The organism is Jannaschia pagri (assembly GCF_019655435.1).
Taxonomy (GTDB): domain Bacteria; phylum Pseudomonadota; class Alphaproteobacteria; order Rhodobacterales; family Rhodobacteraceae; genus Jannaschia; species Jannaschia pagri.
Map to the genome: position 1 here is coordinate 394,535 of NZ_BPFH01000004.1, position 56,577 is coordinate 451,111.

The 56,577-nt window shown below is 62.7% G+C and carries 52 protein-coding genes (2 of these 52 only partly in view); 24 read left to right on the forward strand and 28 right to left on the reverse strand.

The features are described from left to right. The 6 genes from K5R33_RS12820 to K5R33_RS12845 form a co-directional block, all read right to left on the reverse strand. Positions 1-786, reverse strand: partial view of a heavy metal translocating P-type ATPase gene (locus K5R33_RS12820; protein WP_220749434.1) — the 5' portion only. 1,722 nt of this gene lie to the left of the window's left edge; only the first 786 of its 2,508 coding nucleotides appear in the window; it begins with the start codon at positions 784-786; its stop codon lies off the left edge, out of view. 89 nt (positions 787-875) lie between these two features. Continuing rightward, complete coding sequence (kynU, locus tag K5R33_RS12825) at positions 876-2,084, reverse strand: kynureninase (protein ID WP_255576380.1); 1,209 nt, start codon at positions 2,082-2,084, stop codon at positions 876-878. After that, positions 2,069-2,833 (reverse strand): SDR family oxidoreductase, encoded by a 765-nt coding sequence (locus tag K5R33_RS12830; RefSeq protein ID WP_220749515.1) that lies wholly within the window; start codon positions 2,831-2,833, stop codon positions 2,069-2,071. Before K5R33_RS12830 ends, kynU begins: the two co-directional genes overlap by 16 nt. A 5-nt stretch (positions 2,834-2,838) precedes the next feature. Further along, on the reverse strand, positions 2,839-3,870 hold the full coding sequence (locus tag K5R33_RS12835; protein WP_220749435.1) for a zinc-dependent alcohol dehydrogenase: 1,032 nt from the start codon (positions 3,868-3,870) through the stop codon (positions 2,839-2,841). A gap of 11 nt (positions 3,871-3,881) precedes the next feature. Continuing rightward, positions 3,882-4,976, reverse strand: a complete 1,095-nt coding sequence (locus K5R33_RS12840; RefSeq protein ID WP_255576381.1) for a mandelate racemase/muconate lactonizing enzyme family protein — start codon at positions 4,974-4,976, stop codon at positions 3,882-3,884. A gap of 189 nt (positions 4,977-5,165) precedes the next feature. After that, entirely contained in the window at positions 5,166-5,318 is a 153-nt protein-coding gene (locus tag K5R33_RS12845; protein ID WP_220749436.1) for a hypothetical protein, read from the reverse strand. Between the two features lie 421 nt (positions 5,319-5,739). Between K5R33_RS12845 and K5R33_RS12850 the strand changes: the two genes are divergently transcribed. The 3 genes from K5R33_RS12850 (at position 5,740) to K5R33_RS12860 (ending at position 10,197) form a co-directional block, all read left to right on the forward strand. Further along, positions 5,740-8,175: a GcvT family protein gene (locus K5R33_RS12850; protein WP_220749437.1), complete on the forward strand. Its 2,436-nt coding sequence runs from the start codon at positions 5,740-5,742 to the stop codon at positions 8,173-8,175. A 100-nt stretch (positions 8,176-8,275) separates the two neighbouring features. Then, the gene (locus K5R33_RS12855; RefSeq protein WP_220749438.1) at positions 8,276-8,863 is read left to right on the forward strand and encodes a nucleotidyltransferase family protein; all 588 of its coding nucleotides are present in this window, start codon (positions 8,276-8,278) and stop codon (positions 8,861-8,863) included. 80 nt (positions 8,864-8,943) lie between these two features. Further along, entirely contained in the window at positions 8,944-10,197 is a 1,254-nt protein-coding gene (locus tag K5R33_RS12860; RefSeq protein WP_220749439.1) for a sensor domain-containing phosphodiesterase, read from the forward strand. Between the two features lie 630 nt (positions 10,198-10,827). On the opposite strand, the gene lipA is transcribed toward K5R33_RS12860, so the two are convergent. Next, positions 10,828-11,781, reverse strand: a complete 954-nt coding sequence (gene lipA / locus K5R33_RS12865; RefSeq protein ID WP_220749440.1) for a lipoyl synthase — start codon at positions 11,779-11,781, stop codon at positions 10,828-10,830. Positions 11,782-11,958: 177 nt separating this feature from the next. On the opposite strand from lipA, the gene K5R33_RS12870 reads away from it, so the two are divergent. After that, entirely contained in the window at positions 11,959-12,315 is a 357-nt protein-coding gene (locus K5R33_RS12870) for an excinuclease ABC subunit B (protein WP_220749441.1), read from the forward strand. Here the strand turns inward: K5R33_RS12870 and speB are convergent. Then, positions 12,312-13,283, reverse strand: a complete 972-nt coding sequence (gene speB, locus K5R33_RS12875) for an agmatinase (protein WP_220749442.1) — start codon at positions 13,281-13,283, stop codon at positions 12,312-12,314. The genes K5R33_RS12870 and speB overlap by 4 nt on opposite strands. 109 nt (positions 13,284-13,392) lie before the next feature. On the opposite strand from speB, the gene K5R33_RS12880 reads away from it, so the two are divergent. Continuing rightward, positions 13,393-13,887, forward strand: coding sequence for a flavin reductase family protein (locus K5R33_RS12880; protein ID WP_220749443.1), 495 nt, complete (start codon positions 13,393-13,395; stop codon positions 13,885-13,887). 26 nt (positions 13,888-13,913) lie between these two features. Here K5R33_RS12880 and K5R33_RS12885 read toward each other — a convergent pair whose 3' ends face one another. Genes K5R33_RS12885 through cysS form a run of 4 tightly spaced genes read right to left on the reverse strand, consistent with a single transcriptional unit; the run spans position 13,914 to position 18,380 of the window. Next, complete coding sequence (locus K5R33_RS12885; protein ID WP_220749444.1) at positions 13,914-14,681, reverse strand: squalene/phytoene synthase family protein; 768 nt, start codon at positions 14,679-14,681, stop codon at positions 13,914-13,916. Further along, positions 14,678-15,403, reverse strand: coding sequence for a class I SAM-dependent methyltransferase (locus K5R33_RS12890; RefSeq protein WP_220749445.1), 726 nt, complete (start codon positions 15,401-15,403; stop codon positions 14,678-14,680). The genes K5R33_RS12885 and K5R33_RS12890 overlap by 4 nt, the downstream gene beginning before the upstream one ends. Next, complete coding sequence (cimA, locus tag K5R33_RS12895; protein WP_220749446.1) at positions 15,400-16,989, reverse strand: citramalate synthase; 1,590 nt, start codon at positions 16,987-16,989, stop codon at positions 15,400-15,402. The genes K5R33_RS12890 and cimA overlap by 4 nt, the downstream gene beginning before the upstream one ends. Then, the gene (gene cysS / locus K5R33_RS12900; protein ID WP_255576384.1) at positions 16,986-18,380 is read right to left on the reverse strand and encodes a cysteine--tRNA ligase; all 1,395 of its coding nucleotides are present in this window, start codon (positions 18,378-18,380) and stop codon (positions 16,986-16,988) included. The genes cimA and cysS overlap by 4 nt, the downstream gene beginning before the upstream one ends. Positions 18,381-18,685: 305 nt before the next feature. Between cysS and K5R33_RS12905 the strand changes: the two genes are divergently transcribed. Both K5R33_RS12905 and K5R33_RS12910 read left to right on the forward strand, forming a co-directional pair. Continuing rightward, positions 18,686-19,858, forward strand: coding sequence for a pyridoxal phosphate-dependent aminotransferase (locus tag K5R33_RS12905; RefSeq protein ID WP_255576385.1), 1,173 nt, complete (start codon positions 18,686-18,688; stop codon positions 19,856-19,858). Continuing rightward, entirely contained in the window at positions 19,855-20,658 is an 804-nt protein-coding gene (locus tag K5R33_RS12910; protein ID WP_220749447.1) for an isocitrate lyase/PEP mutase family protein, read from the forward strand. The genes K5R33_RS12905 and K5R33_RS12910 overlap by 4 nt, the downstream gene beginning before the upstream one ends. 32 nt (positions 20,659-20,690) lie before the next feature. On the opposite strand, the gene K5R33_RS12915 is transcribed toward K5R33_RS12910, so the two are convergent. From K5R33_RS12915 to hisI, 4 genes are all read right to left on the reverse strand, one after another. Further along, positions 20,691-21,140, reverse strand: coding sequence for a YybH family protein (locus K5R33_RS12915; RefSeq protein WP_220749448.1), 450 nt, complete (start codon positions 21,138-21,140; stop codon positions 20,691-20,693). Between the two features lie 44 nt (positions 21,141-21,184). Next, the gene (gene eda / locus K5R33_RS12920) at positions 21,185-21,817 is read right to left on the reverse strand and encodes a bifunctional 4-hydroxy-2-oxoglutarate aldolase/2-dehydro-3-deoxy-phosphogluconate aldolase (protein WP_220749449.1); all 633 of its coding nucleotides are present in this window, start codon (positions 21,815-21,817) and stop codon (positions 21,185-21,187) included. Between the two features lie 53 nt (positions 21,818-21,870). Beyond that, a complete protein-coding gene (gene edd, locus K5R33_RS12925) occupies positions 21,871-23,676 on the reverse strand; it encodes a phosphogluconate dehydratase (protein WP_220749450.1) in 1,806 nt (601 codons plus the stop codon). Between the two features lie 136 nt (positions 23,677-23,812). After that, complete coding sequence (hisI, locus tag K5R33_RS12930) at positions 23,813-24,178, reverse strand: phosphoribosyl-AMP cyclohydrolase (RefSeq protein WP_220749451.1); 366 nt, start codon at positions 24,176-24,178, stop codon at positions 23,813-23,815. A gap of 65 nt (positions 24,179-24,243) precedes the next feature. On the opposite strand from hisI, the gene K5R33_RS12935 reads away from it, so the two are divergent. Both K5R33_RS12935 and K5R33_RS12940 read left to right on the forward strand, forming a co-directional pair. Next, positions 24,244-24,699, forward strand: coding sequence for an iron-sulfur cluster assembly scaffold protein (locus K5R33_RS12935; RefSeq protein WP_220749452.1), 456 nt, complete (start codon positions 24,244-24,246; stop codon positions 24,697-24,699). A 57-nt stretch (positions 24,700-24,756) separates the two neighbouring features. Then, entirely contained in the window at positions 24,757-26,169 is a 1,413-nt protein-coding gene (locus tag K5R33_RS12940; protein ID WP_220749453.1) for a methyl-accepting chemotaxis protein, read from the forward strand. Between the two features lie 447 nt (positions 26,170-26,616). Here K5R33_RS12940 and K5R33_RS19085 read toward each other — a convergent pair whose 3' ends face one another. From K5R33_RS19085 to ligA, 3 genes are all read right to left on the reverse strand, one after another. After that, positions 26,617-26,742 carry a hypothetical protein gene (locus K5R33_RS19085; RefSeq protein WP_255576388.1) on the reverse strand — a complete coding sequence of 42 codons (126 nt, stop codon included), beginning with the start codon at positions 26,740-26,742 and terminating at the stop codon, positions 26,617-26,619. 105 nt (positions 26,743-26,847) lie between these two features. Further along, the gene (recG, locus tag K5R33_RS12945; protein WP_220749454.1) at positions 26,848-28,932 is read right to left on the reverse strand and encodes an ATP-dependent DNA helicase RecG; all 2,085 of its coding nucleotides are present in this window, start codon (positions 28,930-28,932) and stop codon (positions 26,848-26,850) included. Then, a complete protein-coding gene (gene ligA, locus K5R33_RS12950; protein ID WP_220749519.1) occupies positions 28,929-31,142 on the reverse strand; it encodes an NAD-dependent DNA ligase LigA in 2,214 nt (737 codons plus the stop codon). Before ligA ends, recG begins: the two co-directional genes overlap by 4 nt. Positions 31,143-32,179: 1,037 nt before the next feature. Here ligA and K5R33_RS12955 point away from each other — a divergent pair. Continuing rightward, entirely contained in the window at positions 32,180-32,380 is a 201-nt protein-coding gene (locus K5R33_RS12955; RefSeq protein WP_220749455.1) for a hypothetical protein, read from the forward strand. Positions 32,381-32,389: 9 nt separating this feature from the next. Here the strand turns inward: K5R33_RS12955 and ctrA are convergent, their stop codons facing one another. Both ctrA and sciP read right to left on the reverse strand, forming a co-directional pair. Continuing rightward, the gene (gene ctrA, locus K5R33_RS12960) at positions 32,390-33,103 is read right to left on the reverse strand and encodes a response regulator transcription factor CtrA (RefSeq protein ID WP_220749456.1); all 714 of its coding nucleotides are present in this window, start codon (positions 33,101-33,103) and stop codon (positions 32,390-32,392) included. Positions 33,104-33,197: 94 nt separating this feature from the next. Further along, positions 33,198-33,476, reverse strand: a complete 279-nt coding sequence (gene sciP / locus K5R33_RS12965) for a CtrA inhibitor SciP (protein ID WP_220749457.1) — start codon at positions 33,474-33,476, stop codon at positions 33,198-33,200. Between the two features lie 124 nt (positions 33,477-33,600). Here sciP and mnmA point away from each other — a divergent pair, with 124 nt between their 5' ends. The 4 genes from mnmA (at position 33,601) to K5R33_RS12985 (ending at position 37,042) form a co-directional block, all read left to right on the forward strand. Continuing rightward, a complete protein-coding gene (gene mnmA / locus K5R33_RS12970; RefSeq protein WP_220749458.1) occupies positions 33,601-34,740 on the forward strand; it encodes a tRNA 2-thiouridine(34) synthase MnmA in 1,140 nt (379 codons plus the stop codon). A 340-nt stretch (positions 34,741-35,080) separates the two neighbouring features. Continuing rightward, the gene (locus K5R33_RS12975) at positions 35,081-35,512 is read left to right on the forward strand and encodes a DUF2852 domain-containing protein (protein ID WP_220749459.1); all 432 of its coding nucleotides are present in this window, start codon (positions 35,081-35,083) and stop codon (positions 35,510-35,512) included. Positions 35,513-35,587: 75 nt separating this feature from the next. Beyond that, positions 35,588-36,037 carry an RDD family protein gene (locus K5R33_RS12980; protein WP_220749460.1) on the forward strand — a complete coding sequence of 150 codons (450 nt, stop codon included), beginning with the start codon at positions 35,588-35,590 and terminating at the stop codon, positions 36,035-36,037. Positions 36,038-36,211: 174 nt separating this feature from the next. Next, positions 36,212-37,042, forward strand: a complete 831-nt coding sequence (locus tag K5R33_RS12985) for an arginyltransferase (RefSeq protein ID WP_220749461.1) — start codon at positions 36,212-36,214, stop codon at positions 37,040-37,042. A 13-nt stretch (positions 37,043-37,055) separates the two neighbouring features. Here the strand turns inward: K5R33_RS12985 and K5R33_RS12990 are convergent, their stop codons facing one another. After that, positions 37,056-38,570 (reverse strand): polysaccharide deacteylase family 2 protein, encoded by a 1,515-nt coding sequence (locus tag K5R33_RS12990; RefSeq protein WP_220749462.1) that lies wholly within the window; start codon positions 38,568-38,570, stop codon positions 37,056-37,058. A gap of 131 nt (positions 38,571-38,701) precedes the next feature. Between K5R33_RS12990 and K5R33_RS12995 the strand changes: the two genes are divergently transcribed. The 6 genes from K5R33_RS12995 (at position 38,702) to lexA (ending at position 43,564) form a co-directional block, all read left to right on the forward strand. After that, positions 38,702-39,283 (forward strand): anthranilate synthase component II, encoded by a 582-nt coding sequence (locus K5R33_RS12995; RefSeq protein ID WP_220749463.1) that lies wholly within the window; start codon positions 38,702-38,704, stop codon positions 39,281-39,283. Continuing rightward, positions 39,280-40,296, forward strand: coding sequence for an anthranilate phosphoribosyltransferase (gene trpD / locus K5R33_RS13000; RefSeq protein WP_220749464.1), 1,017 nt, complete (start codon positions 39,280-39,282; stop codon positions 40,294-40,296). Before K5R33_RS12995 ends, trpD begins: the two co-directional genes overlap by 4 nt. Then, positions 40,293-41,105: an indole-3-glycerol phosphate synthase TrpC gene (trpC, locus tag K5R33_RS13005; RefSeq protein WP_220749465.1), complete on the forward strand. Its 813-nt coding sequence runs from the start codon at positions 40,293-40,295 to the stop codon at positions 41,103-41,105. The genes trpD and trpC overlap by 4 nt, the downstream gene beginning before the upstream one ends. Next, positions 41,102-41,584 (forward strand): cyclic pyranopterin monophosphate synthase MoaC, encoded by a 483-nt coding sequence (moaC, locus tag K5R33_RS13010; protein ID WP_220749466.1) that lies wholly within the window; start codon positions 41,102-41,104, stop codon positions 41,582-41,584. Before trpC ends, moaC begins: the two co-directional genes overlap by 4 nt. Beyond that, on the forward strand, positions 41,581-42,759 hold the full coding sequence (locus K5R33_RS13015; RefSeq protein ID WP_220749467.1) for a molybdopterin molybdotransferase MoeA: 1,179 nt from the start codon (positions 41,581-41,583) through the stop codon (positions 42,757-42,759). Before moaC ends, K5R33_RS13015 begins: the two co-directional genes overlap by 4 nt. A gap of 115 nt (positions 42,760-42,874) precedes the next feature. Further along, a complete protein-coding gene (lexA, locus tag K5R33_RS13020; protein ID WP_220749468.1) occupies positions 42,875-43,564 on the forward strand; it encodes a transcriptional repressor LexA in 690 nt (229 codons plus the stop codon). Positions 43,565-44,013: 449 nt separating this feature from the next. On the opposite strand, the gene K5R33_RS13025 is transcribed toward lexA, so the two are convergent. Continuing rightward, positions 44,014-46,140 (reverse strand): ComEC/Rec2 family competence protein, encoded by a 2,127-nt coding sequence (locus K5R33_RS13025; protein WP_220749469.1) that lies wholly within the window; start codon positions 46,138-46,140, stop codon positions 44,014-44,016. Between the two features lie 110 nt (positions 46,141-46,250). On the opposite strand from K5R33_RS13025, the gene gltX reads away from it, so the two are divergent. Both gltX and gltA read left to right on the forward strand, forming a co-directional pair. Continuing rightward, positions 46,251-47,663, forward strand: coding sequence for a glutamate--tRNA ligase (gene gltX / locus K5R33_RS13030; protein ID WP_220749470.1), 1,413 nt, complete (start codon positions 46,251-46,253; stop codon positions 47,661-47,663). A gap of 93 nt (positions 47,664-47,756) precedes the next feature. Further along, positions 47,757-49,052, forward strand: a complete 1,296-nt coding sequence (gene gltA, locus K5R33_RS13035) for a citrate synthase (protein ID WP_220749471.1) — start codon at positions 47,757-47,759, stop codon at positions 49,050-49,052. A 67-nt stretch (positions 49,053-49,119) separates the two neighbouring features. Here gltA and K5R33_RS13040 read toward each other — a convergent pair whose 3' ends face one another. After that, a complete protein-coding gene (locus K5R33_RS13040) occupies positions 49,120-50,226 on the reverse strand; it encodes a DUF6456 domain-containing protein (protein ID WP_255576389.1) in 1,107 nt (368 codons plus the stop codon). Between the two features lie 205 nt (positions 50,227-50,431). Between K5R33_RS13040 and K5R33_RS13045 the strand changes: the two genes are divergently transcribed. After that, on the forward strand, positions 50,432-50,713 hold the full coding sequence (locus K5R33_RS13045) for a DUF6477 family protein (protein ID WP_220749472.1): 282 nt from the start codon (positions 50,432-50,434) through the stop codon (positions 50,711-50,713). A gap of 6 nt (positions 50,714-50,719) precedes the next feature. Here K5R33_RS13045 and K5R33_RS13050 read toward each other — a convergent pair whose 3' ends face one another. Next, positions 50,720-52,249: a trimethylamine methyltransferase family protein gene (locus K5R33_RS13050; RefSeq protein ID WP_220749473.1), complete on the reverse strand. Its 1,530-nt coding sequence runs from the start codon at positions 52,247-52,249 to the stop codon at positions 50,720-50,722. A 301-nt stretch (positions 52,250-52,550) separates the two neighbouring features. On the opposite strand from K5R33_RS13050, the gene guaA reads away from it, so the two are divergent. Further along, on the forward strand, positions 52,551-54,134 hold the full coding sequence (gene guaA, locus K5R33_RS13055) for a glutamine-hydrolyzing GMP synthase (protein WP_220749474.1): 1,584 nt from the start codon (positions 52,551-52,553) through the stop codon (positions 54,132-54,134). Between the two features lie 80 nt (positions 54,135-54,214). Here the strand turns inward: guaA and K5R33_RS13060 are convergent, their stop codons facing one another. The 3 genes in view from K5R33_RS13060 to K5R33_RS13070 are tightly spaced (at most 49 nt apart) and all read right to left on the reverse strand, a layout consistent with a single transcriptional unit that may run on beyond the window. After that, a complete protein-coding gene (locus K5R33_RS13060; protein WP_220749475.1) occupies positions 54,215-54,487 on the reverse strand; it encodes a hypothetical protein in 273 nt (90 codons plus the stop codon). A 49-nt stretch (positions 54,488-54,536) separates the two neighbouring features. Then, the gene (locus K5R33_RS13065; RefSeq protein WP_220749476.1) at positions 54,537-55,037 is read right to left on the reverse strand and encodes a GNAT family N-acetyltransferase; all 501 of its coding nucleotides are present in this window, start codon (positions 55,035-55,037) and stop codon (positions 54,537-54,539) included. After that, on the reverse strand, positions 55,034-56,577 hold the 3' portion of the coding sequence (locus K5R33_RS13070; protein WP_220749477.1) for a helicase HerA-like domain-containing protein. 7 nt of this gene lie beyond the right edge of the window; the window shows 1,544 of its 1,551 coding nt (coding positions 8-1,551); the start codon falls outside the window, past its right edge; the stop codon is at positions 55,034-55,036. The genes K5R33_RS13065 and K5R33_RS13070 overlap by 4 nt, the downstream gene beginning before the upstream one ends.

Genomic DNA, 56,577 nt, shown 5'->3' on the forward strand with positions numbered 1-56,577 from the left:
GGCTCGCGCATCCGTGGGCACGAATGCCGGGGCCAAAATGACAGCGACGGAGTAGATCCACGCCGCTCCGGTGCCCAAGGCCACGAGGCTGTTCATATCCGGGCTCAGACGCGCCAGGGCGCGGAACCCAGACCTGAAAAGGGAGCGTCCGGGCCCAAACACGACCAGGGTGGTTAAGATGCCTTGAATGGTCCAAGACGTCCCCTGCCCGATGGTCATGGCAATCCAGTGATGCCACGCAGGCAGCAGGTGCCCGCCCATCTCCAACACAAACACAGGTAATGTGAGCATGGCGGCCCAGGCCGCGCTGCGTGCCGTGGAGGCACGCTCTGCCTCCGACCTGTCGGAGGCCCCGCCGTCGCCTGCTCGCTGGACGCTTGCCCGAAAGCCTGCGGCCTCTGCGGCGGTCACCAAGTCAGACGGCGTGACAAGGTCCTCAACCGCCTGCACATGGGCCTGCCCGCTGGCGAGATTGACCCTGGCCGAGATCACGCCTGGCACGGCCATCAAAGCGGTCTCCACCCGGCCAACGCAACTGGCGCAATGCAGCCCGTCAAGGTGCAGGAGGTGGCCGGCCTGTCGTGCGGGGTATCCGGCCGTGGCCAAGGCGTCCACGGACGTACGCAACGCTTCGACATCCCGCAGGTGCAGCGTGACGGTCCCGTCGGCGAGGTTTGCCGACGCCTGACTTAGCCCCTCCAAAGGCTCCAGCGCCCGTGTGACGCGCGCCGCGCAACCGCCGCAGGACATGCCCTCGATGGGAAAGGTGGTGATGGTCTCGCTCACGGTAGATCCTTGGCGCTATCGGTCTCAGCAGCCAGATAGGGCTTCCAGTAACTGGAAGCTCAAGGGTTCTATCGTGAGCGTTGCCTGGCTTATGTGACGCGGGACCTGGCCGCATAGGCCGGATTGTCCCAGAGGCGATCCGCTAGCACCTCTGCAAGGCACGCGACTGCTCGGTCAACATCGGCCTCATCCAGATACAAAGGCGTGAACCCAAACCGCATGATGTCCGGGGCGCGGAAATCGCCGATCACGTCGCGCGCGATGAGGGCCTGCATGGCGGCATAGCCATGTTCGAAGTGGAACGACACTTGGCTGCCCCGCTGCTCGGGGGCCCGGGGACTGGCCAGGCGCAGGTCTGGGCATGCGGCCTCGACGCCCGCAATAAAGCGTTCCGACAGAGCGATTGAGGCCGCGCGCACCTCTGCCATGGACACCCCATCCCATACGGAAAGCGCGGCCTCCAACGCGGCCAGTTGCAGAACGGGCGGCGTGCCCACGCGCAACCGCTCGATGCCGCCTGCGGGGCGGTAGGTCGTCTCAAACGCGAAGGGCGCCGCATGGCCGAGCCAACCCGACAGCGCGGGCGCGATGGTGTCGATCAGGTCTGGACGGGCATAGATGAACGCGGGCGCACCAGGACCTCCGTTCAAGTACTTGTAGGTGCAGCCCACGGCAAACTCCGCTGCGCATCCCGTCACATCCACGGGCACGGCCCCGGCGCTATGGGCCAGGTCCCAGATCATGACGGCCCCGGCGGCTTGGGCGATCTGCGTGATCTCGGCCATGTCGTGCATCCGACCCGTCCGGTAGTCCACCTGGGTCAGCAGCACGGCAGCTACGTCTTCCGAGATCGCCTCGGGGATCTCTTCGGGTGCAACGATACGCAGCTGATGGCCTCGGTCCAACTCCGCGATGAGGCCTTCGGCCATATAGAGGTCAGAGGGAAAGTTGCCGCTGTCCGACAGCACGATGCGCCGGTCAGGCCGCAGGGACAGCGCCGCCGACAGCGCCTGATGCACTTTGATGGACAGGGTGTCGCCCATGGTCACGCTGCCCGAGGGGGCGCCGATCAGGGGCGCGATCAGATCCCCAACCCGGCGGGGCTGATCCATCCAGCCATGCAGGTTCCAGCCTTTGATGAGGTCGGCGCCCCATTCCGCTTGCATGACGCGGGCAACCGCCTCGGGCACCGCGCGCGGCAAAGGCCCGAGTGAGTTGCCATCCAGGTAAACCAGCCCCTCGGGCAGATCGAACAAGTGTTTCCGTGTGATGCCCAAGGTCGTCAGCGGCCCATCCAACCGCCATCCACGAGCATCACATGCCCGTTCATGTAGGACGATGCCTCAGAGGCCAGGAACACCACAGGTCCGGCGAAATCCTCGGGGCGGCCCCAGCGGCCTGCCGGGATGCGGTCCAAGATGGCCTTGGACCGGACGGGATCGTTGCGCAGCGCCTCGGTGTTGTCGGTATCGATATAGCCTGGCGCGATAGCGTTGACGTTTACGCCCTGGCCCGCCCATTCGTTCGCGAAGGCCATGGTCAACTGCCCGATGCCGCCCTTGGAGGCGGCGTAGCCCGGCACCGTGATCCCGCCTTGGAACGTCAGCAGCGAGGCGGTGAAGATCACCTTGCCCGCACCACGCGCCACCATGGTGCGCCCCACCTCGCGTGTCAGGATGAACTGGGCGTTCAGGTTCACCTCGATCACCTTGTCCCACATCTCGTCCGGGTGCTCGGCGGCGGGGGTGCGAAGAATGGTGCCGGCGTTGTTCACCAGGATATCGATCTGGGGATGGTTGGCCAGGACCTGGGCCGCAAAGGACCGCACGGCGGCCCTGTCGCTAAAGTCGCAGGCATAGCCCGTGAAGCGGCGGCCCGTAGCCTCGACGGCGGCGCCAACCTTGGAGCCCTCGGCCTCCAGGGTGGCGGACACACCGATCACGTCGGCTCCCGCTTCGGCCAAGGCCACGGCCATGCCGCGCCCGATGCCGCGCTTGGCCCCGGTCACAAGGGCCGTCTTGCCCGCCAGCGAAAAGGTATCCAGCACGCCCATCACGCGTCCTCCGTCATGCGGATCATGGATTTCATGGCGTTGGGGTTCTGGGTCAACGTCTCGAAGGCCGACTGGATTTGGTCGATCCCTTGGATGTCGGTGATAAAGGCCTCGCAATCGACCACGCCCTTGGCGAGCAAGCCCATGGCGGTGTCATAGTCCTCGGGTCGGTAGACCCGCGCGCCCAGCAGGTCCAACTCCCGCCAGAAGAACTGGAACATGTCGACCGTGGGCTTGGTGGCATGGATCGCGACCATGCAGATGCGCCCTCGCGTGGCGGCGGCGGCGGTCATCAGGTCGACGCCCTGTTGGCTGCCAGAGACCTCGAAGATCACATCCGCGCCCTTGCCGCCTGTCGCGGCATGGACCGCCTCGGCCACATCACCGTCCTTGGGGTTGAGCGTCTCGAACCCGAGCCCCTTTGCAAAGGCCAAACGGTTTTCGTTGATTTCGGTGACCGTGACCTTGGCCACCGCCTCCCGCGCGACCATGGCGACCAGCATCCCGATGGGACCGCCCCCGATCACAAGCACGTCTTCGCCCGGTTGCACGGCGGCGCGGCTCACGTCATGGCAGGCCACAGCCAGCGGTTCGATCAGGGCGGCGTGGGACAGGTCCAGCCCGTCAGGCAGCACATGGATCGTATGGGCAGGCACGTTCCAGCGTTGCTGAAACGCGCCGTCGTTGTCGATCCCGATGAAGGTCAGGTTGTGGCAGATGTGTTCGTGTCCCGCGCGGCAGGCCGGACAGTCGCCGCAATGGTCCAGCGGACGCACGACGATGGGCTGACCGGGGGCCAGGCCCTCGACCCCCTCGCCCAGGGCCGCGATCCGGCCCGACATTTCGTGACCGATGGTCCGCTCGAACCCCACGCGGGCGTCCATGTGGCCCAGGTAGATGTGCAGATCCGTGCCACAGATCCCGCAATAGGCCACGTCGATCTGAACCTGACCGGGTCCAGGTGGCGGGGTCTCGACCGTCTCAATGGTAAATGTCTTATCGCCGCGATAGACGGCTGCCTTGCTGCTCATGGGGGTCCTTTCTAGGGCAGGAGGTTTGCCGCGTTCAGCTTGTCCCAGTCGAAGGCTACCCCGATGCCAGGGGCGTCCGGCGCAACGGCGCGGGCGTCTTCGACGACCAAGGGCCGCGTTGTGTAGGTGTCTATGGGAAAGCTGTGTACTTCCAACCAGCCACCATGGGGTTGGCTGGCGACGAGCGAGACGTGCAGCTCCTGCATCCCATGGCTGCAAACGGGGATGCCCGCTCCCTTCGCCCGCTCCGCCACTTGCAACCACCCGGTGATGCCCCCGCAGTTGGAGGCATCGGGCTGAATGAAGCTCAGCTTGGACTGCGCGAAGGCGTAGTCGAACTCGTGAATCGTATGGAGGTTTTCGCCCATGGCCAGTGGCATGCCCGAGGCCTCGGCGATGCGGGCGTATCCCGCGTAATCATCGGGGATGGTCGGTTCCTCGAACCACGTGATGTCATAGGGGTCGAAGGCGCGCGCCGCCTCGATGGCCTGCTCTACCGACATGGAGTAATTCGCATCGACCATGAAGGTCACATCCGGCCCGATCGCCTCGCGCACGGCGGCGACCCGGGCCACATCTTGGGCGAGGGTCGGCTGCCCGACCTTGATCTTCACCCCGTCAAAGCCGCGGGCCACGTAGCCCTTCACGCTGTCCACCAGCTTGGGCAGGTCGTAGCCTAGGTCAATGCCACCGCAATAGGCCCGACAGGTTCGTCCCGCCCCACCGGCCATCTGCCACAGCGCCTGCCCGCTCCGCTTGCCACGCAGATCCCAGAGCGCGATATCCACCGCCGAGATGGCGAAGGACGCGATCCCGCCTCGCGCCACGTAGTGGACGTGCCACTTCATCGCCTCATGGAGGTCCTCGACCGGGGCCGCGTCTTGGCCCATCAGGAAGGGCGTCAGGTCATGTCGGACCATCGCCTCAATCGCGTGACCACCCTTGCCGCCGGTGTAGGTGTAGCCGGTTCCCGCCAACCCGTCGTCCGTCTGGATCGTGACGGTGACCAGCTCAAAGAAGTGATGGTCGCCGTGTTTGGCATCCACCAGAACCTCGGCGAGCGGCACCTGAAACAGGCGCACGTCGATAGAAGTGATCGTCGACACGTCCCGCCTCCCCTCGGTCCCTGCTCGCCGCATCATGGTCGGATATTTCGAAATGGCAATGGCCGGGGCGAGGCTCGCCCTTGGCTTGGCACGTTGGGTCGAGCCGTCCGTTGATGGACAAAAAAAGCCCCAACGGCACGTCGGCAGTCGGGGCCAGAAACTCAGACGCGTGTTCTGGATTGGGGAAGGTTATCGCGTGACCCTATGGACGTAGTAGGCCACCACCAGCGTCAGACCGACGATGGCGACGAGTGTCGCGCCCAGATGCGAGGCCTCAAGGGTGATGCCCAAAAGGGACAGCTCCACAAGCGGTTCACAGGCAGAAGACGAAGCGGCAGGCATGGCAGATCTCCGAAGTGTGAGTGGGACCTCAAAAGTAGCCGCTGTCACCGGCCAGCACCTACGCCGCAGACTGCGGTCCTAACGCTACGACCTTTTGGACATTGACGTTGACGGAGATGGGGATTCGTCGCGTGGGCGGTCGTGGCACTGGGCTACGCGTAACATTTACAAGCTTGTAAATCTGGGGTCGGACCGCTCGCACCACTGTGATCTTGCATTTTTGTCGGTACGAATGCCCAAGATTTGTTGTGGATTGCGTGGGACGCCGCCGGTCAAAGCCGATGCCCCGCTGATCCGCAATCGGATGCGAGTTCTGACCGGTTCGATTCGACCTTCAAAAACGACATCCCCCCGTCGCAAGGGCGCATGATGTGACCGTGCTGACCCTTAGCCTTTCCGGAAACGGCGGAGGGCACGGGACATGCAAGAGACAGCGAGAGTGGTCGTGATCGGCGGCGGTGTGGTGGGATGCTCGGTGCTCTATCACTTGGCCAAGGGCGGCTGGACCGATGTCCTTCTGCTGGAGCGGAGCGAGTTGACCTCCGGATCCACATGGCACGCGGCTGGCGGGTGCCACACCATCAACGGTGACCCGAATGTCGCCAAGCTCCAGAAGTACACCATCGAACTTTATAAAGAGATCGAGGAGCTGTCGGGTCAGGCCACCGGGTTCCACATGACCGGTGGCGTTCTGTTGGCCTCTACGCCGGATCGGTTCGACTGGCTCAAGACGACGGCCGCCGCCGCGCGGATGAATGGGATCGAGGCGGAGGTGATCTCTCCGACCGAGGCGGCGGACGCCTTTCCGCTGATGGACCCGACCAAGTTCGTTGGCGCCGTGCGCACCCATGTGGACGGGCATCTGGACCCGTCCGGCGTGACCTACGCCTACGCCAAATCCGCCCGCAAGCTGGGTGCCAAGATCGAGACCCATACCAAGGTCACGGGGATTGCGCGCCGGGGCGATGGATGGGTGGTGCAGACTGACAAAGGTGACGTCATCTGTGAGCATGTGGTGAACGCAGGCGGCCTCTGGGCGCGGGAAGTCGGACGCATGGTCGGCCTGGAACTGCCCGTTCTGGCGATGGAGCATATGTACCTGCTGACCGAGGATATGCCCGAGGTCGCCCAGATCAATGCCGAGACCGGGCGCGAGGTTATCCATGCCGTCGACTTCGACGGGGAATTGTACCTACGCCAGGAACGGGGCGGGATGCTGATGGGCACCTACGAGCGGGCCTGCGTGCCCTGGTCTGAGCGCGAAACCCCTTGGGATTTCGGCCACGAGCTGCTGCAACCTGACATCGACCGGATCGCGCCCAGTCTAGAGGTCGGGTTTGAACATTTCCCCGCCTTCCAGACCGCTGGCATCAAGCAGATCATCAACGGACCCTTCACCTTCGCCCCGGACGGCAACCCCTTGGTCGGCCCGATCCGAGGCTTGCCCGGCATGTGGTCCGCTTGCGGTGTGATGGCTGGTTTCAGCCAAGGCGGCGGCGTTGGGTTGAGCCTCGCGAATTGGATCATCGACGGCGATCCGGGCTTTGACGTCTGGGCCATGGACGTGGCGCGCTACGGCGACTGGGCGACGCTCAGCTACACAAACCCCAAGGTGCAGGAAAACTACGCACGGCGCTTCTCGATCCGCTTTCCGAACGAGGAATTGCCCGCCGCGCGGCCCCACAAGACCACGCCGATTTACGACCGCATGCTGGGTCTGGGCGCCCAAATGGGGGACAGCTGGGGCCTAGAGACACCTTTGTGGTTCTCCCCCGATGATACGCGCGACGTCTTCTCATGGCGCCGGTCCACAGACTTTGCCCATGTGGCCAACGAGGTCCGCGCCTGCCGCGAGGGTGTGGGCCTCATGGAAACCAGCGGGTTCAGCAAGTTCTTGGTCCGCGGGCCCGGAGCACGGGCCTATCTGGATCGGGTCTTCGCCTGCAAAATCCCGGCAGTCGGTCGTATGGCCCTTGCGCCCATGCTCAAGGAAGACGGCAAGATTCAGGGAGACCTCACCATTTCCTGCCTGCCAATGCCTGCGGGCGGGGAGGAGTTCCTGCTGGTCGGATCCGGCATGGCCGAGGTCTTTTACGCGCGCTGGTTTGACCGTTTCCTGCCCGACGATGGGTCTGTCACCGTCGAGGTGCTGGGGCTAGGCCTCCTGGGCTTGTCCGTCGCAGGTCCCAAATCCCGCGCCGTGATGGAGGCGGTTACCGGCCAGGACATGTCGAACGCCGCCCACCGCTTCATGGCGGTCCGACGCATGGATGTAGGCCTTGCGCCCGCCATCGTCGGTCGTGTCAGCTTTACGGGTGATCTGGGCTATGAGATCTGGATGAAACCGGAATACCAGCGCAGCCTGTTTGATGCCCTTATGGCATCGGGCGCCGCCCACGGGATCAAACCGTTTGGCCTGCGCGCCCTAAACGCCATGCGGCTGGAGAAGTCCTACGGCGGCTGGGGGACGGAGTTCCGGCCTCTCTATGGTCCAGTGGAGGCGGGCCTAGATCGGTTCGTCGCCTACACGAAGGCAACCGAATTCGTGGGAAAAGAAGCGGCCGTGTCGGAGCGCGCCACGGGCGGGACCAAGAGGCTGTGTAGTTTTGTGGTCGAGGCAGTGGATGCCGACGTCATGCATGATGAGCCCATTTGGTTGGGAGATGAACGGGTTGGCTATGTGACCTCTGGCGGGTTTGCCCACCATGCGGGGGTTTCGATGGCGCTCGGCTATGTGGACAAGGCCCATGCCAATGCTGATGGCCCCTGGACGGTAGAGCTGCTTGGCGAACGGCTTCCCATGCGCCCGCAGCCGGTGGCGCTGTTCGATGCAAACGGCGCGCGACAACGGGGATAGACCAGCCCGCCGGTCCTAGGACTTCCGACGACCCAGTGGCTGTTGTCGTGGGCAAAGGGCTGTCTTAGACGTCCTGAATGCTACGAACCGCTTCCAGCCGATGACCCGCCCTGCCCCCGCCATAATTGTTCTTGCCGCCGGTGCCTCGCGACGGATGCGGGGGGCAGAGAAGTTGCTGGAAGAAATTGACGGCACGCCACTGGTCTTACGCGCCGTGCGGGCCGCCTGTGCAACCGTGAACGAGGTCATTGTCGTCCTTCCGGCGGCAGATCGGGCGCGGCAGGCTTGGTTAACCGATTGCCCCGCGCGCTTGGTCCACGTGGAGCAGCGTGCGATGTCCGCCTCCATTGCCGCTGGTATTGCGGCCTGCCAGAGCGATGCCGCGCTCGTGCATCTGGCCGATATGCCTGAGATCGACGCAAGCCACCTAGGCACGATGGTCGAGGCCTGGCAAACCCGCGACTGCCGCGTTTTGCGCGCCACTACAGCGCAAGGCGTGCCCGGGCAGCCGGTCATCTTTGACCGCACTCTGTTCGAGGACCTCAAAGCCTTGCAAGGCGACGTCGGCGCCCGCGATGTGATCGCGGCCCATGGTGTAGAGACTATCGCCTTGCCAGGAGAGGCCGCGCAGATCGATCTTGATACGCCGGAGGCTTGGGAGGCATGGCGCGCGGCGCGGCGCGTCTAGCACATTTGTTCCTATAAAGTTCACTAAACCTTAGGCTTCGACCGATATCCCGAACGGGTGAGGATTTCGTCGGGGGGCCGATGCTACAACAGAACATTAATCTTGCGAGCGCTGCACCGGCGGCGGACGACATGGCGGATGCTTTGATCGATCAGGCCCTTGCCGCTGTCCGTGACCATATGGGGATGCCGATCGCCTACCTGTCGGAGTTTGTGGGCGACACAACGGTCTTTCGCCATGTGAACGCGCCGGGCTTGGAGGGTCTGATAAAGCCGGGGGATACCCGTTCCCTCGACGAAGTCTACTGCAAGCACATCCTATCAGGCGATTTGCCGGAGCTGATCCAAGACACTTCTGCTCTGCCGCTGGCACGGTCCTTGCCAATTACGCAGGCGGCCCCAATCGGCAGCCACGCGAGCCTACCCGTTCGGCGGGCCGATGGATCGGTCTACGGCATGTTCTGTTGCCTCTCGCCGGATCCAAACCCCGACCTCACGCACCGCGATTTGAAGGTCATGGGAATGTTCGCGGAATTGGCGGCCGAGCAGATCCGCATGCGCCTGGCCCGTCAAACCAAAGAGAAGGCGGCCAGCGCACGCATCGCTGCCGTGATCCAGGCGCGCGATTTCGACGTCGTGTATCAGCCGCTCTACCGTTTGTCTGATGGTGGGTTGGCCAGCTTTGAAGCGCTCTGCCGGTTCCGCCCGGCCCCGTACCGAAGCCCGGACAAATGGTTCAACGAGGCGGCGGGCATAGGACTACAGCGCGAGCTTGAACTGGCGGTCATCGAGATGGCTTTGACGGGTCTCGACGCGCTCCCATATGGGACGCGCTTGGCGGTCAACATCTCGCCAAAGACGGTGGCCGAGGGGGGGCTTCTTCCACTGCTCCGGCAGTGCGATGCCAGACGTGTGACAGTAGAGATTACCGAACATGAGGACCCAGGCGACATCGAAAAGCTGGTCATGGGATTGCAAGGCATCCGAGGGACCGGCGCGGCCATCGCCGTAGACGACGTGGGGGCTGGGTATTCTGGGCTTCAACAGATCCTGCGTATTCAGCCGGATGTCCTGAAGCTCGACATGTCGCTCGTGCGTGACATCGACCGGGACCCGGCGCGCCGCTCCTTGGCGACTGCGCTCCTGCACTTCGCCCAAGAAACCAAGGCGGCCGTCGTTGCCGAAGGGATTGAACGTCCGGAGGAATGGCACCTGCTGGCCCAACTTGGTGTGACCTATGGGCAAGGCTGGTTAATGGCGAAACCGGGGCGCATTGCCGATGCCCCGCTCCGCGTGGACCCGCACCCCTTGGTAGTCAGTGACCCATCTCGGTGATCTGACCCTTGGCTCAGATTTAGGCGCGCTGACGTTTGCTTCTCTTGAGGACGGTTTCGACACCCCAAGTCAGAACTGTGTGTGCCGCTGAGTCTGTAAAGAACAATTGCACCAGATAGACGCGTGTTCGGAACGGCGCCGATCAGAGCATTTTTGGGTTTTGGCGTGACGCGCTGTGATCATCGGGTTTGTCAAATACGATCGATGGCTCAAGCGGCAGGATCGGACCTCGTTTTGGGGCCGCCCAGTTATTCTTGACTAGAGCCTGGGCCTGGATCTCTCTGCCGTTCAATTCACCGGCGTCTTATCGAGAAAGCTCCAGGTGTATGTTTTGAACGATCGTCTCAAATCCAGCATCGACGGCACGGACACATAGGTCGATGCCGTCCAAATTGTTGGGCCTCGGAGAAGCAAAAGCCCTAAATCCGGTACCAATAACGTCTGCAGGCTCAGATGAGCCAACGACTGCTTCTAAACGGCGACAGCGCTCGGAGCGGCCGCGATAGGATGAACTAAGCGCAACAGCCCGTACCATGAAGTATCAGATGACCGAAACCCACGCCCCAATGCCGTTTGGCGCGCGGCCCTACGTTCCTAAAACCGCAGGGCCAAGCTGCCAGATCGCGCTCCTCAGGCGCGCCCCAGGCGATCAAGGCGCGCGGCGCGCAACCGTTGGAAGTCGTCGCCGGCGTGATAACTCGACCGGGTCAGCGGCGTTGCCGACACCATCAGGAACCCCTTCCCGTAGGCCGCCTTCTCATAGCTCGCGAATTCCTCGGGCGTCACGAAGCGGTCCACGGCGTGGTGCTTCGGCGTGGGTTGCAGATATTGCCCGATGGTCAGGAAATCGATGTCCGCCGCACGCATATCGTCCATGACCTGCAAGACGGCTTGCCGGTCTTCGCCCAGGCCCACCATGATGCCGGACTTGGTGAACATGGTCGGGTCCATTTCCTTTACACGCTGCAACAGACGCAAGGAATGGAAGTAGCGCGCGCCGGGCCGAACCTCGGGGTAGAGGCCGGGGACCGTCTCTAGATTATGGTTAAAGACATCCGGTTTGGCGGACACGACGACCTCCAAAACGGATGGGTCGGCTTTGATAAAGTCGGGCGTGAGGATTTCGATCGTCGTGCCCGGCGACCTTTTTCGTACGGCCCGGATCGTTTGGGCGAAATGCTCCGCGCCACCATCGGCCACGTCGTCACGGTCGACGCTCGTGATCACCACGTGGTTCAAGCCTAGCTTTTGCACCGCATCGGCCACGCGCCCGGGTTCGAACACGTCGAGCGCCTCTGGCGGCTTCCCAGTGGCGATGTTGCAGAACGTACAGGCGCGGGTGCAGACCTCGCCCATGATCATCATGGTGGCGTGCCCTTGGGACCAGCATTCGCCCACGTTGGGGCACCCGGCCTCTTCGCAGACGGTGGTCAGCCGGTGTTCCCGCATGATCTTATGGGTCGCTTTGTACCCTTCGCCGACCGGGGCCTTCACTCGGATCCAGTTGGGCTTCTTCGGCTGGGGATTGTCCGGGCGGCGCGCCTTTTCTGGGTGCCGCTGCTCTGGGATTTTTAGGTCACGCATGGGAGACTCCGCTTCGCTACCGCGTAGATAGCCACTCTGCCCCTCGGACGCCAGGGGCGCGGGGCCGCAGGGCTGGCCGCAGCCCGATGGCGCGTTACCTCCCCCTACATGCTGAAACCTTTCATTGCCGCCCTCTTAGTTATGCCCTCCCACGCGTTTGCATGGACCTTTTCACCTGTGCCGATCTGTACCCTGGCCCACGTGGAACCCTCGGCTTTGGTGATGGTCACCTATGATCCAGACACGCGCCTCTATGCGCTTCATATGGAGCGTGCGGGGGGATGGCCGGAAGCTGAGGTCTTCGCGCTTCGGTTTGAGGACGGCGCGGCTCTCACCATCTCGACCGACCGCCATGTGGTGGAGGGCACGCGATTGACAGTGATCGACCGTGGGTTCGGAAACGTTCTGAGGGGGTTAGAGGCAAATACTAAGGCAGTCGCAGTGCTGGGCGACCTGAGTGTCGAGGTCTCCCTCACCGACGCGGCACCGGCGGTGGCCGCGTTTCGCGACTGTCCTGCCGAAGGGTTGGTCTAGCGGCCCTCGTCTCGACGGGTCCAACCCCAAAGGCAGATCAGCTCCATCAAGACATGGGCGCCCGCGATGGCCGTTGCGCCGGTGGTGTCATAGGACGGCGCAACCTCGACAATATCGCCGCCGACAAGGGTGATACCGGCCAAATCGCGGAGGATCGCCGCCGCCTGCCCCGATGACAGCCCGCCCCAGACAGGGGTGCCGGTTCCGGGCGCAAAGGCGGGGTCAAGACAATCGATGTCAAAGGTCAGATAGGCGGGCCGGTCCCCAACAATGGATTTGATCTGGCGCGCGACCTCTCCCGGTGCGGCCTCATGGACGGCGCGGGCGTCGATTGTCGTCACGCCAAGGGTATCAGGATTGACCGTTCGAATGCCGACCTGCACCGAGGTGTAAGGATCTATGACCCCCGTTTTGACGGCCTTGTAGAACATCGTGCCGTGGTCGATCCGCTGCATGTCGTCGTCGGGCCATGTGTCCGAATGGGCATCGAACTGGATCAAGCTCAGGGGGCCGTATTTTTCCGCATGGGCCTGGAGGATTGGAAAACTGACGTAGTGGTCACCGCCCATGGCCAAACAGCCGACGCCCATGTCCAAGATGCCACGAATATGGTTGCGCAAGGCGGCGGGAAAGGCCGCGACCTTAGCGTAGTCAAACCCACAGTCCCCATAGTCGGCGATGGCGAATGTATCTAAGGGCGAGTAGTCCCAACCATACGGCGGATCAAAGGGTTGGAGGGCACTGGCCTCTCGTATGGCGCGCGGACCGAACCGGCTGCCAGGGCGATGGGTGACCGCTTGGTCGAAGGGCACGCCCGTTATGGCGAGATCATAGCCTGTGAGGTCCTTGGTATAGGCCCGTCTGAACGCGGAGGTGACGCCGCCGAAGGCATTCTCGAACGCAAGGCCCCGCGCGTCGTCCCGCGTGATCGCCATATCAACCTGATCGCGTGCGTCTTGCAGGGCCATGCTCGTCTCCGAAGGTTTCTTGTCACGTCTTTGCTAGCCTTCGCGGCAGCGAAAAGGAAAGCATGCTTTGCCCCTCGACAGCCCTGCCCCATCGGCTAAGTGCTAGGGCATGGAACACCTGCGCCAAGACTTCCTCAAGGCCATGAGCCGTGCCGCAGCCACCGTCAGCGTGGTGACGACCGATGGGCCAGCGGGCCTTGCGGGTGTCACGGTCTCGGCCATGACCTCGGTCAGTGCGGATGGCGATGCGCCCACGATGCTGGTGTGCGTGAACCGTGGGGCCAGCGCGGCCCGCCCGATCCTCGACAACGGCTGCTTTGGCATCAACGTCCTCGCCGCCTCACAGCAGGACATTGCGGATGTCTTCGCGGGCCGGACGGGCGCCGTTGGACCCGCACGGTTCGATGGTTTGGCGGTCGAGACCCTGTCCACAGGCGCGCCCATCTTGGACGGGTTGGCCGCATTTGATTGTGAGGTCCAAGCCGTCGATTTGATTGGAACGCATCACGTGATCATCGGGGCCGTTCGTGCCGTGCGGTCCGATGAGACCGGAGCGCCTCTGATCTATGGGATGCGCAGCTATCTGCGGGCGGAGCCGGCTTAGGCTCAGACCCGGATCGATCCAGCAGGTCAGAAGCGGCCCAGCGTCACTGCCAAGCCCGTTCTGAGCGGAGCGCTTGCCCGACTGATGGGCACGGGGGCGTCCAACGCGGCGCGTGGGTCTTTGCGGACGGCGCGCAGTGTTGCATCCACATTGGCCATCACACCCAACACTGGCCGTGCGCCCTTAGAGAGTTTCGCCCGTCGGGCAGTGGCGAGCGCATCCAAGCCGATCTCCGCCAGGTGCAGCATCTCGGTCACTTGATCCCCGTGGGGCAGCGCATGGTGGCCCTTGGCAATCAAATCGGGAACCGCCCGCAAGAAAGCGGCGGTTCCTTGGGCCAAACCCGCCGCTCGAAGTCCGTCGTGGGGCGCGCCAATGGCCCGACCCGCCACCCAAAGCAACGTTCCGGCGGTTGCCTCCAGATAGGTCCGAAGGGCCGCGCGGCTGGCCGGTGCCGACTTTTCGATATCCGCGCGCCGTGCTGAGACCAACCCATCCAAGGCCCGCGCGCCCTCGGCGTCGATGGCCTCCGCCAGGGGCGTGACCACTTCATGCCGCCGGACGGCCCCCCCGCTTGCGATTTCGTCCAGAGCATCCCGCCACCACTGGAGGCGCATTTCGGCGATCAAAGGCTCCTGCGTGACCCAGGGCGCGCGCGCGACTTCAAGGTTGAATGCATAGAGGGGGAACAGCTTGGCGCGCGCCTCTACGGGCGCGGCCATCGCCGCGCGGAACCGGTCTGGGTCACCGCGCTGAACCAACCCCGCGCAGGCAGCGATGTCCGTCGTGCTCATATGGGGCGCACCACGCGCAGCGCGTACCCGAGGCGATCCTTGAGGCGCGACCAGGTCTCTGCTTCCTGCCGCGATTGCGTGATCGCGTTTTGAAGCTCTGGGTCATCGACACCGTCCAAGGCATCGCAGCGCGCTTCGACGGCATCGAAATACGCCTGCCACCCGGCATCGGACACGCGGGACCGGGCGGTGACCTCATATCCGGCATCTCTGATCTTTGCGTCTAGGCTGTCGTCTGTGTCGAAAGCCTCCCCTTCCCAAAAGGCCACGGCCTCAGCGTCATCGGCCTGCGCCACAACGGGGGCGGAAAACACCACTGACCCACCGGGCGCCAGCGCGCTGCGCCAAGACGTCAACGAGGGGCCAACGCCATCGAAGTAGATCGCCCCAGCGCACCAGATCAGATCCAGAGGGCCCACGTCCGAAGGCGCCATAAGACCGTCGCCACCGAGGGAGGACCCCCGACGCACCCTGATCTCCGGTCTGTCCCAGTGGCGCAAGGTGGCTTCGACGACAAAGGACAGATACGGGTCTAGCCCGATCACATGACCCTGTGGCACGCGATCGGCCAAGACGCCCAGATCCGACCCCGGTCCGCAGCCCACGTCACAGACACGTCCCGTCTTTGGCAGTTGCGCCACCTCAGCGGCCCAGGCAACGTCCTCGGGCGTCCCAGGCCCTTCGCGGCTCAAGCCATTATGGATGATCCAAAATCCGGTCATGTCCCCTGACATAGTTTCCACCGAACCGCATCCAACAGGGCTTCGAAACTGGCATCCACGATATTGGGCGAAACGCCCACGGTGGACCAACGGCGCCCCTTCCCGTCTTCGTGGTCGATGATAACCCGGGTCACCGCCTCCGTCCCGCCCTGCATGATGCGGACGCGAAAATCGATCAGGCGAATGTCGTTGATCTGCGCTTGATACGGCCCGAGGTCCTTAAACAATGCCTTGGAAAGCGCATTGACCGGGCCTCGGTCGCCCCCCGTCTCATCCATGGACTCAGACACCGACAGTTTTTTGTCCCCATCGACTTTCACGACCACAACCGCCTCCGACAGGGACACCATCTGATTGTACTTGTTTTTGCGCCGCTCCACGGTCACGCGGTAGCGCTTCACTTCAAAAAACGACGGCAGCAGACTCAGTTCATCGCGGGCGATCATCTCGAAACTCGCTTGGGCGCCGTCGTAGGAGTAGCCCTTGTCTTCCTGGATTTTGACCCGTTCCAAGATCCGCCGCAGGGCCCCATCGTCATCAGTCGAAAGACCTGCGTCGGCCAACCGTTTGCGCAGGTTCGACAGACCCGCCTGATTGGACATGGGCACGATCCGGGCGTTGCCCACCGCCTCGGGTGGGATGTGCTCATAGGTCTTGGGGTTTTTCAGAATGGCACTGGCATGGAGCCCCGCCTTATGGGCAAAGGCCGACGCGCCTACGTAAGCCGCTTCGCGGCGCGGCACGCGGTTTAGGATGTCGTCCAACCTGCGCGACACGCGGAGCAATCCCGGCAGGTCCCGGACGCCGGTCTGGAAGCGGCTGGCATAGGGTTCCTTGAGCAGCAGGGTCGGGATGAGCGACGTCAGGTTCGCATTGCCGCAGCGTTCGCCGAGGCCGTTCAGCGTGCCCTGGACTTGTCTGACGCCCGCATCAATGGCCGCCAGCGATCCGGCCACGGCCTGTTCGGTGTCGTTATGGGTGTGGATGCCCAATCTGTCGCCAGGCAGGTCCAGCCCGTCGATCACCTCACCAATGCGGCTCGGCATGGTGCCCCCGTTGGTGTCGCATAACACCACCCATCGCGCGCCGGCGTCGAGGGCCGTGGCCAGACAGGCGCGCGCATAGGCCGGATCGGCCTCGAACCCGTCAAAGAAATGTTCCGCATCCAGCAGCGCCTCTCGACCCTGGGCCACCACATGGGCCACAGAGGCGCGGATGTTTTCGAGGTTTTCGTCCAGCGAGATGCCCAGCGCCGTTTCCACATGAAAGGTATGGGTCTTCCCCACAAGACAGACGGAGGACGTCCCCGCGTTCAGCACGGCGGCCAAGACGTCGTCATTCTCGGCGGAGCGGCCGGCCCGTTTGGTCATCCCAAAGGCCGTCATGGTGGCGCGGGTCTTGGGGGGCGCCGCGAAGAACTCGCTATCGGTCGGGTTCGCACCGGGCCAACCGCCTTCGATGTGGTCAAGGCCCAGGGCATCGAGCATCTGCGCGATTTCGACTTTCTCGGCGGTTGAGAACTGCACGCCCTGGGTTTGCTGCCCATCCCGCAGGGTCGTGTCGTAGAGGTAGAGGCGTTCGGTCATATCCTGCCCCAGAGGTCGTTTAGCTGTTCAATGTCAAAACCTTCGGACTTTGATAACTGAGGACCATCCTTCGTATCCTGAACAATGACCCCTGCTGCGGCCAACCCGTCTCGGATCTGGTCTGCCTTGGCGTAGTTCTTCTGGCCCTTGGCTCGGTCACGGGCATTCAGCAAATCAGTAACCAAGGCCAATTCTGCCTCCTCGAAAGACGGTTCGCTTGCCCAAGCTGGGACCTTGTCGAAGCCAAGGCCAAGTAGGTTCATGCTTCCACGAAGGGCTCCGAAGTCGCCTGCAGCGTAAAGCTGAAAACACTCAGCCAATGCGCCGTGCGTATTTAAATCGTCCCGCAAGCATCGCAGGACTTCCGGATGGGCGTTTGTGTCCTGAGCGGTGCTCATGCTCGCTTGTCGGTACCACTTAATGAGAGTTTTCTTCGCCTCCCGCGCTTTGTCTTCCGTCCAATCCATCGGCTTGGAGTAATGCGTCGACAGGAACACAAACCGAATGACTTCCCCCGGCACGCCCTGGTCCAGCAGGTCACGGACCGTGAAGAAGTTGCCCAGGCTTTTGGACATCTTCCGTCCTTCGACCAGCAGCATCTCATTGTGCAGCCAAATCTGGGCGTGTCCCGCATCCGGGTCGGCGCAGCAGCTCTGGGCGCGCTCGTTCTCGTGGTGGGGAAACATCAGATCGTTCCCGCCGCCGTGGATGTCAAAAGACGTTCCAAGCAAAGCCTTGGACATGGCAGAGCATTCGATATGCCAGCCAGGCCGACCGCGCCCCCAGGGGCTATCCCAACCGGGCAGCTCCGGGCCCGAGGGCTTCCATAGGACGAAATCCATGGGGTCCCGCTTGTAGGGGGCCACTTCGACCCGCGCACCTGCGATCATGTCGTCCACGGATCGACCCGAAAGCGACCCATATTGGGGATCGGCAGCGACCGAAAACAACACGTGCCCCTCTGCGGCATAGGCATGGCCGGAAGCAATCAGCCCCTCGATCATCGCAATCATCTCGGCGATGTACTCGGTCGCGCGCGGCTCGTGGGTGGGGCGCAAGTTCCCAAGCGCATCCATGTCGGCGTGGTACCAGCCGATGGTTTCCTCGGTGATGTCGGAAATATCACGGCCCGTCTCGGCGGCGCGTGCGTTGATCTTGTCATCCACATCCGTGAAATTCCGGACGTAGGTCACATGGTCCAGCCCGTGGTCGTGGCGGAGCAAGCGGAACAGGACATCGAACAAGATCACATTGCGGGCGTTGCCCAGGTGCGCCCGATCATAAACCGTCGGCCCACAGAGGTAGAGGCGCACATTCGAGGGGTCGAGCGGGACAAACCCTTCGACCTGTCGCGTCATCGAATTGCGCAAGCGCATGGCAGCCCGGTCCATCCGGTCTCTCCTCGTCATCTTTTATGGCGGGGTGCGGGTGGCTTGGGTCGGAACGCAGGCCATCCGGGCCCGCCGATCCTGTCAGCGGGCGGGTCAGATGCAGATAATGCAGATCACGCGTCCCATGGGGCGCGCGTAGCACGGGTCACGCGACGTCGCAACCGTCCGGAGCCTGCGTGAAGGGTTAATCGGACGCCGCCACGGCCGACTGCCATTGCACCGGTCCACTCGCGAAGCCCGGGTCCAGCAAGATAAGCCCACACATTCGTTTGACAGTCGACCTCGCTCGGTGTCCGGTCACGCCCATGGTGACACTCTCTAACCGATTGCGTCAGATCTCTCCGGGCGGAGAGGATGGCTGGGACATCTTCAACCGCGCACGGGCGCTGGAGGCGCAGGGCATTCCCCTGACCGATCTGACGGTTGGGGAGCATGACATCCGCACCCATCCGACCATCCTGTCGGCCATGGCCGAGGCCGCCCACGCGGGGCAAACGGGCTACGCGGCCACCGCCGGAACCGCCGACCTGCGCGCCAGGATCGCCGCCCGCGTCTCGGAGCGGACCCAGGTGCCAACGACACAAGACAACGTGCTCGTTGTCCCCGGCGCGCAAATGGCTCTGTTTACTGCGTTGATGGGCGCACTGGAGCCCGGCGACCCCGTTCTGATCCCAGACCCATACTATGCAACCTACCCCGGCACGGTCCGCGCTGCTGGCGGGCGGCCCGTGGCCCTGGTGACCCGTCCCAAAGATGGCTTCCAACCCACCCGCGCGGCGCTGGAGGCGGCGGGGGATGCGCGCGCGGTGCTCGTCAATTCTCCGAACAACCCCACGGGCGCTGTCTATGGTCCGGAGACGATGCACGCCCTGGCCGATGCGGCGCGGGATCGCGATGCCTGGCTTATCTCGGATGAGGTCTACGACACCCAAGTCTGGACCGGCGCACACCAAAGCCCCCGCGCCCTGCCCCACATGGCCGACCGGACCTTGGTCGCAGGGTCTTTGTCCAAATCCCACGCCATGACGGGCAGTCGGCTGGGCTGGCTGATCGGCCCGGCGGATGCCATCGCCGAGATGGCGACCTTGGCTACCTATACGACCTATGGCGTGCCGGGATACATCCAGGCCGCTGGCTGCCATGCGCTGTCCCTAGGCGCAGCCTTCGAGGCGGAGATCTCCGCGCCGTTCCTGCGGCGGCGCCAGGCCTGCTTGGACCGGCTTGATCGACAACAGGTGGTCCGGGCGATCCCCTCCGGTGGGGCCATGTACCTGATGTTGGATATTCGCGGCGCAGGCCTATCGGCGCCCGATTTCGCGGCGCGTCTGCTGGATCAACATCGTATCGCGGTCATGCCCGGCGACAGTTTCGGGCGGGCGGCTGCGGGCCATATCCGTGTCGCCTTGACTTTACCCGAGACGCGGCTGCTGCCCGCGTTCGACATCATTTTGAGCTTCGCCGAGGAGATGCGCCCATGACCACGTTCCGAGACCTTCACAAACCCGGCGACCCTTTCATCCTGGCCAACGCCTGGGACCTTGGATCGGCCCGGATGCTCGTGGCCCTCGGTGCCCAAGCCATCGCCACCTCTTCGGCTGGCTACGCCTTCACGCGCGGGGTGCCAGACGGCGGACAGATTGGACGGGACGAGGCCATCGCCCATGCGGCCGAGCTGGCCCGCGCCGTCGCCGTCCCCGTCTCGGCGGATTTGGAGGACGGCTACGGCCCCGCGCCCGACGCCTGCGCCGAAACGGTGCGGCTGTCCATCGAGGCCGGATTGGCCGGATGCTGCATCGAGGACGTGTCGCCAGAGGGCACGGCCTATGGGTTCGACGCATCGGTTGAGCGGATGGCGGCCGCTGTCACCGCCGCGCGCGCCGCGCCTTCTGACTTTGTGTTTTGCGCCCGCGCCGATGGTGTCTTGCACGGGCTTTATGATCTGGAGGAAGCCATCCGCCGCCTGCAAGCCTTCGAAGCCGTCGGCGCGGACGTTCTCTACTGCCCGGTGCCGGGCGGTCCCGAGGCCCTGGCACAGATCACGGCATCCGTATCCGCCCCCGTCAATGCTTTGGCGGCGGGGCCGCTGATGGCGCAAACCCGTGCGGACTTCGGCGCCCTGGGGGCGGCCCGCATTTCCCTAGGGTCCTCCCTGGCGCGGGCAACCCATCGGATCATTCGCGATGCTGGGCAGGCCATGTTCGGCACGGGCGACTTTTCCAGTCTGGGCGGGATCAATGGGGATGAGGTGGATGGCTACTTGGTGAGCGGCGCGGGCTGAGGGGCGCGCGCTGGCGGACGGCCTGCAATCTTTCAGCGATCCTCAACACCCAACGGATCAGCGCCCGGCTGATCCGTCTCGTTCGGGTCGAAGGAATGGTGAACGTGCATGATCCTCCAGGCGAGGCCCTCTCGACCAAGGACGAAGGTGCTACGAACACCTGGCCTCGGGGCGCTCCGATACCGAAGGATGGACGTGAGAACCGCCACATCGCCCCGACGCCGCGCCCTAAGGTCTTCTATCAAGAGAGGCTCAATCGTGCCGGACTCGGTTGTCTTACCGGTCGCGAAGAATGTACTGACCTTTGCGACATGATCCTCCAAGCTAGTGCTATCGCAGCCCGCGTGGTTGTCCCAAAAGACAAGACCGTCATCGGAGAGGTAGAGCGCGCGAAGGGCCTCTAAATCCCTGTCGTAGAAGCACTGATTGTAGTGGTCGAGAAAGCTGCGAAGGGCGGTTTCCAGGTCATCATCTTGGGTCACGATCGCGTCCCGTCCCTTTCACGCCCCGAGCAGCCCGCCCGGCCCTAGGCACGCGCCGCCCGCGCCAAATCTTCGATGCTGCTCCAATCGCCAGCGGCCATCTTGTCCTTCGGGGCGACCCAGGATCCACCGACACAGACCACGTTCGACAGTCCGAGGTAGTCGGCCTTGTTGGCGAGGCTCACGCCTCCGGTTGGGCAGAATGAAACCTGCGGGATCGGCGCGCCGATGGCTTTAAGCGCCGGTGCGCCGCCCGAAGCTTCAGCGGGGAAGAACTTCAACATATCAAAGCCGACCTCCAGCAGGCGCATCACCTCGGTCGCGGTCGCGGCCCCGGGAAGGAGGGGCAAATCCTCATCAATGCAGGCCTGGATCAACTTGTCTGTCGCGCCTGGGGACACGCCGAAGGTTGCGCCCGCAGCCTTGGCCGCTTTGACGTCCTCGGGCGTGAGCAGGGTTCCCGCGCCGACAAAGCCGCCATGGACGTTGGCCATGGCCGAAATGCAATCAAGTGCGGCCGGTGTGCGCAGAGTCACCTCCAACGCGGGCAGACCACCGGCGACCAAAGCCTCGGCCAATGGGCGTGCGTGGGCCGTGTCGTCCAGCACGAGAACCGGGATGACGGGCGCCTGACCCGCGATCTCGCGTGCGGCTTTGGATTGATCTAGTGGCGTCATCGGAGACCTTCGAAAGTAAGAGAAAAAGTCGTTAAGTGGAGGAAGCGCTGGGATCAGACCACGACCCCTGCCCCTTGGTCCGAAGGCCCGGCCGTGGCGCGGAACACGTCGAACAATTCGCGACCCACGCCGTGACCGTTGGCGCTGAGATCGGGTTGGACGGCCTCTCGACTTGCGACGCCCTCGGTAAGAACCTCCAGACGCCCACTGGCTGCGTCCACGCGCAGCAGATCACCGTCTTGAAGTTTACCGATCAGTCCACCGTCGAGCGCCTCTGGCGAGACATGGATGGCCGCGGGAACTTTGCCGGAGGCGCCTGACATGCGCCCGTCGGTGACCAAGGCCACCCTGTGACCCCGTTGCAGCAGCACGGTCAAAATGGGGGTCAGGCCGTGGAGTTCTGGCATCCCGTTGGCCCGTGGCCCTTGATAGCGGACAACGATCACACCGTCTCGGTCCAACTCCCCGGCACGGAAGGCGGCCTTGACGGCATCCTGTGTGTGAAACACGCGTGCTGGCGCCTCAACGACATGAAGGTCGGGCGCTACCGCACTGATTTTCATGACACCCAGCCCCAGGTTGCCCCGCACCTGCCGTAAGCCACCGGTTTCGGCGAAAGGCGCCTCGGGCGATTTCAGGATCTTGTCATTCAGACTGTCACGGGGTCCCGGCGCCCAGGCCAATTGGCCGTCCTTCAGGGTCGGCTCCTGCGCATAGGCCGACAGGCCGAGACCAGCGACAGTTTGAACATCCTCGTGCAGCAGCCCCGCCTCCAGCAAGCGCCCGATCATGAACGGAAGTCCGCCCGCCGCGTGGAAATGGTTCACGTCCGCCAACCCGTTGGGATAGACCCGCGCCATCAGCGGAACGATACCTGAGATCTCGTCAAAATCCCCGCAGGTCAGATGCACGCCCGAGGCCCGGGCCATGGCGACCAGATGGAGGACGAGGTTCGTCGACCCACCCGTCGCCATCAAGCCGACGAGGCCGTTGACGTAAGCCCGCTCGTCCAAGACGTCGCAGACCGGCGTATAGGCGTTTCCGAGTGCCGTGATCGCAGCCGCCCGCTCGGTCGCCGCATCCGTCAGCGCATCCCGCAATGGCGTGCCCGGGTTGACGAAGCTGGCTCCGGGCAGATGCAGCCCCATGAACTCCATCAACATCTGGTTCGAATTCGCCGTGCCGTAGAAGGTGCAGGTCCCGGGCCCATGATAGCTGGCCATTTCGGCGGCCATCAGGGCCTTTCGGTCCACTTTGCCTTCGGCATAGTCGCGGCGGACGCGGGCCTTTTCATCATTCGGCAATCCGCTTGTCATGGGACCGGCGGGAACAAAGATGCCTGGCAGGTACCCGAAGGTCGCCGCCGCGATGACGAGCCCAGGCACGATCTTGTCGCAGATGCCCAGGTATAGCGCCGAGTCGAAGGTGTTATGGCTGAGGGAGACCCCCGCCGCCAGAGCGATCACATCGCGGGAAAACAGCGACAATTCCATTCCGGTTTGGCCTTGGGTCACACCATCGCACATGGCCGGAACACCACCTGCCACCTGCGCGGTGGCGCCCGCAGTACGGGCCGCGGCCTTGATGCGGTCAGGATAGTCCTTGAACGGCTGATGGGCGCTCAACATGTCGTTGTAGGCCGTGACGATCCCAATGTTCGGGACCCGCTCCGCGACAAGATCGTCTTTCTGGTCCCCCATCGCCGCATAGGCATGGGCCTGGTTGCCGCAGTCCAAATGCCCCCGGCGCGGACCTTCCTGGGCCAAGGCACGCATCCGGCTCAGGTATCGGTCACGTGTTGGGCGCGACCGCTCACGGATGGTGTCCGTGATCCTTTCAAGCCGACTGTCCAGGGGCATGGCGCATCTCCGTTTGGCTGGGGCTGGTGAGCCTCTTACATGTTAGCGCTACCATCGCAAGGTGAAACTCTTGCAACAGCGCCCTTGCCCAGCAGCAATTAGACCCCGTTTCCGGCTTTCCCAGTTAATGGAGCGGCTACGCGTCGCCCATCGGGGACATCAGTTCGACTTCTGCGTCGTCTCGAACCGCTGTGTAGAAGCAGGTCCGCCGCCCTGTGTGACAGGCCGCTCCGGTCTGCTCCACTTGCATCAGCAGGCAATCGCGGTCGCAATCGAGCCGCAGATCCACGAGGCGCTGGATATGACCCGATGTATCCCCCTTGACCCAAAAGGCCTGTCGCGACCGCGACCAATAGGTGACACGGCCCGTCTCCAATGTCTTGGCCACAGCTTCGGCATTCATCCAGGCCATCATGAGGACTTCGCCCGTTGTCGCATCCTGGGCTATGGCCGGGATCAGCCCCTTGCTGTCATACGTCAGACTTGCGGGGTCGAAGGACATATTGGCACCTTTGCATCACAGCGGTCGCCCGCTACCTAAGGGGAACGCCGCGAGAAAGGAAGCCGATGTCAGAAGCCGATCTGATCAAACTCTATTCTGGTCGCATCTTGGAATTGGCGGCGGATATGCCGGCCACTGACCCGCTGACGGATCCCCAAGTGACGGCGCGCAAACAGTCACCGCTGTGTGGATCGACGGTGACCGTGTCGCTTGACGTGGTCGATGGCCGAATCTCTCGCTATGCCCAAGACGTGAAGGCCTGTGCCTTAGGTCAAGCCGCCGCGTCGGTGAGCGGGCGAGTCATGGTTGGGCGCTCCCTGGCGGAGGTGAGCACGGCGCGGGACCAGTTGCGAGCGATGCTCAAAGATGGCGGGGACGTCCCGCAGGCGCCGTTCGACGGCTTCGAAGTGCTGACACCGGCCCGTGATTTCCGAAACCGTCACGCCTCGATCCTGCTTGCGTTGGACGCAACCGTGGAGGCCTTATCGACCGTGGATGCGCAGGTCGAACACACGTCTTAACCTTGTAGTAAAATGCGGCTGTTAGGCCCCTGTAATGACCCCTTGCAGGAGTTTTTGATGTCCGCCTCCCTCGCGCGCCCGGTGCTGACCGATAGTGTCGTGACCCCATCAACGGGACTCGCGCAAACGGTGGTGCCCTTGGGCTTCCTCGTCTTCGACCTCGCAGGGTTTGTCGATGACATTGACGCGCGAACACAGCGCAGTCAGGGGGATGTCGCGACCTTGCGACAGGCTGGTGACAACATCAGTGATGCTATCCAGGCCGTGAACGCCGAAATCGCGGAGCTGTCACAGGTGGCCGCGGAAACCGAGGCCGCGGCGACGGCCCGGATCAGTTCCATCGCCGAAAACTCCGACCGGTTTCATAGGATGGCGAAATGGGGCACCGATGTGTCGCGCCGCACCTATGATCTTGAAGCACTGTTGAAGCAGATTGTGGCCAGTAACGGCGAAATTGCTCGTATTGCGCGGCAGGTGAACATTCTGGCGGTGAATGCCTCCATTGAGGCAGCGCGGGCCGGTGCTGCGGGGCGCGGCTTTGCCGTCGTGGCCGAGGCCATCAACGATCTCTCCCGCAAAACGGCCGAGGCGGCGGGCGGAATATCGGACAGCATCTCATCGCTCGACGATTGGACGGCGGCCATGCGCGCTGATGCGACGGAATATGAGCCTGACTTTGAGAAAGGCATCGAAAGCGCGGCAGAGACGCGCCGCACGGTCGAAGGAATCGTGGGCGACATGGCCCGCGCGCGTGAACGGATCCAGGGGGTGGAGACGGCGATGACCTCGCTCGCGGCGGGCAACGACCGCGCCCAGCCGATCTATGACGCCATCGAAACAGCGGCCCATGCCACAGCCCACGAAGTGCGCCAGGCGCGGAAACGGTCTGGGAAAATGACCGATGCTTGCGAAGCCCTTCTCCAAAAGGCCGTAGAAATTGAAACAGATGGCCCAGATCATCGGTTCATAGGGATTGCGAAGGACGTCGCGCAGGACGTGACGGCCGCGATGGAGGCCGGGCTTGCGGCGGGTCGTATCTCGCGGGAGGCCCTGTTCGATTTCCGATATACGCCGATCCTGGGCACCGCGCCGCAGCAGCACGAGACGCCTTTCGCAGCCTTCATGGACCAAACAGTCCAGACGATCATCGAGGGCGCCTTGGGCCGCGATCCGTCTGTAATCCTGTGCTGTCCCTGTGATCGGAACGGCTACATTCCGACCCACAACCTCCGCTTTTCGAAACCGCAGGGTCCGGATCCCGCGTGGAACAATGCCAATTGTCGCAATCGCCGGATCTTTGACGACCGGACAGGGTCCAAAGCGGGATCAAACCGCGCGCCGTTTTTGATCCAAGTTTACCGTCGCAATATGGGTGGTGGGGAATTCGTGCTGATGAAGGATATCTCTGTGCCGTTGATCGTTGCGGGCCGCCATTGGGGTGGTCTGCGGCTCGCATATCGGGACGGCTAGGCTGCGCCGATCCGGCGGGCGTTTTTTGATCGGTCGCGGGGGCCGGTCTTTGCCTACCCCATTTTTGACAGCCAATTACCTGTTACCGTGTGCATCGCCTGGTCGCACACCCCCCGCCAAACACTAAAACCTGAGTTTAGTGAGACCACGAAATCCGTCCGCTAGGTGGTCTCAGCGGGTCGGTTCTACAGAGATCGTTTCTTGCAAGACGGCGCATCTCCGCCCCGTTAAAAAAAACCGCCGCACTCCAAAGATCGGAGGCGGCGGGACAGGTGCATCAGGATCGCGCAGGCAGTGGCCGAAGGTGTCAGAAGCCTTTGGCGTATCGCCAGTTACCGGGGAAGCAAGCGGCGCCATCATCGACATGGGGAAGCGATGCTGGTGGAGAGACGATCCAGACGCGGGCAGAAACGCAACGTCAGCTTAAAAGATCACGGGGCGGGCCGATCACGCCACAAGGTTCGGCAGGTGAAGCAGGCTGAGCATCAGGGTCACCAACCACACGCCACCAAGGACATCGTACAACAAACCATCGTCGGTTTGCGGATCGATCTGGAAAAGCTTGCGTAGCATGGGGTCACCTGTTCTTGATGCTCTTGTTGTTCTTTTGTTCTCATATTGAGGACAGTCTGTAAAGAACTTTATGGGAACATATGAGAACAAATAGCGCTCGTTCTCCTACCCAACGCGCAACAGCCGGAGCGCACGGTCCTGCTCCATCAGCCACAAGACGAGGCGCGCCGCCTGTCCGCGCGGACTGCTGAGATCAGGATCCGCCGCCAAAAGCGCGCGCGCATCCGTCTGCGCCGTTGCCATCAACGCGGCCTGCCGTTCCAAATCCGCGACCCGAAATCGAGGGAGGCCCGATTGCGCGGTGCCGATCACATCGCCTGCCCCCCGCAGCGCCAGGTCTTCTTCGGATATGCGGAACCCGTCCTCGCTTTCACGCAGGATGCGCAAACGTGCCTCAGCCGTATCCCCGAGCGGCGCCTTATACATCAGCAAACAGGTCGACGCGGCGGCGCCCCGACCCACCCTGCCCCGCAGCTGGTGCAACTGCGCCAAGCCAAAAGTATCGGCCCGCTCAATCACCATGATGGAGGCGTTGGGCACGTTCACGCCCACCTCGATCACCGTTGTCGCGACCAGAACAGATGTTCGCCCAGCGACGAAAGCCGCCATGGCGGCATCCTTGTCGGCGGGGGCCATCTGACCGTGGACCAGTCCAACGGCGCCGTCGCCCAAGGCGGCCCTCAGGCTGCGGAACCGTTCCTCGGCCGAGGTCGCGTCGATCACCTCCGATTCTTCGACTAAGGGACAGACCCAATAGGCCTGCCGTCCTTCGGCCACGGCCGCGCGCAGCTTCGCGATGACGTCGTCCATCCGGGATACGGGCACGGTCGCTGTCTGCACCGGCGTCCGCCCTGGCGGTTTTTCGTCCAGCACGCTCAAGTCCATATCACCGTATTGCGTCAGCGCGAGGGATCGTGGAATCGGCGTTGCCGTCATCACGAGGACATCCGTCGCGGCGTTCTTTTCCCCCAACAGCATCCGCTGCCTGACCCCAAAGCGATGCTGTTCGTCGATCACGGCCAAACGCAAGTCAGCGAAGGTCACGTCCCGTTGGAAGACGGCATGGGTCCCGACAAGGATGTGAATATCCCCGTTGGCCAATGCACTCAGTTTGGCCTCGCGCTCCCGTCCCTTATCGCGACCGGTGAGCAATTCCAAAACGACGCCCGCCGCATCTGCCAAGGGTCGCAGGCCCTCCGCATGTTGCCGCGCGAGGATTTCGGTCGGGGCCATGAGAACGCCCTGCCCCCCGGCCTCCACGGCGGTCAGAAGCGCCATCAACGCAACGAGCGTCTTTCCGGACCCCACATCCCCCTGGAGCAGGCGGTTCATGCGGCGAGGCCGGGCCATGTCGTCAGCGATTTCATCAACGCTGCGCTGCTGCGCGCCGGTGGGCTGAAAAGGAAGCACCGCCAACACCTTACGCCGAAGACGCCCAGATCCCTCGGTCACCTGCCCCGGACGCGACCGTTCTGTCGTGCGGGCGAGGGCCAGGGTCAACTGATGGGCAAACAACTCATCATAGGCCAAACGCTGGCGAGCCATCGACGCGGGGGACAGGTCGGCGGCAGCCAACGGGTGATGCGCCTCCTGCAGGGCTTGGGCAAACGTGGGCCAGCCCCGCTCGGCCATGAGGTTCGGGTCAATCCATTCGGCCAGGGGTGGAACGCGGCTCAGCGCGCCGGCTACGGCCTTCGCCATGACCTTTGCCGTGATGCCGGCGGTCAGAGGATAGACCGGCTCATAGGCGGGTAAGGCTTCCCCTTCGGACAACACGTGATCGGGGTGCGGCATTTGCGCGATGCCATCATAGAGCTCCGCCTTCCCAGACAGGATGCGGCGCTGACCCGTCGGCAACAGGCGCTGATGCAACTCCGCCGCGCCGCGAAAGTAGACGACCTGAAAGGTGGTCTTCGCATCCTCAACTTCGATCCGATATGGGCGTCCCCTTTGCATCGGCGGAATGTGGCGCCCAATCGTCACCGGCACGGTCACCACGCCCGGCAAGGCCGCATCCTGAACAGACGCCACAGGCGCCCGGTCCACCCCGCTCGACGGAAGGGTAAACAGCAGGTCGCGCGGCGCGGCGATGGCCAGGTTCGCCAAAAGCTTCGCCGTTTTTGGGCCGACGCCCGGCAAGGTTTCCAGCCCCGCAAACAGCGGGAACAATTGTTCTGGGCGTCCGGTCATCGCGCCCCGATCAATGCAAGCCAGGCATCTTCGTCTATGGTCTCTATTCCGAGGCTTGCGGCTTTCGTTGCCTTTGACCCGGCCCCCGGGCCTGCCACGAGCAAGTCGGTTTTGGACGATACGGACCCGGAGACTTTGGCCCCCAAGGCTTCGGCTGTCGCCTTGGCCTCGGCACGGGTCATTTTCTCCAAACTGCCCGTAAACACCACCGTCTTGCCGACGACTGGGCTTTCTTGGGCGGGAGCTTCGGGCGGAGCAATCCGGAGTGCGGATATGAGTGCATCGATTGCGGCCCGTTCCTGGGGGGCAGACAGGGCATCACAAACCGCCAAGGCGAGCGTGGCCCCAACACCGTCAATGCCCGTCAAATCCTCCCAAGCGGCGCGGGCGTCAGCCGCAACATCTGCCCAGGCCGCTGCACGGGTTTCGGCGAGGCGGGGGCGGCGACCTTCATCAGATGCCCGCGCCCGTTCGGCCAGCTCAGCCTCTTCCGCACGGCGGTGTGCCTCCGCAGCTGGCAGTGCCGTATCCACCGTCGTCACAAGGGCCGACCAACTGCCGAAGTGCCGTGCCAGATCACGCCCGGCCACCTCTCCAAGATGACGGATCCCGAGGCCGACGAGAACGCGGGCCAAAGGCTGCTCACGGGCCGTTTCGATGGCGGAAAACAAGTTGTCGGCGGAGGTCGCCCCCCATCCATCAAGCCCCGCGACGGTTTGTAGGCCACTGCCGTAACGATCCTGCAACGTGAAGATATCCACCGGAGCGACGATCCACCCAATCTCTTGAAACCGCTCGATTTCCTTGTCACCCAAGCCGTCCACGTCCAGCGCCCCACGGGAGACGAGATGCTTCAAACGGGCAATTCGTTGGGCTGGGCAAATCAAGCCGCCGGTGCAGCGCCTTACGGACTCGCCCGGCTCTCGCAGCGCGGGACTTTGACACTCCGGGCAGATGTCCGGGAACACGAAGGGCACCGCCTCTGGCGGCCGCGCCCGCGGGTCCACGTCGCGCACTTTCGGGATGACGTCACCGGCCCGATAGATCTCGACCCGGTCGCCCGCACGCAGGTCCGTCCCGCCGCGAATGTCGCGGCCCTTCGCATCGCGCCCCGCGATGTAGTCTTCGTTGTGGAGCGTGGCATTGGACACAACCACACCGCCAACCGTCACCGGCTCTAGCCGCGCAACGGGCGACAGGGCGCCGGTCCGCCCCACTTGGATGTCGATCCCCAAAAGCCGGGTCCAGGCCGTCTCAGCGGGGAACTTATGGGCGATGGCCCAGCGAGGCGTCGTTGAGCGAAAGCCCAGGCGCGCCTGATAGGCCAAGTCATTGACCTTGTACACAATACCATCGATGTCATAGCCCAGATCAGCCCGTTTCGCGGCGACATCTGCATAGGTCGACAGCAGGTCCTCGGCCCCTTTGCACAGCTTGGTTTCGTCATTGGTGACAAATCCCATCCGGTGCAGACGCGCCAGGGCGTCATACTGCGTATCGGCCAACGGCTCGGACAAGCTGCCCCACGCATATGCGAAAAACCGAAGGGGACGCGCTGCTGTGATGCTTGGGTCCAGTTGGCGAAGGCTGCCTGCCGCGGCATTTCGCGGATTGGCGAAAACCTTCGCACCCTCCGCAGCTTGCCGTGCATTGAGGGCGGCGAAATCGGCGTGGGACATATAGACTTCGCCCCGCACTTCCAGGACGTCCGGCGCATCTTCGATCCGCTTGGGGATATCTTCGATGGTACGAACGTTGGCCGTAACATCCTCGCCCACCTCCCCGTCGCCCCGGGTCGCGGCCCGAACCAGATTGCCGGCTTCATACCTTATGGATAGCGACAGCCCGTCGATCTTGGGCTCGGCTGTGTAAGCAAGCGGGTCTTTTGCGTCCAAGCCAAGGTAGCGTCTGATCCGACCGTCGAAATCGGTGACGTCGTCCGCTTCAAATGCATTGCCGAGCGACAGCATTCGCACTTCGTGGGCGATCTTTCCAAACCCCTCCGACGGCGCGGCCCCCACTTGGTCTGTTGGACTATCTGATTGTTTAAATTCAGGGAACCGCGCCTCAATCGCAGTATTCCGCCGCTTGAGTGCATCGTAGTTCGCATCGCTCATCTGCGGGGCATCGTCTTGGTGATAGGCGGCATTAGCCGAGTTGAGCAGGTCTGCGAGACGTCGGAGTTCTTCCTTGGCCGCCTCGGGCGTCATTGCATCTAGCTCTTGCGCGTCGATCTCGGTCACGGCCCTCTCCTGCGGCTGCCCATAGTGGTGATATGGCGCGCGGACTGGTGAGACCAGTCCCGGAGCGTCGTGTGATCGCAAGCGATCCGGTCAGCGGAGCATTTTGGTAAGTTTGACGGGTAAACTCAGCCCCGATCAGAGCAGCCGCGGGGGGCAAGCGCCAGAGGTAACGCCGTTGCGCTTAGCCTGAAGACGGATACCCGCACGGTTACGGAAACGCTCCCCTGCGTTGACGTCCGAGCCCTTTGGTCCGCGCTGCATCTGCGACTTGCCAGGGTCCACCCATTAGTCACACCTCAGGATGGTCTCGGTCTGGACCTGTCACACAAGCCAGCGCGTCGTTCTCATCCGCCTCTCTTTTTTACTTGGCTGGTCTTTGGAGCGTATGATGCGTCAGCTCCAAATTTCCCTAAGCGCTCGCCCTCAAGCAGCGTCAACTTGTTGGCCTTGAGCTTCTCAAGCAACCGGTAGAGCATTCCCGTTCGAGGGTGTCGCGCGACATATGGCGAAGAGACCGAGACGTGAGTCTACCGTCATTTCCGAAGATCAGCACAAAGGAGAAGCTAAACAAATCGGCTTGCCAGACACAGCTCCCAGTGCCGACCACTCGCGGCGCCTTCCAGCGTCCAAGCCCTTTCGACCGGACTGCGAATTCGATTAGCTCCGGCGTTGGACGCAAGCCAGAGGTCTGGCCAACGTTAGAGCGCTTGATGTAGCTCGCCCTTTTTGAACACTCCCAAGCGGTACAGGCTTTCGGTCTAGATCGTTACTGGTCTGATTGTGATGCATTTCAAACGGCGACGATAAGTCCTCAAACGGGATCAGCACATGTTCACCTGGGCAAAAGCCTCTGAACTGGAGCATGCCCCAAGTCCGTGTGTTGTTTCAATACTTGAGCCACGCGCGGCCTGTATGGTAGCGCGCTGTTTCACGCTGCTCTCGACAAAAACGTATGAAGCAAACCGGTCCCTCACATCCGTTTCGAGCAGCTGTTAGTGAGCTACATGACCAAAGACGACAAGACCGACTTTGCGATCAGCGATACCGCGAATCCGGCAATGCTGATCTTGGCCTCCAACTTAGTCGAGTTTGGAGGATACGCGAGTAAAGTTGCTCGGTTCCATCCTACGGTTTTGCAATCACCCATCTGCTGTCCAACAAACGGCGACACCATCGACCACTTCATAAGCGCCAAAAAATGCTAGGGGTTCCAACTAGGCCGACATCAGGTCCTTATCACCGGCGGAAGCGGACTGCGGGTCCCGCAAGACGTAGCCCCGTCCCCAGACGGTCTCGATGTGGTTTTGGCCCCCGGTCGCTTCGGACAGCTTCTTGCGTAGCTTGCAGATGAAGACATCGATTATCTTCAACTCTGGCTCATCCATGCCGCCGTAGAGATGGTTAAGGAACATCTCCTTAGTAAGCGTCGTGCCTTTGCGCAGGGACAAAAGCTCCAACATTTGGTATTCCTTGCCAGTCAGGTGAACGGTCCGCCCGTCAACTTCAACCGACTTCGCATCCAGGTTCACTTCTACCGCGCCGGTGCGGATAACCGACTGCGAGTGACCCTTGGACCGGCGAACAATTGCATGGATCCGCGCGATCAGTTCATCGCGGTGGAATGGCTTCGTCATATAGTCGTCTGCACCGAACCCGAAGCCGCGAATCTTGTTCTGCGTGTCGTCAGACCCGGATAGGATCAGGATTGGCGTTTCAATTCGACTCATCCGAAGTTGCTTCAGAACGTCGTGCCCATTCATGTCGGGCAATTTCAAGTCGAGCAGGATCAAATCGTAATCATAGAGTTTTGCCAGATCGATGCCCTCTTCGCCCATATCGGTCGAATAGACATTGAGATTCGCACTCCCGAGCATCATTTCAATGCTCTTGGAAGTGGTTGGGTCGTCTTCTACGAGCAGGATTCGCATGGCCATCTCCCGGCGGTGCTATTGTGTACTCCGACCTTTGCGTGAATTAGTTAACTTACCGTTACCCTGCGCGAAGTCCTGCACTGCTTACAACTCAAGACTGTCGATATTGCTGAATAAGTGTGGTTTTGAGACCCTCGGTCCCATGCGCCGATACGGCAGCGGCCCACCCCGCGTATTCTTCCTCGGATAGCTCATACCATTCTATCGCTTCCTCCAGTGTAATGAGGCCCGACTCGACCCCCATGACAACCATTGCCTTACGTCGCGCGACCCATCGCGTCGTGCCCCGCGGCGGCAAATCAGCGCGCGTCAACTGTCGACCGTCGGGCAGCGTAACCACCCTTGGACCCGGCCCTTTCCTGAGATACATCAAAGCCTCCTACTCGTTTATCGCGTGTCATCTCTGAGCCCGTTGGCGTTAAGCGAGCGTGAAGGAGCCACTTGAAAATACTTCGGATTTTCCCAGATCGCTGGAACACCCGCCGGAGGCCGCTATGCCACTTGATGCCAAACGTAACTCTCTGGGTTTTGCCAAAGCCCCATCCGACACGCGGGTCGTCGTCGCCATGTCCGGCGGTGTGGACAGCTCCGTCGTGGCCGCGCAATTGGCTGAAGAAGGCTATGATGTGGTTGGCGTGACCCTTCAACTCTATGATCATGGCGCCGCCCTCGCGAAAAAGGGTGCTTGTTGTGCCGGGCGCGACATTCATGATGCCCGCCGGGTCGCTGAAACCATGGGGTTTCCGCACTATGTCCTTGATTATGAGAATTCTTTTCGGGAATCGGTCATCGAAGAATTCGCCGATTCCTACCTCGGTGGTGCGACGCCTGTGCCGTGCATTCGGTGCAATGAACGGGTGAAATTTCGCGACCTGCTGGAAACGGCCAAGGACCTAGATGCCGATTGCATGGCGACTGGTCATTACATCCAGCGTCGCCTTGGGGCATCCGGGGCGGAGCTTCACCGCGCCGCCGATCCCGTTCGGGATCAATCGTATTTTCTGTTCTCAACCACGTCGGAGCAGCTTGATTACCTGCGATTCCCCCTGGGGCACCTTGAGGACAAGGCCGCGACGCGTGCGCTGGCGGCCAAATACGGATTGCCGGTCGCGGATAAGCCAGACAGTCAGGACATCTGCTTTGTTCCGAACGGCGACTATGCGTCGGTGATTGAAAAACTACGTCCGGGCGCCGGAGAGCCGGGACACATCGTGGACCTCGACGGCAAACCCCTCGGGACACACCACGGTGTCATTCACTACACGATCGGTCAAAGGCGGGGCCTTGGCATTGGGGGCCTGTCGGAGCCGCTTTATGTGGTGAAACTCGACCCTGAGACCCGGCAAGTTGTGGTTGGACCGAAATCTGCGCTTGCCACACGGCTGGTGCCCCTGCGTGAACTCAACTGGTTGGGGGACGCGCCGCTCGAGTCACGGTCAGAATGGCATATCGGCGTCAAAGTCCGATCCACCCGTCCACCGCGTGAGGCCATCTTACGGCCAAAGGGCGAAGGGTTTGCGGAGGTCGAGTTGTTGACGCCAGAAGAAGGCGTCAGCCCGGGCCAAGCTTGCGTCTTTTATGACATGGACAGCACCCGCGTGTTCGGCGGCGGTTGGATCTGGCGCGGCTATTGACGCAACACTGACGCGGGACACTTTCGAGCGTCCTTTTGCGCGGGGCGCGCCGTCAGTATGGGTCTATTAACGTTGTCGTGCAGTGGGCGAGGAGACCGTCGCGTCAGCCTCAACCATGGCTTCCCACAAGGCTGTTCTGCTCGGTGTGTTTCAGCGACCTCTTTCGAAACGCCGCCAGCACCAACTTATTTTATACATATGAAACAAGGTATTACCGCCCCTTCACCCGCACAGCGAGCAAATATGTGAAGAAAATTAACATTGGGACTTGAACGGCCCAGACCGCTCACCATCTCTTGTCATGTGAAAGGCATTCACATCAACCAAAGAGGAGACAGAGATGACACCGTCCACCGCCTACGCCGGCCAAACGACTTCCGGTAACTGGCTCACCCGTACCGAAGCTTGGCTCGACGCGCGCGGCAAAGGCGCATGGATCGCTGCGATGGTCCTAGGCTTTGTCTTCTTCTGGCCCGTCGGCCTTGCCCTTCTCGCCTACATGATCTGGAGCAAACGCATGTTTTCCGACCGCAAAACCTCAATGACCTGCTCATCGCGTCGCACGGCCAAGATGAATCGCATGCGCAGCTCCGGCAACGCCGCCTTCGACGCCTATAAGGCTGACATGCTGCGCCGCCTGGAGGAAGAACAGGAAGCCTTCCAAGACTATCTTCAGCGCCTGCGCGAAGCCAAGGACAAGGCCGAGTTCGACCAGTTCATGGAAGAGCGCGCCAAGCGCGGCGGCGATTCTGACGCCACGGTCGAGGCCTAATCACCAACCGCACCCAGACCTGGTCCCCCACGGGGGGCCAGTCCCCAGACACACACTCGACCCACAGAGATGGACATGACCCCAACCGCACCGATATCAGGCCTTCCCGATCCAGAGTATCAGCCGGAATTCTACGGCGGTGTCCTCACCAAACGCGCCGTCGCTTGGGCAATCGATGTCGCGCTTATCACCGGCTTTACGTTCTTGGTCGGCCTTTTGACCTTGTCGATTGGGTGGTTCCTGTGGCCCATCACATTCGTTCTGACCGGCTTTCTCTATCGCACTGCGACATTAAGCAATCGAAGCGCGACCTGGGGCATGCGCCTTATGGGGATTGAACTGCGGGACATTCGGGGCGACCGTTTTGATGGCATGACGGCCACCTTCCATGTGCTGGGCTACTACGCATCGATGGCCTTCTTGCTGCCCGCCTTAGCTTCGATTGCGTCCATGTTGATCACGGACCGTCGGCAGAGCCTTACGGATTTGCTGCTGGGGACGGGGGCTATCAATCGTCCATCCTGACGCGCCATCCCTGCGTCAAATGCGCCCCTCGGGCGCGACAGTCCGGGCCATTGGCCCGGATTACTTGATTCTGAGCCAAAAACGCAGGCGGCGCCGCGCCGGGCACGACCTTTTCCGTTGACGTGATCCCGGTCGTGGTTAGGCTCCCGTTAATCACCGAGGATTGAGCTTTCCATGCGCCACAGCCTTCCGCTGACGCCGCAGTTCTACGTAACCGCGCCGCAAGCCTGCCCCTATCTTGACGGGCGCCGGGAACGGAAACTGTTTACGGCGTTGCAGGGGTCCGGTGCGTCCGATTTGAACGACAAACTGTCGAAGCAAGGGTTTCGTAGGTCCCAGAACGTTCTTTATCGACCAAGCTGCGCGGATTGTACCGCTTGTCTGTCGGCCCGGATCCGGATTGCGGATTTCGCGTGTAACAGGTCGCAACGGAAAGTCCTGAAGCGCAACGCCCATCTGAGGCGTGAAATCACATCCCCCTGGGCGACCGAGGCCCAATACGCGCTCTTCCGCCATTATCTGGAGGCGCGGCACGCCGATGGCGGCATGGCGGATATGGATATCTTCGAGTTTGCCGCGATGATCGAGGAAACACCGATCCGCACGCGTGTCATCGAGTACTGGGACGATCGGCCTGTCGCGACCGGAGGCGAGTCCAAATTGCGCGCCGTCTGCCTGACCGATGTCCTCGATGATGGCCTGTCGATGGTCTATTCCTTTTACGATCCAGACGTTCCGCAGGATAGTCTGGGCACCCATATCATTCTCGACCATATCGACATTTCGCGAGAGGCGGAGCTCCCCTACGTGTATCTGGGATATTGGGTGCCTGGGTCACCGAAGATGGGGTACAAAGCTCACTTCAAGGCCCTGGAGATCTATAAGAACAGATCTTGGCAACCCATCGGCGACCCGAAAGACCATGCCGAGGAAACCCATCCGTTGTCAGTCGAGCCGATCTCCGAGCAGGTTGCGCGCATCGACCTACCTGATGCAGCGACCTAAAGCGGCGCCAAACTCAGGGAAGCTGCAGGGTATGGCTGATCGGCGCGACAGCCACGGTCTGCGACCGGCTTCCTAGGGCCCAAGAAAACAGGGCAGTTACTGTATCTGGCGCAGTCCTGCCAATGACGATGGCGCTTCCATCCTGGGCGGCGGCAAACGTGGCACGATCCAGAAGGCGCGTAATGACGGTGGCCCGCTGATTATCGTCATCCAGAACCCGATAGATGCTTTGGGCTGGAACACCGCCCCGGCGGGCGGTCGCCACCCCAGCATTCAGACCCCCACCATATGTTACCAGCCCGAGGCCAGCCTCAGCCATGGGTGGCAGGAGGGCGTTCAGCGCAGATCGGTTGGCCGCAAGCCCCCCTCTGCTCCGATCCAGGATCGCGACGCCTTCGGGCATCGCGGCGAGCGCACCGGCCAGGGATACTTCTGCTGTCTGCGCCGTTCCGCCAAGCGTCAGAGCGTCGGCCATCAGCAAGACCTCATGACCCGCGGTGCGGTAGGTTGCGACGGCCTCCGCCGCATCGGGGGCGGTTGGATCAACGGCGAATGCCACCGGAAAGGAGAACCCCAACAGGTTCTCGCGGCTCACCCCTGTGTCGGGATCGTCAATCAGCACGATAGAGAAGAGCGGCTTCCCCTCGGGGTTTTCAAACGGTTCCCCATTCACCACGAGCGCGGGTCCACGGGGCTGCGCCTCGGCAGATGCTGCTTCCGCCGCCGCCTCGCGCTCACTGTCGAGAACGATCAGGCGGGGCGTGATCTGAGCTTCCGCCACCACCTCTGGCGCAGTGGCAGCCACCGCTGAGGTCGCGTTGGGCCCCGCACGGTCTTCCGCATCCACCAAATCGGCGGAATCGGCGGACACGACCTCCGCCCGATCCGGCGGCGGCGTCACTGGTGCGATTGCCAGCGTTTCATTCGCTGGACCATCAGTGGGCGCCGCTGGCTCCGGTGCAGCCTGCCCTGCGACGTCTGCAGCCAACACTTCGTCCTCCGTCACGGGCGCTTCGCGGAAGGTTTGCGGCGCTCCTTCGATAACTTCTGCGGGGACCACGGGTTGTTCCCCAACAGAGGGTGCTGTCACGGTGGCGATGGAAAAGCTGGCCTGGGGCTGGGCAGCCGTCGTTGTATCTGGCGACGGAGCAGGCGCTAGGGCACCCTGCCCCAACGGCGCCGACCCACCCTCCGCCACACGGGTCAAATCGGGGTCTGCACCCGGCACGACAGGATCGAGGTCAACCGGGGGGCGGTTAAATTCGCTGGCGGCGGGCAGATCAACACCGTCGGCCGCCGCAACTTCGCGTGCAGGTGGCGTCGCGCCGGAGCGCTCCGGCAAGGGGGCTGGCACGGTGGGAACCGCGTCAGACGTGGTCGTGTCAACAACGGGTGCTTGCGGCGCCACGCCGGGCTGCGCAACGACACCTGGATCCTGCGGCGCGGGCGCGAGCAAAAGCACACCGGCGATCAACAAGACCGATAGGCCCAGGCCGCTTCCCGCTCCGACCAAGAGTCCTCGCCACATGTTCGCCTCTCCCGCGCTTTGTTTCCCAGCAGCGTTTCGCTTCGCCTTGACCCTGCCCCCGGCCGTTGGGCATGTATAGCCCCGACGTGCCCGGCTTGGCACCCCCGATGGCGCCCGACGGAGGGAACGGCTTGCTCCTGCTGATAGATAATTACGACAGTTTCACTTGGAACCTTGTGCATTACGTCGCCGAACAGGGCGCGGATGTTCGGGTCGTGCGAAACGACGATTTAGATACCCAAGCCGCCATGGCATTGAACCCAGCGGGCGTGCTGCTGTCCCCCGGTCCCTGTACGCCGGATGATGCGGGCATCTGCCTCGCGATGGTCGAGGCCTGCGCCGAGACGAAGACGCCGCTCATGGGTGTTTGCCTTGGGCATCAGTCCATTGGTCAGGCTTTTGGCGGCAAGGTGGTCCGCGCGCCCGAGATCGTTCATGGGAAGCTGGGCCGCATGGAAAACGACGGGACCGGCGTGTTTGCCGGTTTGCCAAGCGCCTTTGACGCCACGCGCTACCATTCGCTGATCGTTGAGCGGGACACTCTGCCAGACGAATTGCACGTGAATGCCGAACTGTCAGACGGGACGATCATGGGGCTGCGTCATAAGACGTTGCCTATCCACGGTGTGCAGTTCCATCCCGAAAGCATCGCGTCGGAGCATGGTCACGCCATGCTGAAGACCTTCCTCGATATGATGCCCGTCGCCGCATGACCGATCTGAAACCGATCCTGAACGCGGCGCCTGACCGTGCTCTGACCCGCGCCGAGGCGGAACAGGCCTTCGCGACGTTCTTCGACGGGGATGCAACCCCGGCTCAGATCGCGGGTCTGCTCATGGCGCTGCGCACGCGGGGTGAGACGATTGATGAGATCGCCGCCGCCGCCGCCGCCATGCGCGCCCGTTGTAACCGGGTCGAGGCCCCCGCTGGCGCCATGGACATTGTGGGCACGGGCGGCGACGGAAAAGGGACGTTGAACATCTCCACGGCCACGGCCTTTGTCGTGGCAGGTGCGGGCGTCCCCGTCGCCAAACACGGCAACCGCAACCTGTCGTCCAAATCCGGCGCGGCTGATGTTTTGACGCAGATGGGCATCGAGGTGAACGTGGGCGCCGACGTTGCGCAACGGGCTCTGCACGATGTGGGCATCTGCTTCATGATGGCGCCGATGCACCACCCCGCCACGCGCCATGTAATGCCGGTGCGGGGGGAGCTGGGGACGCGGACGGTGTTCAACATCCTTGGACCGCTCACGAATCCAGCCGGTGTGACGCGACAGCTTACTGGCGCCTATTCGAAAGATCTGATCCGCCCCATGGCCGAGGTGTTACTGGCCTTGGGCTCTGACAAAGCCTGGCTGGTGCACGGACATGACGGCACGGATGAAATCTCCATTGCCGGCCCCACGTCGTTGGCCATGCTGGATGGCGGTAAGGTGACCGAAGGTGAGATCACGCCGTCCGACGCCGGGCTGCCGACCCATCCCTTTGAGGCGATCCTTGGTGGTGCGCCCGAAGAAAACGGCAGAGCGTTCGGCGCGCTGATGGATGGCGCAGGCGGTGCCTATCGCGATGCGGTCCTTTTGAATGCAGCGGCGGCGCTCTTGGTTGCCGATGCTGTGAAGACACTCCCGGAAGGCGTTGAAATGGCGGCAACCTCAATTGACAGCGGCGCGGCCTTGGGCAAGGTCGAGGCCCTGGCCCGTCTGACGTCGGAGGCGACATGAGCACCCCAACGATCCTCGACAAGATCAAAGCTTATAAGCTGGAAGAAATCGCCGCGCGGAAAGAGGCCCGCTCTCAGGAGGCGATCGACGCCGCCGCGCGATCCGCGCCCGCCGTTCGCAACTTTTCCCAAGCCCTTCAATCGGCTACCTTTGGTGGTTACGGACTTATCGCTGAGATCAAAAAGGCTAGTCCGTCCAAGGGTTTGATCCGCGCCGATTTCGACCCGCCCGTTCTGGCCCAAGCCTACGAAGCGGGCGGCGCAACCTGTTTGTCGGTTCTGACGGATGGACCATCGTTCCAGGGGGACGATGACTACCTCGTCGCCGCCCGCGATGCCGTGTCATTGCCGGTCCTGCGCAAAGACTTCCTCTATGATCCGTGGCAAGTCGCCGAGAGCCGCAGCCTGGGCGCCGATTGCATCCTGATCATTATGGCGAGCGTCTCTGACGCCCAAGCGCTGGAGCTGGAAGCGGCTGCAACCGAATGGGGTATGGATGCGCTGATCGAGATCCATAACAGGGAAGAGTTGGAGCGCGCGGAACAGCTCAAATCCCCGCTTCTGGGGATAAACAACCGTGATTTGAACACCTTCGTGACTGACCTTAATGTGACTAAGGACTTGTCGCGCCGCGCTTCCGAGGACCGATTGCTCGTGTCGGAAAGCGGCCTGTCGACGCCAGAGGATCTGGCCGACATGGCGCAATACGGCGCGCGGTGTTTCCTGATCGGCGAAAGCTTGATGCGGCAAGAGGATGTTACGACAGCAACCCGCCGATTGCTCGCCAACCCCTTGGTGCCCCAGCGATGAGCGGCCTGACGCATTTCGACGCCCAGGGTGCGGCGCATATGGTGGATGTGTCCGGCAAGGACAGCACGCACCGGGTTGCCGTGGCCAGTGGCAGCGTCTCGATGGCTCCAGAGACGCTGGCCTTGGTCACCGAGGGCACCGCGAAGAAAGGGGACGTCTCGGGCGTCGCCCGGTTGGCCGGGATCATGGGGGCGAAGCGAACGTCGGACCTTATCCCGCTCTGTCACCCGCTGCCGCTGACCAAAGTGGCCATCGACATCACGCCCGATCCCGCTCTGCCCGGTGTGCGTATCTCTGCGACCGTGGGGACCACGGGGCAAACAGGCGTTGAGATGGAGGCGTTGACCGCCGTCTCAGTCGCCTGCTTGACCGTCTACGACATGTTGAAGGCCGCCCAGAAAGACATGGTCATTGGACCCGCCCGGTTAGAGAGTAAAACCGGAGGCAAATCCGGCGACTGGCAGGTCTCCACACCATGATTTCCGTGGCTGAGGCGCAGGCGCTTCTGTTGTCCTTGGTGAAACCGTTGGACGGAGAAACGGTTCCCCTGCGCCAAGCGGTCGGTCGGATGCTGATGGGCGCCGTGACAGCGCTGGATCCCATTCCGCCGTTTTCGGCCAGTGCCATGGACGGCTACGCTGTGGCTCGGGTCGATGTGGCACCCGGTGATCGGTTCACCGTGGTCGGAGAGTCGGCGGCCGGTCATCCCTACGCCGGGACGATTTCGGGTGATCAAGCCGTTCGTATCTTCACAGGCGCCACCCTGCCAAATGGCGGGCAACGCATCATTATTCAGGAAGATGTCGTTCGTCAGCGCGATGGACTAGTGATCCGGCCAGAACTCGGGGATGGCCTGCATATCCGACCCGCAGCGGGCGATATGGCGATGGGCGACCGCCACGTGTCCAACGACCCGCTGGGGCCCCGCGACATTGCTTTGATTGCTGCGATGGGGCACGGGCAAGTTGCTGTCCGGCGCAAACCGCGCGTGGCCATACTGATGACGGGGGACGAACTGCGCCCGCCAGGTGAGCCGCTCGCACCTGGCCAGATCCGAGCGTCCAACGGATATGGGATTGCCGCCGAATTGGAGCTTGCAGGCGCTGACGTACGCTTGCTGCCAATAGCCCAGGACACGGCAGAAAGCCTATCTGCGGCGCTGGGCCTCATCGGCGACGCCGACCTTCTTATCACGATTGGTGGCGCCTCCGTCGGGGATCACGATCTCGTCGCACCCGCTTTGACCCAAGCGGGCATGGACATGGCCTTTCACAAGGTCGCCATGCGTCCGGGCAAGCCGCTCATGGCTGGGAAACTAGGCAATACAGCTGTCGTCGGGCTTCCGGGAAATCCCGTTTCTGCAATGGTTTGCACGACGATCTTTATCTTGCCTATGGTGCGTAAAATGCTGGGGCAGTGCAGCGATATACCGCTGGAAACCCGGCGATTGGTGGCGCCTTTGCCTCCCAACGGTCCTCGCCAACACTACATGCGTGCGATGCTGATCGGCGATGATCGCGTTGAGGTGGCGGAGCGGCAGGATAGCAGTCTGCTCTCTGTTCTGACGCAAAGTGACGCGCTGGTGATCCGACCCCCGAGCGACGGAGCTTGTGTGTTGGACCAAGAGGTCTCCGTGATGCCGCTCACCCGTTAACCATCTGTAAACCATAGGTGCCGCAAACCAGTGTCATTGTGCGGGGCGCGTTGACACAAACCCGGAACGTTCTTAGAACAAAGATGAACATCGGTCGGGAGATTGGGGAGCGAAGATGCTGACACGCAAGCAAAAAGACCTGCTGGACTTCATCCACAAGCGGGTGCAACGCGACGGTGTTCCGCCTTCCTTCGATGAAATGAAGGACGCCCTTGATCTGCGATCAAAATCCGGGATCCACCGATTGATTACGGCCTTGGAAGAGCGCGGTTTTATTCGCAGGTTAGCCCATCGTGCACGCGCCATTGAGATTGTTCGCTTGCCCGACGATATGGCGCCAGCGCAGGGCTTTGCGCCGCGCGTGATCGACGGAGATCGACCGGACGGCACGCCGAGCACTGCATTGCCGGTCACGATTGATGCGCGCGAGGTTCCTGTGATGGGGCGGATCGCGGCGGGTGTGCCGATTGAGGCCATCAGCTCCGTCTCTCATCACGTGGCTGTTCCTGGCCAAATGGTGTCCTCGGACGGCGCCCATTACGCCTTGGAAGTGAAAGGCGACTCGATGATTGATGCTGGCATTAACGACGGCGACGTGGTGGTCATTCGGGAGCAGAGAACCGCAGACAACGGGGACATCGTGGTGGCGCTCGTCGATGATCAAGAAGCGACGTTGAAGCGGTATCGCAGGACAAAGGGGATGATAGCCCTTGAGGCAGCCAACCCAGCCTATGAGACACGGATGCTCCCCGAAGATCGCGTGCGGATCCAAGGGCGCTTGATGGGCCTGATCCGTAGCTATTGAGATCGGGGCGCACGTACGGTCAGCAGCCCCGCCCGGGCCCTTTTTCGTGAAGTTAGACCTTTCGTTGGGCGAAAGGGTCTCGGTTTTCCTGAAGCGTGTCGGTTCAGTTGGTGGGCCAACAAGTAATCGTTGACGGCATGTTGGCGTCGGCCTCATCTGGAACGGCGGCCTCCCAACAGTATTGGGCGTCGTACCGGTTGCTTTTGTCCGCGTCGCGGTGCTTACCGGCGAAGTCTTCTACCCAAGTCCTTACCAGTCACTTGGTTCTCAGGATCGTTCGGGCCTTTATCGGGCGACGTGTAAATGGAAACTGGAAGCACGAGCCGAACGGCGCAGGCGACCATCAGAGGCTAAGACCACATTTGGGATGACTAGAGACCGCGCCCGTTCGAAATCCACTCAGTTTTAAGGGCCATGCCGCGAACTGAGATGACCCGTAATCAACGCATCTAATCTCCGACGATATACCGGCTCAGGGGCAGAGTGACCGGTCCATATCCCATATCCCGGCCCGCCACCGTCCATGGCCGAAGCCCTTGAAGATCGCTGGCGGTGACGACGGTATACGGCTTCGCGTGCTCATTATCGGCCACAGTGACAGCAACGGACCCCGTAGTCCGCAAGCGCGTCTCATCGAAGAGAACACATCCACGCGGCACGTCCTGGACCGCGACCGGTGTTACCACCCAAATGGATGACGTGCATTTACTCATGGCCTCCGGAAGCCCGGTCTTGCCTCTCAAAGCAAGAATTTGCGGCAGCCCCGAAAGGCCGCCGTCGCGGGCCGCCGCTTGGGCTTGTGCTACCGGGTCGCCATCGTTCTCCAACCAATTCTCGGCCGTAAAGCCCGCGCCTTTTTCGCGACTCAGGTGCCGTCCATCAGGTGTCATCGCGCCGACGAGCCGACCGTCGGACGCAATCAAGAGATCCGGGCGTGGGCTTTGCAACCAAAGCCCACCCGCGAGGCCCAAGACGGCCATGCCGATAAAGCGCCCACGTCCCACGGCACAGGCCACAATCGTCATCCCCACCCCAAGCAGCGGCAAAACCAACGGGCTCGGCGCGGGCACATGGGAGACCGCACCAGGCAAATCCGCCACCCATGTCGCGACAAAGATGATCCACGTGATCCCTTGGCCGGCGACCCAGAGCAGGCCGGCCTCGAGCCCCAAAGGCCAAAGGATCAGGCCCAGCAAAAGCAAGGGCATGACGACCATTCCCATCATCGGGACCGCAAGCAGGTTAGCGATGAGCCCGAATTGCCCAACGCGATTGAAGTGCAGCGCGGCGAACGGCGCCGTGGCCAGCCCGGCGACCAGAGATGACACGAAGAGGGACAGCAGCGCGCCACGCCACCCCGTGAACCAAGCCTCCCAACCGTCGCGTTGGCGCAGGGTCATCAGGCCGCGGAACGCAATCACCAAGGCGGTGGTCGCGGCAAAGGACATTTGGAAGCCGGGTCCGGGGAGGCTCTCTGGTCGCCACGCCAGGATGATCACGGCAGCCAAGGCCACCGATCTGAGCGAGAGCGCTCGACGCCCCAACAGGATCGCTCCCAACATGACCGCCGCCATGACGAAGGCCCGTTGTGTGGCAACGGATCCGCCAGACAGGAACAAATAGAACAGGGCAAATGGGAACGCGATGGCGGCCGCCCAAGCGCGCGTCGGGTACCGCAACGCCACCGATGGCCAAAGCGCAAGGCCGCCTCGGGCGACCCAGAAGACAAAGCCCACTAGTAAGCCCATATGCAGCCCGGAAATCGCTAGGAGATGGGCCAGGTTGGACGCACGCAAGGCTTCGACGACATCTGGCGGCAGGCCGGATCGATCGCCCGTTGTGATCGCGGCCGCCACTTCGCCCCGCGCCCCCGGAAGACGGGCGCGCAGTCCCTCGGATAGGCTCGCCCGCAGCCGTGATATGGCCAAACGCGCCCCGTTTTCTGGCGGTGCGGTTTCAAGGAGCGCGACGCGCGTATAGCCGATGGCGCCAAGTTTGAGAAACCAGGCATGGCGTTGAAAGTCGAAACCCCCAGGCTCCGTCGGACCATTGGGGGCCGAGAGGTGAGCGGTGGTCATAGCCCAGGTGCCGGGGGCGGGTTTGGGCGTGTCCGGCGGGAAGGAGACCCTGATGCGGCGGGGTGTCTGATCGGGCGGGACGCCGTCGAGGCGCACCTGATCCAGCGTTACACGCATACGCTCGGACGCGGAGCGGTCCACGATGACGACCCGTCCTTCGACCGCGCCGTAGTAACGAAACGGTAGAACGGGCCCCGCAACAACTGCGGTGCGAAGGACGCCGCTGAGCAACCCAAGCACAACACATAGGGCTACCAGCGGGAGGAGCCCTGCCCCGCCGCGCCAGATCCAGGCTGCGCCCGCCAACAGAAAGGCCAAGGCCAAGCACCCCAGCACTTGGGTCGGAAGCGGTTCGGCGGGGAGGGCGAAATACAAACCGACGCCACCGCCAAAGGCCCCAGCAAGCCACGGCAGTCGCCGACCGCGTAGAACTTGGCACGCCATGGCGATGGTATCGCCCAGACGCTGCGCCAGGGGGATGGCATCGGCCTGGCGCATCCTTGTCCTCACCCGTGTCGGCCCATAGAACCCGAGCAAATTCTGCCCCGCCAAGGTTTACAAAACGTTAACCTTGGCGGGGCAGACACCAGCAAACCCCGGAGTGTTCCATGTCTGCCCCCGTCGTCACCCGCATCGCCCCATCGCCCACGGGCACTATGCACATCGGCACCGCGCGCACCGCGTTGTTCAATTGGTTGTTTGCTCGGGCGCAGGGCGGGCGGTTCCTGTTGCGGGTCGAAGATACGGATCGCGCCCGCTCCACCCCTGAGGCGACGGAGGCGATTTACGGGGGCCTGCGCTGGCTGGGCCTGGATTGGGACGGTGACGCCGTCAGCCAGTTCAATAACGTCCCACGCCACGCTGATGTGGCCGCGCAGATGTTGGCCGCTGGCACGGCATACAAGTGTTTCGCGACCCAAGAGGAAGTCGCAGCCTTTCGAGAGGCCGCGCGGGCCGAGGGTCGGTCAACGCTCTATCATTCCCCGTGGCGCGACACGCCCGCCGATCAGCATCCGGACGCGCCGTTTGTGGTGCGCCTGAAAGCGCCACGGGACGGCGAAACCGTGATCGACGATGCGGTGCAAGGAAAGGTGACGTTCCAGAACGAGCAGTTGGACGATATGGTCCTTCTGCGCTCCGACGGGACGCCGACCTATATGTTGGCCGTGGTTGTGGACGACCACGACATGGGGATCACCCACGTTATTCGTGGCGACGACCACCTGAACAACGCCGCACGTCAGGCGCAGATCTTCGACGCGATGGGATGGCCGCAGCCCGTGTGGGCGCATATTCCCCTGATCCACGGCGCAGACGGCAAGAAGTTGTCCAAGCGTCACGGCGCGACGGGGGTCGAGGAATACGCCGCCATGGGCTTTCCCGCAGAGGCAATGCGCAACTACCTGGCGCGTCTGGGTTGGAGCCATGGGGATGACGAGTTCTTCACCGATGCCCAAGCCCTGGAGTGGTTCGATCTGGAGGGAATCGGTAAGGCCCCGGCGCGGTTGGACCTCAAGAAACTGGAGAACATCTCGGGTCAGCATCTGACCCAGATGGAGGATGCCGCGATCTTGGAGGCCGCCTGCGACTTCGCGGCCCGCGACGGTCGCGCCGCGCCCAATCGCGATGCGCTGTTGCCGGCGATCCCATTTGTCAAAGAAGCGAGCAAAACCCTGGGTCAGATCCTGGACCGGGCCCACTTCGCCTTGACCGTGCGCCCCATCGAGCCGGAGCCGAAGGCAGCGAAGGCGCTCGATCCGGTATCCCGTGGTATACTGTTTGAATTGACGCCGCACCTGCAAACTGCTACGTGGTCGCGCGACGCGTTGGAGGGCGCGGTGGGGTATGTGGCCGAGGCACGGGGCCTGGGCTTGGGCAAGTTGGCGGCACCGCTCCGGGCGGCGCTGGCCGGGCGCACGGCAACCCCCAGTGTCTTCGACATGATGCTTGTCCTCGGACAGGCGGAGACCTTGGCCCGTATTGCAGATGTGGCCGCTGACCCAGGGGCACAAGAGGACTGATCCCCGTTTCTCATCTCTGATCAACATCGCGAGACGCGTTATATATCAATGGGCTGCCGACCAGACCCGGTTGGCCTCGACGAAAGGACGAACATGGCAGACACCGACAAGACCGCCACGATGACCATTGCCGGCGAGAGCTATGACCTCCCGATCTACACACCGACAGCGGGGCCAGACGTTGTCGATATCGGTAAGCTCTATGGGAAGGCGGATGTCTTCACCTACGACCCGGGGTTCACATCGACGGCGGCCTGTACGTCCGAGATCACCTATATCGACGGCGAAGCCGGGATCCTGCTGCACCGCGGCTATCCTATTGGGCAACTGGCGGAGAAGTCCCACTACCTAGAGGTGTGCTACCTGCTGCTGTACGGTGAACTGCCCTCTGCCGCGCAGCTTGAAGAGTTCGAGACGACCATCACGCGGCACACCATGCTGCACGAGCAGATGGGCAACTTCTTCCGCGGGTTCCGTCGCGATGCGCCGCCCATGGCGGTCATGGTCGGCGTCGTCGGCGCCATGTCGGCCTTCTACCACGACAGCACGGATATCAACGATCCGCGCCAGCGCGAGATTGCCTCGCACCGCCTGATCGCCAAGATGCCAACGATCGCGGCCTGGGCCTACAAATACACCGTGGGTCAGCCTTTCGTGTACCCGCGCAATGACTTGGACTATGCGTCGAACTTCCTGCGCATGTGCTTTGCGGTCCCAGCCGAAGAATACGTGGTCGACCCGATTCTGGCCCGCGCCATGGACCGGATCTTTACCCTGCATGCGGATCACGAGCAGAATGCCTCGACCTCGACCGTGCGGCTGGCCTCGTCTTCGGGGGCGAACCCCTTCGCTTGCATCGCGGCGGGCATCGCCTGTCTCTGGGGTCCGGCCCATGGCGGCGCGAACCAGGCTTGCCTGGAAATGCTGCGGGAAATCGGAAGCGTGGATCGTATCCCTGAGTTCATCGCCCGCGCGAAGGATAAGAACGATCCTTTCCGCCTGATGGGCTTCGGGCATCGGGTGTATAAGAACTTCGACCCGCGCGCGACGGTCATGAAGCAGAGCGCTGACGAGGTTCTTGAGCTGCTTGGCGTCGAGAACAACCCGACGCTTCAGGTCGCTAAAGAGCTTGAGAAGCAGGCCCTGGCCGATCCGTATTTCGCCGAGAAGAAGCTGTTCCCGAACGTCGACTTCTATTCCGGGATCATCCTGGAGGCGATGGGCTTCCCGACCTCCATGTTCACGCCGATCTTTGCGCTGTCGCGGACGGTCGGTTGGATTTCCCAGTGGAAGGAACAGCTGTCGGATCCGTCGCTGAAAATCGGTCGTCCCCGTCAGCTTTATACGGGCGCGGGTGAGCGGGACTACGTCGAAGTCGAAAACCGCTAAGCGACACAAACAACGACAAAGGCCCGGGATTGCCCGGGCCTTTTTGCGTCTGTCCTGCGCATCCTTGTCAGGTCCCTGCCCCGTCGTAATGGTCCTTGAGACGTTGGAGTGCGATCCGCAGGACGATCTTTCCGGAACGCGCCGACCAGCCCATTCGCTTTTCCGCAGCTTCCAAACCTTCGAGAAAACAACAGACCCGCAAGACCACGTCGCCCAGCCCGGGTCCGAGGGCGCGCAACGCCTCCGACACCTTCGCCCGGGCGGAGGCGGATCCGCTGACGGCATCGTCGGCGCCAAAGCTGCCCCGGTCTCCGGCCGTTAGGAAGCGATCCCAGTTCTGACCCACGCGCGGCCCCATCTGCGCCCGCTCAAAGTCTTCGCGCAGGCGCTCACCGGCAACCACCAAGTCCATGGGGAGGAACGGTTTGCCATCCTTGTCCTTCTTTCGGGCGAGCATCCCCAGGGGCGACTCGGCCAGGTTCACTCGCAGCCGCTCCGGCCCGTCCGGGGTGGCGACGTTCCGTTCCACCACGTCCATATGTTGGGTGAGGAACGGGCTGGGTGCCTCGGCCATGCCCCGGGCCTCGACCTTACGCTTGAGGTCGTCCCCCAACAGACGTTTGAGCGCGGCGCGCCCCTGCTCCGTGATGCGGTAGCGTGTGACCCGCCCCGCCTTGAAGCACGACACCCAATCCTTCAGCACCATGGCCTGGGCCACGTTTCGCGGCAGCGTAGCGGTCCGTGTCGGGGCCTCCCCCGCCTCGCGCAGGACGGCCGCTTGGGGCATGCCCTGACCGACTGCAAGAAACGCATTGGCTTCGCACAGGCGACGCAACACGCGCTTCGCTTCGCGGTTGAGCGTGGCATCGTCGACAAGGGCGGCGCGTTCCGGCATGGCTGACATCGCGGATCTTTCCTTCGCATCGTTTGGGTTCCGTCCCGATTGAGCCACCTGGGCGAGGCGTTCGATCATGTCGTCCACTAAGGGATCGTCGCGGCGTTGCTCAATGCGGCGGACCTGACGCAGGACCGTCGACGCGGCACACCCCCGCTCGGCGGCAACGGTCCGCAGGGGGCGTCCCCCATAGGCGTGGGCCACGTAGACCCTGGCGGAATGCGGCACCCATTCGGGATATCCAGCAACCATCTGGTCTGGGGTTGGGGGGACGGACATAGGGGGCTCCGGGGAGTTGTGGAAAACTCCGCCAATTCACCCTCGATTGGTTACCAACTGGTTAATCTTATCGAGACGGGCAAGAAATGTTTCCAAAACGCAAACACCCGAATGGCCCGTTCGCCCCATTACCGCTTGGCGCAACAGAATGTGCGCATCGGTCATTGTGTCAAAAGCAAGGCACACAGATCGAAGGGGCAAGACAATGTGCAAGATTACAAAGGAACTCAATGTGATGCGCCGTCCCGACCTATTGGTGCAGGCCGCCAGCCATGGCAGTCACGAGTATGAGCGGCGACGCGACCTGCGGCGCATGTTGCGTGTGGCGATTCCCCCAACGGCGCGGGCCGCTTTGGAAAGATTGCTCCCCATCGAGGCCGAATTGGAGAAACGGCGGCGCACGGGAGCCTCAACCTATAGTCTGACGCGCCATGTGGATATCTTGGTCGCTGTCCTCGCCGAGGCGCGCGCGTTCCGGGGCGCCTGAGTCGCGTCAGATATGGGCGTCGGGCATCTCTGATTTCCGGCGCACGACGTAGTCGCGGAGCTCGTCGCGGATCGCCGGGTCGAGCGCAGGGGCCTCATAGGCCGCCAACATCGCCTCGACCTTGGCCGAGGCCAGCGCACGGGTGTCGCGGGCCCCTTCCTCGGCCCAGGTCTCAAACGGTTTGTAGTCAAGCAACCCCGATCGCCAGAACGCATTTTCATAGTGGGTCTGCGTATGGGCGCATCCGAGGTAATGGCCGCCCGGTCCAACCTCTCGGATCGCGTCGAGCGCCTGGCTTTCATCGGTGACAGCCACGCCCTGCGCCATCTTGTGCAAAATCCCTAACTGGTCGGCATCCATGACAAATTTCTCAAAATCCGCGACCAGCCCCCCTTCGAGCCACCCGCAGGCATGCAGCATGAAATTGACGCCAGCGAGGAGCCCCGCATTCAAAGAATTGGCAGATTCGTAGGCGGCTTGGGCGTCGGGCAACTTTGACCCACAAAACGCCCCGCCGCTGCGATACGGCAGCCCCAAGCGGCGCGCCAATTGCCCCGCACCATAGGTGATCTGCGCCGCCTCTGGCGTCCCAAAGGTCGGAGCGCCGGAGTTCATATCGATGGAGGTCACGAAAGCGCCAAAGATCACGGGCGCTCCGGGACGAACAAGCTGACTATAGGCGACCCCGGCCATGACCTCGGCCAAAACCTGGGTCAGCGTGCCCGCCACCGAGACGGGCGCCATGGCCCCGCCTACGATAAACGGAGAGATGATGCACGCCTGATTCGCGGTGGCGTAGGTCTCCAATGCGCCCATCATGATCGAATCAAAGGTCAGCGGGGAATTAATGTTGATGAGCGACACCATGGCCGTTCGATCCTTGAGTCCCCCAAACAGGATCTCGCACATCTCCACAGAATCGCGGGCCCTGCTCGGCTCTGTGACGGACCCCATGAAGGGTTTGTCGGTCAGGGTCATATGGGCCATCAGCATATCGAAATGGCGTTTATTCACCGGTATATCCGTCGGCTCGCAAACCGTCCCGCCCGAATGGTGGAGCCAGGGGGACATATGGCCCAGCTTCACGAAGGTTTCGAAATCGGCCATCGTTGCGTAGCGCCGCCCGCCCCCATCGCGGACGAAAGGAGGGCCGTACACCGGCGCGAGGACAAGGTTGCGACCGCCGATCTCTACGGCTCGGTCCGGGTTGCGCGCGATCTGAGTGAAGGACTTTGGTGCGCTTGAGCAGAGTTTGCGGGCCAGACCACGGGGCAGCCGCACCGTTTCGCCCTGAACATCGGCCCCCGCATCGCGCCAACGGGCCAGCGCCGCAGGGTTTTCCACAAAGGCGACGCCCACCTCCGCCAGGACGGTTTCCGCGTTTGCTTCAATGATCTCCAAGGCTTCGTCGTTGAGCAGATCAAAGTCTGGGATATTGCGCAGGATCGTTGCGGCGGTTTCGACCTGCGTCGTGGTGCGCGCGGCCCGTCGCGCCGCGCCCCCGCCGCTGCGCCGTCTGCGTGCTGTCTCTGCCATATCGCGCACCTCCGAGAGCTATGGCTAAGGGGTAACGCGGGGTTGGTGGCTCTCCCGCCCCGAAGAACGCCCTTTCCTGCGCAAAAACGACATCTGCCGATTAATCCCGAGATGGTGGCAAGCGACCGTACAATGAGCAGGCCGATCCCCGGAGCAGGCCGATCCCCTTGGGCGCGGCACCTGGCCCCGCGTGCTCGCAGACCACTGGTGCCAGCAGCCCCGGACGGTTGCTCACTCACTGCAGGCGCGCGAGCGCAGCATTTCCCTTGCCGCGCAGGGGCGACGTCACTAGAGCCACGCCATGACCAAATCCCATGATCGCCTCCTCATCATTGATTTCGGCAGCCAAGTTACCCAGCTCATCGCGCGCCGCCTCCGCGAGCTGAACGTCTACTGCGAAATCCATCCGTTCCAGCGCGTGACGGCTGACTTTTTGGCCGATTTCGCACCGAAAGCCGTGATCCTGTCTGGCGGTCCGGCCAGTGTCGTGAACCCGGACTCCCCTCGTCCACCGGCTAAGGTGTTTGACCTGGGCGTGCCCGTTTTGGGGATCTGCTACGGACAGCAAGTCATGATGCAGATGCTGGGCGGCCAAGTGGATGGCGGCAAGATCTCTGGCGGCGGAGGCACGGCGGAGTTCGGTCGCGCGCATGTCTCGCCAGTCGGTGACCTAGATTTGTTGCAAGGATGGTTCACCGGACCAGACAGCACGGGCCGGGAACAGGTATGGATGTCCCACGGCGACCATGTCAGCCGCTTGGCGCCCGGGTTCCAGGTCTTTGGGACATCGCCCAACGCGCCCTACGCGATCACAGCGGACACGGACCGTCGCTTTTACGCGGTGCAGTTCCACCCGGAGGTCCACCACACGCCGAAGGGATCCCGCCTGTACGAAAACTTCGTTCAGCTGGCGGGGTTTGATGGCGACTGGACGATGGCCGGTTACCGGGAGCAAGCCGTTAACGCGATCCGGGAACAGGTCGGCGATGCGCGTGTGATCTGCGCCCTATCTGGCGGCGTTGACAGTTCGGTCGCGGCCGCCCTCATCCATGAGGCCATCGGCGATCAACTCACCTGTGTTTTCGTCGACCATGGCCTGTTGCGGAAGGATGAGGCGTCGGAGGTCGTGGGAATGTTCCGCGATCACATGAACTTGTCGGTCATCCACGCCGAGGAACAAGACCTCTTCCTAGGAGAGTTGGAAGGCGTCAGCGACCCGGAGACGAAGCGGAAGATCATCGGCAAGCTCTTCATCGACGTTTTCCAGAAATACGCAGACCAGATCGAGGGGGCGGCGTTCCTTGCCCAGGGGACGCTTTACCCCGATGTGATCGAATCAGTGTCGTTTAGTGGCGGTCCTTCGGTCACGATCAAGAGCCACCACAACGTTGGCGGATTGCCCGAAAAGATGGGCCTGAAGCTGGTCGAACCGCTCCGGGAACTCTTTAAGGACGAGGTCCGCGCCTTGGGCCGTGAACTTGGACTCCCGCCCAGCTTTATCGGGCGCCACCCCTTCCCCGGACCCGGCCTTGCAATCCGCTGCCCCGGAGAGATCACGCGCGCAAAACTCGACATTCTGCGTGAGGCGGACGCCGTCTATATCGACCAGATCCGCAAGCATGGCCTCTACGATGAGATCTGGCAGGCGTTTGTTGCGATTCTCCCAGTGCGCACGGTGGGCGTTATGGGCGATGGCCGGACGTATGACTACGCCTGTGCCCTTCGTGCCGTGACCAGCGTCGACGGGATGACGGCGGATTACTATCCGTTCAGCCACGAGTTTCTGGGCGAGACCGCAACGCGGATTATCAATGAGGTTCCCGGGATCAACCGTGTGACCTACGACATCACGTCCAAACCGCCTGGAACCATCGAGTGGGAGTGACGTCCTGTGAGTATCAGGGCACCGAACGGCCCTGACACTCTCTCTTGTCAGCTAGGCCGACCGTCGTAGCCTGACCATCGTCACCCCGCTGGCCGACAATAAGGCAGATCGCACTCAACGTCATACCGAATCATCAAGCCCGCCCCCGGGATGTCGACGATCAGAGCGGAGGCGCTGTACCACCATCGGCCCGTGCCCCCATCCGCCGTCGCCGCATCGCAGGTCTTACCCAGATAGTAGGTCTTCCCTGGCTCGGATATAATGACGGCGCCATGGGCGTTGCAGCGATAGCCCGGATTTGCCTGTGCCACGGTGGCACAAGCGATGAGGGCGATGACAATCAAGTTTCGCACAAGGTGACCTCCAAAGACCATTACCCGTCGCAACCTAGGGAAGCGCCGATCACCTGTCACCAACATGTGGGCTTCGCCGCTCCAGAAAGATGACGTCCCGCCAGCGACCCACCAAGGGGCCATGTTCCATGCGGCCCAACCGCTCGCGCGTGCCAATCACCTGAAAGCCGCAGGATCGGTGCAGCGCCAGGCTCGCGCGGTTCTCCGGGAAGATCTGGGCGACCAACGTCCACCAACCTGCAGCCTCACTGTCCGCGATCAACCGATCCAGCATCGCGCGACCAATCCCGCGGCCAGCGGCGCGGGCGGCCACATAGGTGCTGACCTCGCCGACGCCGGAATAGACTGCCCGCTTCGATGTGCCCGCGACCCCCGCGAATCCGGCAAGCATCCCATCGCGTTCGGCCACAATGGCTAGGTCAAAGCCCGCGTCGAACTCCTCCCACCCCATGGGATCGGCCCGGAAAGATGCGTGACCCGTTGCCAAACCTTCGGCGTGGATCTCCCGGATCTCTAACCCATCCGTTTTGCGCGGTGCCCGTAGCCTCATCGCCCACGAAAGAGGCCGCCCAAGACCCCCCGAACGATGGCTTTGCCCGCCCGCGTGCCGAGGCTACGCGCCATGGATTTGGCAAAGGCTTGTACGACGGAATCGCCCCGACGGCTGCGGGGTCGGGCGGTGGAGCGGCTGACGCGTCCACCGGTGTAGCGGCGTCCGGCCTTGTATTCCCGCTCCCTGACCTCGACCTCTTCTTCCTCGCGTTCCGCCGCCTCAGCGGCTTCGGCGGCGGCTTTGGCACGGGCGGTCAGGATCTCGAAGGCAGATTCGCGGTCGATGGTCGCCTCATATCGCCCCGCGATTGGCGATGCGTTGATCACCGCGCGCCGCTCCGCATCCGTGATCGGGCCCAGTTGCGATGCCGGAGGGCGGATCAAGGTCCGCTCCGCCACGCCGGGGATCCCCTTGCGTTCTAACAAAGAGGTGACCGCCTCGCCCACGCCAACCTCTCGAATGGCGTCTTCGATGTCAAAGCGCGGGTTCTCGCGGTAGTTCTGTGCGGCCTGTCGCAGGGCGCGCCGGTCCTTCGCGGTAAAGGCCCGCAAGGCGTGCTGCACGCGGTTGCCCAGTTGGCCCAAGATGTCTTCGGGAATGTCGTCTGGGTTTTGGGTCACGAAGTAGACCCCGACCCCTTTGGATCGGATCAGCCGCGCCACCTGCTCCACCTTGTCAACGAGGGCACGCGGCGCGTCGTCAAACAGCAAGTGGGCTTCGTCGAAGAAGAAGACGAGTTTTGGCTTATCCGGGTCGCCGACTTCGGGCAGTTGCTCGAACAACTCGCTGAGCAACCATAACAGGAATGTCGCATAGAGGCGCGGTGCGGCCATCAGCTTGTCTGCCGCGAGGATATTTACGCGTCCGCGACCGTCTGGGTCGGTCCGTATGATGTCCGACAACTCCAGCGCCGGTTCACCGAACAGCAGGTCACCGCCCTGCCCCTCCAACATCAGCAACCGACGCTGGATCGCACCGACCGACGCGGTGGAGATATTGCCATAGCGCAGGGCCAGGTCTTTGCGGTTTTCACCCGTCCAAACCAACAGAGCCTGCAAGTCCTTCAGGTCCAGCAGTGCCCACCCTTCCTCATCGGCCACGCGGAAAGCGATGTTCAGAACGCCCTCCTGCGCCTCCGTCAGGTCCATAAGCCGAGCCAAAAGAAGCGGCCCCATTTCCGAGACTGTGGTGCGCACCGGGTGCCCCGCCTTCCCCCAAAGATCCCAGAACGTGACAGGGCACGCGCGATAGGTCAGATCCAGCCCGATTGTCTGGGCGCGTTCGGTGAAGGGACCATGGAGCTTGTGCGACGGGGATCCCGCGGCGGCCATACCCGAGAGATCCCCCTTCACATCGGACAGAAACACCGGGACGCCCGCATCGGAAAACCCTTGGGCCAGGATTTGCAGCGTCACGGTCTTACCCGTGCCCGTCGCACCGGCAATCAAACCATGGCGATTGGCATAGTCCAACCGCAGCCCTTGGGCCGTCCCGTAGCCTTCGCCACCCCCGCCGACAAAGACCGTCTTCCCGTTAT

Excerpts from the sequence above, each read along its gene's own strand:
- K5R33_RS12835 (WP_220749435.1), bottom strand. The coding sequence starts at position 3,870 with ATGAGCAGCAAGGCAGCCGTCTATCGCGGCGATAAGACATTTACCATT.
- K5R33_RS12845 (WP_220749436.1), bottom strand. The coding sequence starts at position 5,318 with ATGCCTGCCGCTTCGTCTTCTGCCTGTGAACCGCTTGTGGAGCTGTCC.
- K5R33_RS12850 (WP_220749437.1), top strand. The coding sequence starts at position 5,740 with ATGCAAGAGACAGCGAGAGTGGTCGTGATCGGCGGCGGTGTGGTGGGA.
- K5R33_RS12855 (WP_220749438.1), top strand. The coding sequence starts at position 8,276 with ATGACCCGCCCTGCCCCCGCCATAATTGTTCTTGCCGCCGGTGCCTCG.
- K5R33_RS12860 (WP_220749439.1), top strand. The coding sequence starts at position 8,944 with ATGCTACAACAGAACATTAATCTTGCGAGCGCTGCACCGGCGGCGGAC.
- lipA (WP_220749440.1), bottom strand. The coding sequence starts at position 11,781 with ATGCGTGACCTAAAAATCCCAGAGCAGCGGCACCCAGAAAAGGCGCGC.
- speB (WP_220749442.1), bottom strand. The coding sequence starts at position 13,283 with ATGGCCCTGCAAGACGCACGCGATCAGGTTGATATGGCGATCACGCGG.
- K5R33_RS12880 (WP_220749443.1), top strand. The coding sequence starts at position 13,393 with ATGGAACACCTGCGCCAAGACTTCCTCAAGGCCATGAGCCGTGCCGCA.
- K5R33_RS12885 (WP_220749444.1), bottom strand. The coding sequence starts at position 14,681 with ATGAGCACGACGGACATCGCTGCCTGCGCGGGGTTGGTTCAGCGCGGT.
- K5R33_RS12890 (WP_220749445.1), bottom strand. The coding sequence starts at position 15,403 with ATGACCGGATTTTGGATCATCCATAATGGCTTGAGCCGCGAAGGGCCT.
- cimA (WP_220749446.1), bottom strand. The coding sequence starts at position 16,989 with ATGACCGAACGCCTCTACCTCTACGACACGACCCTGCGGGATGGGCAG.
- cysS (WP_255576384.1), bottom strand. The coding sequence starts at position 18,380 with ATGGACCGGGCTGCCATGCGCTTGCGCAATTCGATGACGCGACAGGTC.
- K5R33_RS12905 (WP_255576385.1), top strand. The coding sequence starts at position 18,686 with ATGGTGACACTCTCTAACCGATTGCGTCAGATCTCTCCGGGCGGAGAG.
- K5R33_RS12910 (WP_220749447.1), top strand. The coding sequence starts at position 19,855 with ATGACCACGTTCCGAGACCTTCACAAACCCGGCGACCCTTTCATCCTG.
- eda (WP_220749449.1), bottom strand. The coding sequence starts at position 21,817 with ATGACGCCACTAGATCAATCCAAAGCCGCACGCGAGATCGCGGGTCAG.
- edd (WP_220749450.1), bottom strand. The coding sequence starts at position 23,676 with ATGCCCCTGGACAGTCGGCTTGAAAGGATCACGGACACCATCCGTGAG.
- hisI (WP_220749451.1), bottom strand. The coding sequence starts at position 24,178 with ATGTCCTTCGACCCCGCAAGTCTGACGTATGACAGCAAGGGGCTGATC.
- K5R33_RS12935 (WP_220749452.1), top strand. The coding sequence starts at position 24,244 with ATGTCAGAAGCCGATCTGATCAAACTCTATTCTGGTCGCATCTTGGAA.
- K5R33_RS12940 (WP_220749453.1), top strand. The coding sequence starts at position 24,757 with ATGTCCGCCTCCCTCGCGCGCCCGGTGCTGACCGATAGTGTCGTGACC.
- K5R33_RS19085 (WP_255576388.1), bottom strand. The coding sequence starts at position 26,742 with ATGCTACGCAAGCTTTTCCAGATCGATCCGCAAACCGACGATGGTTTG.
- recG (WP_220749454.1), bottom strand. The coding sequence starts at position 28,932 with ATGACCGGACGCCCAGAACAATTGTTCCCGCTGTTTGCGGGGCTGGAA.
- ligA (WP_220749519.1), bottom strand. The coding sequence starts at position 31,142 with ATGACGCCCGAGGCGGCCAAGGAAGAACTCCGACGTCTCGCAGACCTG.
- K5R33_RS12955 (WP_220749455.1), top strand. The coding sequence starts at position 32,180 with ATGACCAAAGACGACAAGACCGACTTTGCGATCAGCGATACCGCGAAT.
- ctrA (WP_220749456.1), bottom strand. The coding sequence starts at position 33,103 with ATGCGAATCCTGCTCGTAGAAGACGACCCAACCACTTCCAAGAGCATT.
- sciP (WP_220749457.1), bottom strand. The coding sequence starts at position 33,476 with ATGTATCTCAGGAAAGGGCCGGGTCCAAGGGTGGTTACGCTGCCCGAC.
- mnmA (WP_220749458.1), top strand. The coding sequence starts at position 33,601 with ATGCCACTTGATGCCAAACGTAACTCTCTGGGTTTTGCCAAAGCCCCA.
- K5R33_RS12975 (WP_220749459.1), top strand. The coding sequence starts at position 35,081 with ATGACACCGTCCACCGCCTACGCCGGCCAAACGACTTCCGGTAACTGG.
- K5R33_RS12980 (WP_220749460.1), top strand. The coding sequence starts at position 35,588 with ATGACCCCAACCGCACCGATATCAGGCCTTCCCGATCCAGAGTATCAG.
- K5R33_RS12985 (WP_220749461.1), top strand. The coding sequence starts at position 36,212 with ATGCGCCACAGCCTTCCGCTGACGCCGCAGTTCTACGTAACCGCGCCG.
- K5R33_RS12990 (WP_220749462.1), bottom strand. The coding sequence starts at position 38,570 with ATGTGGCGAGGACTCTTGGTCGGAGCGGGAAGCGGCCTGGGCCTATCG.
- trpD (WP_220749464.1), top strand. The coding sequence starts at position 39,280 with ATGACCGATCTGAAACCGATCCTGAACGCGGCGCCTGACCGTGCTCTG.
- trpC (WP_220749465.1), top strand. The coding sequence starts at position 40,293 with ATGAGCACCCCAACGATCCTCGACAAGATCAAAGCTTATAAGCTGGAA.
- moaC (WP_220749466.1), top strand. The coding sequence starts at position 41,102 with ATGAGCGGCCTGACGCATTTCGACGCCCAGGGTGCGGCGCATATGGTG.
- K5R33_RS13015 (WP_220749467.1), top strand. The coding sequence starts at position 41,581 with ATGATTTCCGTGGCTGAGGCGCAGGCGCTTCTGTTGTCCTTGGTGAAA.
- lexA (WP_220749468.1), top strand. The coding sequence starts at position 42,875 with ATGCTGACACGCAAGCAAAAAGACCTGCTGGACTTCATCCACAAGCGG.
- K5R33_RS13025 (WP_220749469.1), bottom strand. The coding sequence starts at position 46,140 with ATGCGCCAGGCCGATGCCATCCCCCTGGCGCAGCGTCTGGGCGATACC.
- gltX (WP_220749470.1), top strand. The coding sequence starts at position 46,251 with ATGTCTGCCCCCGTCGTCACCCGCATCGCCCCATCGCCCACGGGCACT.
- gltA (WP_220749471.1), top strand. The coding sequence starts at position 47,757 with ATGGCAGACACCGACAAGACCGCCACGATGACCATTGCCGGCGAGAGC.
- K5R33_RS13040 (WP_255576389.1), bottom strand. The coding sequence starts at position 50,226 with ATGTCCGTCCCCCCAACCCCAGACCAGATGGTTGCTGGATATCCCGAA.
- K5R33_RS13045 (WP_220749472.1), top strand. The coding sequence starts at position 50,432 with ATGTGCAAGATTACAAAGGAACTCAATGTGATGCGCCGTCCCGACCTA.
- K5R33_RS13050 (WP_220749473.1), bottom strand. The coding sequence starts at position 52,249 with ATGGCAGAGACAGCACGCAGACGGCGCAGCGGCGGGGGCGCGGCGCGA.
- guaA (WP_220749474.1), top strand. The coding sequence starts at position 52,551 with ATGACCAAATCCCATGATCGCCTCCTCATCATTGATTTCGGCAGCCAA.
- K5R33_RS13065 (WP_220749476.1), bottom strand. The coding sequence starts at position 55,037 with ATGAGGCTACGGGCACCGCGCAAAACGGATGGGTTAGAGATCCGGGAG.